At 57.8% G+C, this 56637-nt stretch carries 55 protein-coding genes, 1 tRNA gene and 1 pseudogene (2 of these 57 running past the window's edge); 37 read left to right on the forward strand and 20 right to left on the reverse strand.

What is annotated here, in order from left to right:
• The 4 genes from malI to folD all read right to left on the reverse strand — a co-directional run.
• Positions 1–405, reverse strand: partial view of a Mal regulon transcriptional regulator MalI gene (gene malI / locus V1599_RS08055; RefSeq protein WP_395301309.1) — the 5' end (the start) only. 612 nt of this gene lie to the left of the window's left edge; the window shows 405 of its 1017 coding nt (coding positions 1–405); its start codon is at positions 403–405; the stop codon falls past the left edge of the window.
• Between the two features lie 84 nt (positions 406–489).
• Positions 490–1989 carry a PTS transporter subunit EIIC gene (locus V1599_RS08060; RefSeq protein ID WP_112011365.1) on the reverse strand — a complete coding sequence of 500 codons (1500 nt, stop codon included), beginning with the start codon at positions 1987–1989 and terminating at the stop codon, positions 490–492.
• A 282-nt stretch (positions 1990–2271) separates the two neighbouring features.
• Positions 2272–2484, reverse strand: a complete 213-nt coding sequence (gene ybcJ / locus V1599_RS08065) for a ribosome-associated protein YbcJ (RefSeq protein WP_010428256.1) — start codon at positions 2482–2484, stop codon at positions 2272–2274.
• A 1-nt stretch (position 2485) separates the two neighbouring features.
• On the reverse strand, positions 2486–3352 hold the full coding sequence (gene folD, locus V1599_RS08070; RefSeq protein ID WP_112011366.1) for a bifunctional methylenetetrahydrofolate dehydrogenase/methenyltetrahydrofolate cyclohydrolase FolD: 867 nt from the start codon (positions 3350–3352) through the stop codon (positions 2486–2488).
• Positions 3353–3659: 307 nt separating this feature from the next.
• Between folD and fimA the strand changes: the two genes are divergently transcribed.
• The 6 genes from fimA to sfmF all read left to right on the forward strand — a co-directional run bounded on the left by fimA (position 3660) and on the right by sfmF (position 9703).
• Positions 3660–4223: a type 1 fimbrial major subunit FimA gene (fimA, locus tag V1599_RS08075; RefSeq protein ID WP_297119528.1), complete on the forward strand. Its 564-nt coding sequence runs from the start codon at positions 3660–3662 to the stop codon at positions 4221–4223.
• 67 nt (positions 4224–4290) lie between these two features.
• On the forward strand, positions 4291–4836 hold the full coding sequence (gene fimI, locus V1599_RS08080; RefSeq protein WP_112011381.1) for a type 1 fimbrial protein subunit FimI: 546 nt from the start codon (positions 4291–4293) through the stop codon (positions 4834–4836).
• A gap of 43 nt (positions 4837–4879) precedes the next feature.
• The gene (fimC, locus tag V1599_RS08085; protein ID WP_395301563.1) at positions 4880–5572 is read left to right on the forward strand and encodes a type 1 fimbria chaperone FimC; all 693 of its coding nucleotides are present in this window, start codon (positions 4880–4882) and stop codon (positions 5570–5572) included.
• A gap of 14 nt (positions 5573–5586) precedes the next feature.
• Positions 5587–8151: a fimbrial biogenesis usher protein gene (locus tag V1599_RS08090; RefSeq protein ID WP_395301310.1), complete on the forward strand. Its 2565-nt coding sequence runs from the start codon at positions 5587–5589 to the stop codon at positions 8149–8151.
• A 7-nt stretch (positions 8152–8158) separates the two neighbouring features.
• Complete coding sequence (fimH, locus tag V1599_RS08095) at positions 8159–9172, forward strand: type 1 fimbria D-mannose specific adhesin FimH (protein WP_395301564.1); 1014 nt, start codon at positions 8159–8161, stop codon at positions 9170–9172.
• A gap of 9 nt (positions 9173–9181) precedes the next feature.
• Positions 9182–9703 carry a fimbria assembly protein gene (sfmF, locus tag V1599_RS08100; protein WP_297119523.1) on the forward strand — a complete coding sequence of 174 codons (522 nt, stop codon included), beginning with the start codon at positions 9182–9184 and terminating at the stop codon, positions 9701–9703.
• 51 nt (positions 9704–9754) lie between these two features.
• On the opposite strand, the gene fimZ is transcribed toward sfmF, so the two are convergent.
• The 3 genes from fimZ to V1599_RS08115 all read right to left on the reverse strand — a co-directional run bounded on the left by fimZ (position 9755) and on the right by V1599_RS08115 (position 12637).
• Positions 9755–10387 carry a fimbria biosynthesis transcriptional regulator FimZ gene (gene fimZ / locus V1599_RS08105; protein WP_112011372.1) on the reverse strand — a complete coding sequence of 211 codons (633 nt, stop codon included), beginning with the start codon at positions 10385–10387 and terminating at the stop codon, positions 9755–9757.
• 810 nt (positions 10388–11197) lie between these two features.
• A complete protein-coding gene (locus V1599_RS08110) occupies positions 11198–11914 on the reverse strand; it encodes a DNA-binding response regulator (protein WP_297119518.1) in 717 nt (238 codons plus the stop codon).
• A 24-nt stretch (positions 11915–11938) separates the two neighbouring features.
• Complete coding sequence (locus V1599_RS08115; RefSeq protein WP_395301311.1) at positions 11939–12637, reverse strand: EAL domain-containing protein; 699 nt, start codon at positions 12635–12637, stop codon at positions 11939–11941.
• Between the two features lie 267 nt (positions 12638–12904).
• Here V1599_RS08115 and V1599_RS08120 point away from each other — a divergent pair.
• Positions 12905–12981, forward strand: a tRNA-Arg gene (locus tag V1599_RS08120).
• Positions 12982–13031: 50 nt separating this feature from the next.
• Here V1599_RS08120 and iraM read toward each other — a convergent pair.
• Entirely contained in the window at positions 13032–13403 is a 372-nt protein-coding gene (gene iraM / locus V1599_RS08125; protein ID WP_112011374.1) for an anti-adapter protein IraM, read from the reverse strand.
• An 810-nt stretch (positions 13404–14213) separates the two neighbouring features.
• On the opposite strand from iraM, the gene V1599_RS08130 reads away from it, so the two are divergent.
• The 7 genes from V1599_RS08130 (at position 14214) to V1599_RS08160 (ending at position 23299) form a co-directional block, all read left to right on the forward strand.
• Positions 14214–16397 carry a TonB-dependent receptor gene (locus tag V1599_RS08130; RefSeq protein WP_395301312.1) on the forward strand — a complete coding sequence of 728 codons (2184 nt, stop codon included), beginning with the start codon at positions 14214–14216 and terminating at the stop codon, positions 16395–16397.
• A 101-nt stretch (positions 16398–16498) separates the two neighbouring features.
• Positions 16499–17887 carry a phenylalanine transporter gene (gene pheP, locus V1599_RS08135; protein WP_395301313.1) on the forward strand — a complete coding sequence of 463 codons (1389 nt, stop codon included), beginning with the start codon at positions 16499–16501 and terminating at the stop codon, positions 17885–17887.
• 120 nt (positions 17888–18007) lie between these two features.
• Positions 18008–18652 carry a hypothetical protein gene (locus V1599_RS08140; RefSeq protein ID WP_395301314.1) on the forward strand — a complete coding sequence of 215 codons (645 nt, stop codon included), beginning with the start codon at positions 18008–18010 and terminating at the stop codon, positions 18650–18652.
• Between the two features lie 185 nt (positions 18653–18837).
• Positions 18838–20076, forward strand: coding sequence for an MFS transporter (locus V1599_RS08145; protein ID WP_395301315.1), 1239 nt, complete (start codon positions 18838–18840; stop codon positions 20074–20076).
• Positions 20077–20091: 15 nt separating this feature from the next.
• Entirely contained in the window at positions 20092–21117 is a 1026-nt protein-coding gene (locus tag V1599_RS08150) for a sugar phosphate isomerase/epimerase family protein (protein ID WP_395301316.1), read from the forward strand.
• Complete coding sequence (locus V1599_RS08155; protein WP_395301317.1) at positions 21110–22252, forward strand: Gfo/Idh/MocA family protein; 1143 nt, start codon at positions 21110–21112, stop codon at positions 22250–22252. Before V1599_RS08150 ends, V1599_RS08155 begins: the two co-directional genes overlap by 8 nt.
• Before the next feature lie 75 nt (positions 22253–22327).
• Positions 22328–23299 (forward strand): LacI family DNA-binding transcriptional regulator, encoded by a 972-nt coding sequence (locus V1599_RS08160; protein WP_395301318.1) that lies wholly within the window; start codon positions 22328–22330, stop codon positions 23297–23299.
• On the opposite strand, the gene V1599_RS08165 is transcribed toward V1599_RS08160, so the two are convergent.
• Together V1599_RS08165 and V1599_RS08170 are read right to left on the reverse strand one after the other, a co-directional pair.
• Entirely contained in the window at positions 23300–24544 is a 1245-nt protein-coding gene (locus tag V1599_RS08165) for a mechanosensitive ion channel family protein (RefSeq protein ID WP_395301319.1), read from the reverse strand.
• A gap of 66 nt (positions 24545–24610) precedes the next feature.
• Positions 24611–26047, reverse strand: coding sequence for an MFS transporter (locus V1599_RS08170; protein WP_395301320.1), 1437 nt, complete (start codon positions 26045–26047; stop codon positions 24611–24613).
• Positions 26048–26154: 107 nt separating this feature from the next.
• Between V1599_RS08170 and V1599_RS08175 the strand changes: the two genes are divergently transcribed.
• The 3 genes from V1599_RS08175 to V1599_RS08185 all read left to right on the forward strand — a co-directional run bounded on the left by V1599_RS08175 (position 26155) and on the right by V1599_RS08185 (position 27760).
• Positions 26155–27024: a helix-turn-helix transcriptional regulator gene (locus tag V1599_RS08175; RefSeq protein ID WP_395301321.1), complete on the forward strand. Its 870-nt coding sequence runs from the start codon at positions 26155–26157 to the stop codon at positions 27022–27024.
• A 138-nt stretch (positions 27025–27162) separates the two neighbouring features.
• Positions 27163–27492 carry a type II toxin-antitoxin system RelE/ParE family toxin gene (locus V1599_RS08180; RefSeq protein WP_297119499.1) on the forward strand — a complete coding sequence of 110 codons (330 nt, stop codon included), beginning with the start codon at positions 27163–27165 and terminating at the stop codon, positions 27490–27492.
• Positions 27473–27760 carry a helix-turn-helix domain-containing protein gene (locus V1599_RS08185; RefSeq protein ID WP_297119496.1) on the forward strand — a complete coding sequence of 96 codons (288 nt, stop codon included), beginning with the start codon at positions 27473–27475 and terminating at the stop codon, positions 27758–27760. The genes V1599_RS08180 and V1599_RS08185 overlap by 20 nt, the downstream gene beginning before the upstream one ends.
• Before the next feature lie 30 nt (positions 27761–27790).
• On the opposite strand, the gene nfsB is transcribed toward V1599_RS08185, so the two are convergent.
• The 3 genes from nfsB to V1599_RS08200 form a co-directional block, all read right to left on the reverse strand.
• The gene (gene nfsB, locus V1599_RS08190; RefSeq protein WP_112013005.1) at positions 27791–28444 is read right to left on the reverse strand and encodes an oxygen-insensitive NAD(P)H nitroreductase; all 654 of its coding nucleotides are present in this window, start codon (positions 28442–28444) and stop codon (positions 27791–27793) included.
• A gap of 120 nt (positions 28445–28564) precedes the next feature.
• A complete protein-coding gene (locus tag V1599_RS08195) occupies positions 28565–28933 on the reverse strand; it encodes an MmcQ/YjbR family DNA-binding protein (protein WP_112013003.1) in 369 nt (122 codons plus the stop codon).
• Positions 28923–29513, reverse strand: a complete 591-nt coding sequence (locus V1599_RS08200; RefSeq protein ID WP_112013001.1) for a TetR/AcrR family transcriptional regulator — start codon at positions 29511–29513, stop codon at positions 28923–28925. Before V1599_RS08200 ends, V1599_RS08195 begins: the two co-directional genes overlap by 11 nt.
• A gap of 190 nt (positions 29514–29703) precedes the next feature.
• On the opposite strand from V1599_RS08200, the gene V1599_RS08205 reads away from it, so the two are divergent.
• On the forward strand, positions 29704–30810 hold the full coding sequence (locus V1599_RS08205; protein WP_112012999.1) for an MBL fold metallo-hydrolase: 1107 nt from the start codon (positions 29704–29706) through the stop codon (positions 30808–30810).
• A gap of 29 nt (positions 30811–30839) precedes the next feature.
• Positions 30840–31181, forward strand: coding sequence for a RamA family antibiotic efflux transcriptional regulator (locus tag V1599_RS08210; protein ID WP_112013025.1), 342 nt, complete (start codon positions 30840–30842; stop codon positions 31179–31181).
• 57 nt (positions 31182–31238) lie between these two features.
• Here V1599_RS08210 and V1599_RS08215 read toward each other — a convergent pair whose 3' ends face one another.
• The gene (locus V1599_RS08215; protein ID WP_112012997.1) at positions 31239–31487 is read right to left on the reverse strand and encodes a DUF1158 domain-containing protein; all 249 of its coding nucleotides are present in this window, start codon (positions 31485–31487) and stop codon (positions 31239–31241) included.
• A gap of 488 nt (positions 31488–31975) precedes the next feature.
• On the opposite strand from V1599_RS08215, the gene V1599_RS08220 reads away from it, so the two are divergent.
• The 3 genes from V1599_RS08220 to V1599_RS08230 all read left to right on the forward strand — a co-directional run bounded on the left by V1599_RS08220 (position 31976) and on the right by V1599_RS08230 (position 39062).
• Positions 31976–34684 (forward strand): cation-transporting P-type ATPase, encoded by a 2709-nt coding sequence (locus V1599_RS08220; RefSeq protein WP_395301565.1) that lies wholly within the window; start codon positions 31976–31978, stop codon positions 34682–34684.
• 169 nt (positions 34685–34853) lie between these two features.
• On the forward strand, positions 34854–35918 hold the full coding sequence (locus V1599_RS08225) for an efflux RND transporter periplasmic adaptor subunit (protein WP_395301322.1): 1065 nt from the start codon (positions 34854–34856) through the stop codon (positions 35916–35918).
• A 9-nt stretch (positions 35919–35927) separates the two neighbouring features.
• Positions 35928–39062, forward strand: coding sequence for an efflux RND transporter permease subunit (locus V1599_RS08230; RefSeq protein WP_395301323.1), 3135 nt, complete (start codon positions 35928–35930; stop codon positions 39060–39062).
• On the opposite strand, the gene V1599_RS08235 is transcribed toward V1599_RS08230, so the two are convergent.
• Entirely contained in the window at positions 39013–40134 is a 1122-nt protein-coding gene (locus V1599_RS08235; RefSeq protein WP_395301324.1) for a YbdK family carboxylate-amine ligase, read from the reverse strand. The two genes, V1599_RS08230 and V1599_RS08235, sit on opposite strands and share 50 nt — an antisense overlap.
• A 122-nt stretch (positions 40135–40256) precedes the next feature.
• Positions 40257–40676 carry a type II toxin-antitoxin system HigA family antitoxin gene (locus V1599_RS08240; protein ID WP_112012988.1) on the reverse strand — a complete coding sequence of 140 codons (420 nt, stop codon included), beginning with the start codon at positions 40674–40676 and terminating at the stop codon, positions 40257–40259.
• A 470-nt stretch (positions 40677–41146) separates the two neighbouring features.
• On the opposite strand from V1599_RS08240, the gene V1599_RS08245 reads away from it, so the two are divergent.
• On the forward strand, positions 41147–42316 hold the full coding sequence (locus V1599_RS08245; RefSeq protein WP_297119479.1) for a hypothetical protein: 1170 nt from the start codon (positions 41147–41149) through the stop codon (positions 42314–42316).
• 255 nt (positions 42317–42571) lie between these two features.
• Here V1599_RS08245 and V1599_RS08250 read toward each other — a convergent pair whose 3' ends face one another.
• Entirely contained in the window at positions 42572–43561 is a 990-nt protein-coding gene (locus V1599_RS08250; RefSeq protein ID WP_297119477.1) for a restriction endonuclease, read from the reverse strand.
• Between the two features lie 131 nt (positions 43562–43692).
• Here V1599_RS08250 and V1599_RS08255 point away from each other — a divergent pair.
• Positions 43693–43997 (forward strand): annotated as a pseudogene (locus V1599_RS08255) (IS3 family transposase); the annotation flags it as partial.
• A 223-nt stretch (positions 43998–44220) separates the two neighbouring features.
• Here the strand turns inward: V1599_RS08255 and V1599_RS08260 are convergent.
• Together V1599_RS08260 and V1599_RS08265 are read right to left on the reverse strand one after the other, a co-directional pair.
• Positions 44221–44676: a hypothetical protein gene (locus V1599_RS08260; protein WP_395301325.1), complete on the reverse strand. Its 456-nt coding sequence runs from the start codon at positions 44674–44676 to the stop codon at positions 44221–44223.
• A 389-nt stretch (positions 44677–45065) separates the two neighbouring features.
• Positions 45066–45461, reverse strand: a complete 396-nt coding sequence (locus tag V1599_RS08265) for a VOC family protein (RefSeq protein WP_112012978.1) — start codon at positions 45459–45461, stop codon at positions 45066–45068.
• Positions 45462–45656: 195 nt separating this feature from the next.
• On the opposite strand from V1599_RS08265, the gene V1599_RS08270 reads away from it, so the two are divergent.
• The 9 genes from V1599_RS08270 (at position 45657) to V1599_RS08310 (ending at position 52077) form a co-directional block, all read left to right on the forward strand.
• A complete protein-coding gene (locus tag V1599_RS08270) occupies positions 45657–45998 on the forward strand; it encodes a DUF1294 domain-containing protein (protein WP_395301326.1) in 342 nt (113 codons plus the stop codon).
• A 201-nt stretch (positions 45999–46199) separates the two neighbouring features.
• Positions 46200–46634 (forward strand): nuclear transport factor 2 family protein, encoded by a 435-nt coding sequence (locus V1599_RS08275; protein WP_395301327.1) that lies wholly within the window; start codon positions 46200–46202, stop codon positions 46632–46634.
• Complete coding sequence (locus V1599_RS08280; RefSeq protein ID WP_395301328.1) at positions 46631–47350, forward strand: SDR family NAD(P)-dependent oxidoreductase; 720 nt, start codon at positions 46631–46633, stop codon at positions 47348–47350. Before V1599_RS08275 ends, V1599_RS08280 begins: the two co-directional genes overlap by 4 nt.
• A complete protein-coding gene (locus V1599_RS08285) occupies positions 47347–48606 on the forward strand; it encodes an NAD(P)/FAD-dependent oxidoreductase (RefSeq protein ID WP_297119463.1) in 1260 nt (419 codons plus the stop codon). The genes V1599_RS08280 and V1599_RS08285 overlap by 4 nt, the downstream gene beginning before the upstream one ends.
• Position 48607: 1 nt before the next feature.
• Positions 48608–49330 carry a DUF1365 domain-containing protein gene (locus V1599_RS08290; protein WP_297119460.1) on the forward strand — a complete coding sequence of 241 codons (723 nt, stop codon included), beginning with the start codon at positions 48608–48610 and terminating at the stop codon, positions 49328–49330.
• Positions 49327–50547, forward strand: a complete 1221-nt coding sequence (locus V1599_RS08295; protein WP_395301329.1) for a class I SAM-dependent methyltransferase — start codon at positions 49327–49329, stop codon at positions 50545–50547. The genes V1599_RS08290 and V1599_RS08295 overlap by 4 nt, the downstream gene beginning before the upstream one ends.
• Complete coding sequence (locus tag V1599_RS08300; protein WP_395301330.1) at positions 50544–51029, forward strand: DUF2878 domain-containing protein; 486 nt, start codon at positions 50544–50546, stop codon at positions 51027–51029. The genes V1599_RS08295 and V1599_RS08300 overlap by 4 nt, the downstream gene beginning before the upstream one ends.
• Positions 51026–51553, forward strand: a complete 528-nt coding sequence (locus V1599_RS08305) for a hypothetical protein (protein ID WP_395301331.1) — start codon at positions 51026–51028, stop codon at positions 51551–51553. Before V1599_RS08300 ends, V1599_RS08305 begins: the two co-directional genes overlap by 4 nt.
• Positions 51550–52077, forward strand: a complete 528-nt coding sequence (locus V1599_RS08310) for a DUF3833 domain-containing protein (protein WP_112012960.1) — start codon at positions 51550–51552, stop codon at positions 52075–52077. Before V1599_RS08305 ends, V1599_RS08310 begins: the two co-directional genes overlap by 4 nt.
• A 5-nt stretch (positions 52078–52082) precedes the next feature.
• Here the strand turns inward: V1599_RS08310 and V1599_RS08315 are convergent, their stop codons facing one another.
• Positions 52083–52970, reverse strand: a complete 888-nt coding sequence (locus V1599_RS08315) for a LysR substrate-binding domain-containing protein (protein WP_395301332.1) — start codon at positions 52968–52970, stop codon at positions 52083–52085.
• A gap of 102 nt (positions 52971–53072) precedes the next feature.
• Between V1599_RS08315 and budA the strand changes: the two genes are divergently transcribed.
• From budA to V1599_RS08335, 4 genes are all read left to right on the forward strand, one after another.
• Entirely contained in the window at positions 53073–53852 is a 780-nt protein-coding gene (gene budA, locus V1599_RS08320) for an acetolactate decarboxylase (protein ID WP_112012957.1), read from the forward strand.
• Entirely contained in the window at positions 53824–55545 is a 1722-nt protein-coding gene (gene alsS / locus V1599_RS08325; protein WP_395301333.1) for an acetolactate synthase AlsS, read from the forward strand. Before budA ends, alsS begins: the two co-directional genes overlap by 29 nt.
• Before the next feature lie 20 nt (positions 55546–55565).
• Positions 55566–56336, forward strand: coding sequence for a (S)-acetoin forming diacetyl reductase (locus V1599_RS08330; RefSeq protein ID WP_395301334.1), 771 nt, complete (start codon positions 55566–55568; stop codon positions 56334–56336).
• Positions 56337–56466: 130 nt separating this feature from the next.
• Positions 56467–56637 carry the start of a cold-shock protein gene (locus V1599_RS08335; protein WP_112012951.1) on the forward strand. The gene runs 303 nt beyond the window's last position, so only the first 171 of its 474 coding nucleotides appear in the window; it begins with the start codon at positions 56467–56469; its stop codon lies beyond the right edge, outside the window.

A 56637-nucleotide genomic window follows, 5' to 3' on the forward strand; every position in this document is an offset into this window, starting at 1 on the left:
CTCCGGCAGCGCCGAGGTGCGGGTGTCCGAGGCCAGATAAATTACGCCCGCCACGCCCTGCTGCTTGAAGGAGAGCAGGCAGCGCTCAAGGTGCTCGCCGTCGTTCAGCGGCTGGCCGAGGAATACCATATATCCCTGTTTTTCCAGCTCCTGAACGATGCTCGCCATCACCTTGATGGAAAAGCTGTCGCTGAAATCACGCAGGATCAGGCCGATCAGGTTAGAGGTGTTGGCGCGAAGGTTTGCGGCGGCCACGTTGTGCACGTAGCCCAGCGTCGTGATGGCATCATTGACCTTGCCGATGGTGGCCTCAGAGATTTTCCCCTTCTGGCGCAGCACCAGCGAGACGGTAGAGACCGACACGCCCGCGTGCTTTGCCACATCAATGATGCTGACTTTCTTCAAAACCGCTCCCTGAAATTCACTGATTATCAGCCAGATAAGACAACGTCTCCCAGCGTACAGGAGACGTGTCGTCCCGGCATCTTATTATTTGCCGATCATCGTGGACATGGTCTGGGCGATAAACTGTGCTCTGGCACCGAAAATCACCTGAATGCCGGTGTCACCGACGAAGACCACGCCGCGCGCGCCGAGCCCGTTCAGGCCGTCTTTGTCTACCGCATCGCTCTTCGCCACTTCCAGACGCAGGCGGGTAATGCAGGAACCGACGGAGTCGATGTTCTGCGCGCCGCCCAGCAGGCCGATAATCTCGGTGGCGATTTCGGTATCGGTTTTATCGTCGGCGCTGGCGGTCACTTCGGTACGACCCGGCGTTTTGACGTCGAAGCGGCGGATCACGAAGCGGAAGGTGAAGTAGTAAATCAGCGCCATCGGAATGCCGATGATAATGGCATTGAGGAAGTTGGTCTGATAGCCGTTGAACGACGGCAGGATGCCGAACGACAGGTAGTCGATAAAGCCCGCGGAGAAGGACTTGGCGATATGCGCATGCATCAGGTACATGGTCATGTAGGCCAGGCCCGCCATCACGGCGTTAAAGACGTACAGGATGGGCGCCACGAAGATGAAGGTGAACTCGACCGGCTCGGTGATCCCCGTCAGGAAACAGGTGAGCGCGGCGGAGAACAGAATACCGGCAGCAATCTTTTTATTCTTCGTGTGGGCTTCGTGATACATCGCGAGGCACGCGGCGGGCAGCGCGAACAGCATCAGCGGGAACTCGCCCTGCATGAACTTACCGGCGTTCTGGTAGGTGTCGCTGCTGAAGGACTTAACGCCTTCTTCCAGCATCTTGAACCAGATGGTCTGGTCGCCGTGGATCACCTGGCCCGCCTGGGTGGTGTAATCCCCGAACGAATACCAGAACGACGGATACCAGATGTGGTGCAGGCCGAGCGGGATCAGCGCGCGCTCCACCAGCCCGAAGATAAAGGTTGAGGCCGCCTGATTATCCCCGTTGACGACAACGGAGAGCGCGTCGATGCCGGACTGGATGTGCTGCCAGACGTACGGCAGCAGCAGCCCGAGCAGGAACGACAGAAACGCCGTCGCAATCGCCACAAAGCGCTTGCCGGAGAAGAAGCCGAGAAACTCCGGCAGCTGCATGGTGTGGAAGCGGTTATAGCACCAGGCCGCGAGAATACCGCAGATAAGCCCGCCGAAGACGCCCATCTGCAGCGTCGGGATGCCAACGACCATCGCGTATTTTCCGCCCTGGGACGCCATTTCCGGCGTGATGCTGAGCACGGTGCTGATGGTAATATTGGTCACAAACACCGACACCGCCGCGGAGAGCGCCGCGATGCCGGATTCCGACGCCAGGCCGACGGCAGAACCGATGGCGAACAGCATCGGCAGGTTATCAAAAATAACCCCGCCCGCGTTCATCATCAGCGGCAGGTGGAACTTATCGCCAAAGGCCAGCAGCAGCCCCGCAGCGGGAAGCAGTGAAATTGGCAGCATTAAGGCGCGGCCAATCATCGATAACTTAGACAGCGATTTCACAAACCCTGATATCAGACTCATGCTGATTTCCCCCGAGTAGCGCTTTTTTAGGCGCTGTTATTGTAAGTCGAACGTTTTAGTAGAACGTTCTACTTATCGTGAGGAAAGCCTGAATTTCGCGCAACACAATTTTAACCTTTCATCAGATGAAATAGTGATTATTTGAAGTTGATCGATAATTAACCTGAATGGATGTGGGGGATTGGCAGGGTATTGCCGGGTGGCAGCTTCGCCTTACCCGGCCTACAAACGGCGTTCGGACTGTTCCCTCTCCCCTTTGGGGAGAGGGTTAGGGTGAGGGGCTCAGGCCGTAACCGTCACGCTCTGACCTTCAAAGCTCACGGTCTGGCCCGCAACGATCTTGCAGCGCTTGCGGGTTTCCACCGCGCCGTCGACCTTAACGCGCCCGTCGGCAATCACGATTTTCGCCTGTGCGCCGCTTTCGCTCCAGCCTTCCAGCTTCAGCAGATCGCACAGCTCTACGTGCGGGTGTTTACCTAATGAAAATGTTGCCATCTTACGCGTCCTCTACGTCGTGATACTCCTCGCAGGCCTGCAAGGTATTCTGAATTAATGTGGCTACGGTCATCGGGCCTACGCCGCCCGGTACCGGGGTAATGTATGACGCGCGCGCGGCGGCATCTTCGAACACCACGTCGCCGACCACTTTGCCGTTTTCAAGACGGTTGATGCCAACGTCCACAACAATCGCGCCTTCTTTAATCCACTCGCCCGGTATAAAGCCCGGCTTGCCGACCGCGACGATCAGCAGATCGGCGTTTTCGACGTGGTGGCGCAGGTTCTTGGTGAAGCGGTGGGTCACGGTGGTGGTGCAGCCGGCCAGCAGCAGCTCCATGCTCATCGGACGGCCCACGATATTCGACGCGCCGATCACCACGGCGTTCAGGCCGTAGGTATCGATGTTGTAACGCTCGAGGAGGGTAACGATGCCGCGCGGGGTGCACGGGCGCAGGCGCGGCGCGCGCTGGCACAGGCGGCCCACGTTATACGGATGGAACCCGTCCACGTCTTTGTCCGGCGCGATGCGCTCAAGCACCTTCACGTTGTCGATGCCTGCAGGCAGCGGCAGCTGGACCAAAATTCCGTCGATCTCTTTATCGGCGTTCAGGGTGTCGATCAGTTCCAGCAGTTCGGCTTCGCTGGTGGTTTCCGGCAAATCGTAAGAGCGGGAGACGAAGCCCACCTCTTCGCACGCTTTGCGCTTGCTGCCGACATAAATCTGCGAAGCGGGGTTACTGCCTACCAGCACAACCGCCAGCCCCGGGGCGCGTTTTCCGGCCGCTGTACGCGCCTTCACTTTTTCCGCGACCTCAGAGCGCACCTGCTGCGCAATCGTTTTACCGTCAATAATTTTTGCTGCCATCAGAGAGAGGATTCCGTCTGTAACGTTTAAAAGGGGGGATGGCTATATTTTGTCAGAAGCCAGCGCCGCTGTCAGTCATCCTTTGCGAGATTTCGACGCTTGACGGTAACCCCTGGTGACTACAGGGTCAATTTCCGAGGCCGGATTAGGATGTGTCCTGGCGAAATCGCAGCGTTTTGACATATTTAAATATCACTTCCTGCGCTACTTTATCTGCTCCGAAATAAGCTTTCAATTACACAATTGAATGTATTTCTTTATTCCCGGCGAGCACGGGAAGGGTTATTTATATTTTAAAGGAATAGACATGAAACTCAGCAACATTGCTACGACTGTTATTGCAACTTTGGCCCTGGTCGCGGGTGCCGCTCACGCAGAAGATCCAAAAACGCCGGTTTCCGTTAATGGCGGTACTGTGCATTTTACAGGTGAATTAGTGAATGCCGCATGTTCAGTAAATACTGAATCTTCCGAGCAGACCGTTAACCTGGGTCAATATCGTACGGCGAAATTTACGAAAGTGGGCGACACCACGTCGAATATTCCATTCAAAATCGTGCTGAACGATTGCGACCCTACCGTTGCAACAACCGCATCCGTGGCGTTCACCGGTCAAATCGACGCAACCGATAAAACCCTGCTGGCCGTCACCTCCGGCAACAACGACAACAGCGCGAAAGGCGTGGGTATCGAGATCCTCGACAGCAAATCCACCACGCTGACGCCGGACGGCGCGACCTTCTCCGCGGCGAAAACGCTGATTCAGGGCACCAACACCCTGAACTTCAGCGCGCGCTATAAAGCGACCGCGGCAACCACGACTCCGGGTCAGGCCAACGCCGACGCGACCTTCGTGATGAAGTACGAGTAAGACCTTTTTTACAGGGATGTTTCGGCCTCAGGGATGAGGCCCGTCATACGTTAACGCTGAGAATATGATGACAAGGATCGGAACACTGCTGCTGTTAACGCTTGCGATGGTACATCAGGCATGCGCACACACCGTGGTAATCGACGGCGGGAAGGTGTACCTCCGAGGAGAGTTGGTCAACGGCGGCTGCGCGGTGGCGCCTGACAGCCTGAATATGCGCATTGATATGGGGCAATATCGCACCAACTCCTTTTCCGGCGTGGGCAGCTTTTCTACGGTCAACGTGCCGTTTACCGTGCGCTTACTCGACTGCAGCGTGGACGTCTCTCGCACCGTAGGCATTCAGTTTCAGGGGGACACTCCGGTGGAAGATCCTCAGGTGTTTCTGGCAACATCGCGACCCGGTGAAACGCCCGTCAGCAGCGGCGTGGGGCTAGCGCTATTTGACGAACAGCAGCGCCAGATCATTCCCAACGCGGCGGCCGTCAGCTTTTTGCCCATCGATACCCGCGAGCTTGCCTTTCATTTTAGCGCCCGCTATCGCGCTATTTCCGAACACCTCGTGCCAGGCCGTATTCAGTCAGACGTCTGGTTTACGTTGATTTATCCATAACGCCTTCTACGCCTGCAAACACATTATTAAAGGTATTGTTGTGATGAACTCCCTAATTAAACCAGGACTGATTTTTTCATTTATTTTGATGATGGTTTCCACCTGCGCAAATGCATCGGGCGGGATTGCGCTGGGCGCTACGCGCGTTATTTATCCGGCAGACGCGAAGCAGACGTCGCTGGCTATTACTAACAGTAATAAACAAGAGCGTTATTTAATTAACGCCTGGATTGAAAATGCGAACGGACAAAAAGAAAAAACTTTTGCCGTCACGCCGCCGCTGTTCGTCAGCGAACCGGACAGCGAGAATACGCTGCGCATTATTTATGCCGGTCCGGCCCTGCCCGCCGACCGCGAATCGCTGTTCTTTATGAACGTGAAGGCCATTCCGTCCGTGAGTAAAGCCGCCCAGGACGGCAATAACGTGCTCCAGCTGGCGATTCTGTCGCGCATTAAGCTGTTTGTACGCCCCGGCAAGCTGGCGATGCAGCCGGAAGAGGCGCTGTCGCACCTGCGCTTTGAGCGCGTGGGCAACCATCTTAAGGTCAGCAATGCCTCACCGTACTACGTCACGCTGGTTAACCTGAAAATGGGCGGCCAGACCCTGAACAACCTGATGGTGGCACCGAAAAGCAGCACGCAGCAGGTGATTCCTGCCGGCGCGAGCGGCACGCTCTCGTGGCAGAGCGTGAATGATTACGGTGCCATTACCCCGGCGCGCAGCGTCAACCTGTGAGCAGAGTCAGGGCGATGACAAATCACCAATGGCGATACTGCCCGGTTGCGCTGGCGCTGATGAGCACGCTCTGGCCGCACGTCGGCTGGGGCGAAAGCTACTTTAACCCGGCGTTTCTCTCCGACGATACCGCGAACGTGGCGGATTTGTCGCGTTTTGAACAGGGGCACCAGCAGGCGCCGGGCGTCTATCGCGTCGATATCTGGCGTAACGATGAGTTCATCGGGACGCAGGACGTGCGTTTTGAACAGGCGACCGGCACCACGCCGCCCGTGGCGGGAGGGCTGGCGGCCTGCGTGACGCGCAAAATGCTCGACAGGTTCGGCGTGAACATTGCCGCATTTCCCGAGCTGGCAAACTTTCAGGGCGACACCTGCGTTCCGCTGACGACCGCCATTCCCGGCAGCGAAGTGGCGTTTAACTTCGCCTCCCTGCGCCTTGACGTCAGCCTGCCTCAGGTGGCAATGGAAAACAGCGCGCGCGGCTATATTCCGCCCGAGCAGTGGGATGAGGGTATCCCCGCCGCGCTGCTGAACTACAGCTTCACCGGCAACCGGGGAAGCGATGACGACAGCTACTACCTCAACCTGCAAAGCGGCCTGAACTACGGTCCGTGGCGGTTGCGCAATAACGGCGCCTGGCGCTATTCGCAGAGCAACGGCGAGCGGCACAGCAGCTGGGAAAACATTGGCACCTGGGCACAGCGCACCGTGATCCCGCTGAAAAGCGAGCTGGTGCTCGGCGACAGCAATACCGGCAACGACGTGTTTGACAGCGTCGGCTTTCGCGGCGGGCGGCTTTACTCCTCCGACAGCATGTATCCCGACAGCCTGCAGGGCTACGCCCCTACCGTTCGCGGGATCGCCCGCACCCCGGCAAAAGTGGTTATCCGCCAGAACGGTTACGTCATCTATCAGAGCTACGTTCAGGCCGGGGCGTTCGCCATTACGGACCTGAACCCGACGTCCTCGAGCGGTGACCTTGAGGTGACGGTTGAGGAAAAGGACGGCAGCAGCCAGCGCTATACCGTGCCGTATTCCACCGTCCCTTTGCTCCAGCGCGAAGGGCGCTGGAAGTACGACCTGGTGGCGGGGGACTACCGCAGCGGCAACAGCGAGCAGGATACGCCGTTCTTCTCCCAGGGCACGCTGATCGCGGGCCTCGCCAACGGCTACACGCTGTACGGCGGCACGCAGCTGGCCTCGCGCTACACCGCGCTGGCCGTCGGCGCCGGGAAGAACCTGGGCGACTGGGGCGCCATATCGCTGGATATCACCCACGCGCGCAGCCAGCTGGCTGACGACAGCCGCCACGAGGGGCAGTCCTTGCGCTTCCTGTATGCAAAATCGCTCAACGGATTCGGCACTAACTTCCAGCTTCTCGGCTATCGCTACTCCACGAGGGGCTTTTACACCCTGGATGACGTCGCGTGGCGCTCGATGGAGGGCTATCAGTACGGCGACGGAAAGGACAACGACGGCGTCCCGGACGTGCAGAGCTATCACAACCTGACGTGGAATAAGAAAGGGCGCTTCCAGCTGAATATTTCTCAGTCGCTGGGGGATTACGGCTCGCTCTACGTTTCCGGCAGCGAGCAAACCTACTGGGGAACGGATCAGACCAACGTCTGGTATCAGCTCGGCTACGCGGGCGGCATGAACGGGATTAACTACTCCGTTTCCTGGTCCTGGAACAAGGCGGTTGGCATTGAAGGCACCGACCGGATCGCATCGTTCAACGTCTCCGTACCGCTCAGCCTCTTTACCGGCCACGGCTATCGTCGCAATAGCGCTATCGACAGGGCTTACGCCACGGCGTCGGCAAGCCGCAACAGCGATGGCGATACCAGCTGGCAGACCGGGGTCAGCGGCACGCTGCTCGACGGTCGCAACCTGAACTACAGCGTTACGCAGGGGCACACCAGCAATAACGGTGCCAGCGGAAGCGCCAGCGCCAACTGGCAGGCGACCTACGGCACGCTGGGCGTCGGGTATAACTACGCGCGCAACCAGCACGACGTCAACTGGCAGGCTTCCGGCGGCGTGGTCGGGCATGCGGACGGCGTGACCTTCAGCCAGCCGCTTGGCGATACCAACGTCCTGATCAAAGCCCCGGGCGCGAATGGCGTGAGCGTGGAGAACCAGACCGGCGTGAAAACGGACTGGCGCGGCTATGCGGTAATGCCATACGCCACCGTTTACCGCTACAACCGCATTGCGCTGGACGTCAACTCAATGAACAACAGTACCGACATTGAAAATAACGTATCGAGCGTCGTCCCGACCAGCGGCGCGCTGGTTCGCGCCAGCTTTGACACCCGCATCGGCGTTCGCGCGCTGATGACGGTCAGGCGCGGCGGTCAGCCGGTGCCGTTTGGTGCCGTGGTGCGTGAAACCCAAAGCGGCGTGACCAGCATGGTGGGCGATGACGGTCAGATTTACCTGAGCGGGCTGCCGCTTAAGGGGCAGTTGCTCATTCAATGGGGCAATGGTGCAAGCATGCAGTGCCGGGCGTCCTACAGCCTGCCGGAAGAGAGCCTGCAGCAGGCGATCACGCAACAGGAGATTACATGTGATTAATCATCAAATTACGCGCCGGGCGCTGCTGGCAATGGCGCTGGTGAGCCTCCCGGTGACGCACGCCCTGGCCACCGTCTGCGTGAATGAGAACGGTGTGGCCACCGATATTTTCTACGATCTGACCGATAAATTTAACAGTTCCAACAACCAGATCGGCCAGATTGTGACCCTTAGCGAGAAATCGCAGTGGGTAGGCGTAAACGCCGTCTGTCCAAAAGGCACGTCGGGCAACACGACCAAGCGCAGCTACGTGACGAGCTTTCCGGTGACGTCAACGATTGATGGCTATAAGTACCTCAAGCTGAATGATTACCTCGACGGCGCGATGAAGATCACGGACAGCTACGCCGGCGTTTTTTATCCCCCGCAAAATTACATTCAGATGGGCAGCCACCCGAACGTCTCTAAGAATAAGCCGTTTGGGGTTAAGGACTCCAACCTGGTGTTTCGGCTCAGGGTGACGCGACGGTTTATTAACATGGTGGAGATCCCGCGCGAGACGATGTTCCGCGTGTACGTCACCACCTCATCGTCGGACCCCATCAACGGCACGCCGGTCTATACCATCAGCTATAGCGGCACGATCCAGGTGCCACAAAGCTGCGCCATCAACGCCGGGCAAATCGTCGAGTTTGACTTCGGCGACATCGGCGCATCGTTGTTCAGCCAGGCAGGGGCGGGCAATCGACCGCAAAAGGTCTCGCCGCAGAGTAAAACCATCGCCATCAAATGCACCAACGTGGAGGCAAACGCCTACCTGACGATGCGCATTGAGGCAGATAGCGGCAGCGTGAACGGCAACATGCTGGTGTCGGACAACAAGGACGTCGGGTTTATCGTTGCTAACAGCAACGGTACGCCGTTAACGCCTAACAGCCTGAGCAGCAAAATTCCGTTCCGCCTGGACGACAGCGCGCAGGCGCAGGTAGGCATCCGCGCCTGGCCGGTGAGCGTAACGGGTAATAAGCCGGCGGAAGGCCGCTTTACTTCGCGCGGCTATCTGCGCGTGGATTACGATTAAGGAGGCGCGATGCGGAACGTAACCCGATATGCGGCAGCAGCGCTGCTGATGCTTCATGCCAGCGCCGAGGCGAACAACGCGCTGGGCGAAATTAACATCCAGCTGTACGGCAACATCGTCGATTTCACCTGCGTCGCAGAGGGCAGCGATAGCGACAAGACGGTGCAGCTGGGCACCTGGCCGACGAAGCAAATCAAAACCGCAGGCAGCCGCACTCAGGCGGTGCCGTTTACGCTAAAGCTGACCGGCTGTCCGCCAGGGTCCGCCTCGATCACCTTCTCGGGGAAACCGGCAGGAAGCGATAACAGCCTGCTGGCGTTAAATGACGCCGGCGCGGCCAGCAACGTTGCGGTAGAGATCCGCGATCGTGATAAAACGCGGCTGGCGCTGCAGCAGGCGAGCCAGGAGGTAGCGGTGGATGCGCTGGGAAATGCGGAACTGTCGTTTTACGCTAACTATATTGCCACTGCGGATAATCCTCAACCGGGGCGGGCGGATGCCGATGCAACCTTTATGATTAATTATAATTAGCCCTAACCGCACTCCCTGCAACTCACATAAGTTGCAGGGAGTGATTTCAGGTTATAGCAGCTCGTGCGCCTTGGCGTAATCAATTAATTCCACGATGCTCTGCACGCCGAGTTTTGAATAGATATTGGATTTGTGCGCGCTAATCGTTTTATTGCTTAATAATAGTTGTTCAGCAATCTCCTTATTCGATAATCCATTCGCCAGATAGCGCAGAACCGTCACTTCCCGATTAGACAGCGGCATATCCACCGCCGCTCCCGTTCGCGAGCCGAGATGATTTATAAAACTCAGCGTTTCGGAGGGAAAGAAAGAATAACCGTTCAATATCATTTCAACCGCATTGTAGATCTCACCTAAATCTTTACGCTTGCTGACAAAACCATTTGCCCCGGCGCGAATAGCGCGTCCGGCATAAAAGGCTTCGGATTTTGATGAAAGGAACAATACCTTAATGTCTTTATTTAAGTTCCTGATTCTCTTAAGTAAAGCGAATCCATCGGTCCCTGCCAGTTCGATATCAAGGATCACTAAATCGATGGGGTGGTTACGTATACAGTCGAGCACTTCGTGACTATCGCCAGACTTAAGCTTGACGATGATGTTTTTATTTTTCTGTAGCAGGACTTCTATCGACATTCTGACGATAGGGTGTTCGTCCATAATGATAACGGATGCCGGTTTCATTTTTTATGCCTCAGATTGTTGAAAGCGTTATGTTGAGTTTTGTAAAACTCTCGAAAAGCCGGAAGGATAATTGTGCAGATCCTTATACGGTAGTATTTCCCTGGAAAGAACGTAAGCATCCTTCTTAACGTAGTGATGAAAACAATGCCTTAGCGCGGTTGTATCATTTGGCTATAAAAGGCAAAAGAGTTTTTCTTATTAATGTTTGAAACACGTCTTATTATACCGTTTAAGCTTTCTCCGAAAAGACTGTAAATTAATTTCGAACCCTTGTTGTATATTATATTCTGGATATTAAGAACTATGTTTTTAAATTTAGGTGAATTATCCTGGTATTCGAATTAACACAATTTTTCGTCTTTATGTAATAACAAAAAATAAAACATCCCTCTATATGTTGATCAATTGTTAACGAATTGGTGCTGCATTTCTCGGTCTCGTGTTCTTCCTGAAAGCGGAAATATTCCTTCCGCATGCGCCACGCCGTCAGTTGAAAGCCTCAGCGCTCCCCGGCTGTGCTCCTGAAACGAACAGCAGGATATGCTGATTGGTTTGGTTCCTCCTGAGGCTTGTAGCCGGTCAAGATGGCTGTTTTTAAAGAAAATATATCTTTACGCGGATAATTTGCGCTGCATCAAAAATGAAATAATGCGCTAACATAACGTCATTTTTTAGCATTAATAAGTGATGCGTCGAATAAATTAGGAATAGTTGCAATCTTTAATGCAATGTTAAAATTAAACAAAAAAGAAACATTGTTGATAAGTAATTTCTTAAAGGTCTTTAGGAATGAAGGGGTTAGTACGCGAGTTAAAGCGTGAAGTCTGAGAGGTTATTGAGAAGATGCAGTAGCTCCTGCCGATGGTTCAGCCCAAGCTTCGTCAGAATACAGCTAAGACGATAAATAATGCGGTTATAGGGACGGTTGTGCAGGAGCGCAATTTGGCGCAAGGATCGGCCGCGCGCCAGCTCCTGTAAAATAGGCCACTCCTTTCGTGAAAACCACTCCGCTTGACTCGGCTGAAGCGGCTGGGCATCCATAAGCGTCTGCTGCAGTGTTTCTGCCGTGAGCTGGCGCTCAAGCACGTGAAACGGGCCCGCGGCTTTGCAAAAGAGTCGCGCATCGTAGTCGTCGGCGCGAATCAACAGATTCGGCATGATAAAGGGCGGGTACAGGCTGTGGCGCCTGAGCCTGTCCAGAAGATCGAGCATCGGGCTGGTGCGCCCGTCGATGTCCACAACAAGGCGCGCTGACGGCCAGTGGTTGAGGGCGAGCAGCGCCGAATCCAGCGTGGTGTAATCACAGCAATTGCTCAGTGGAGATTGCCCCTGCAAAAGCCCGGCGCGAAGGAAGTTATCCTGAGTGACCAGGATGACAAAAGGTGAATCCGTTTTGCGAGTCTGGTTGATAGACTGGCTCAAAAATTCAAGGCGATCGAAAAAAGGAGGAGCAAAAGGCGAATGTGTAAATCCCAGTGAATCACTTCCCGTTCGACGCCGCCTGTAACGGCGTACTGTCATTCGCATGGCTTCCCTCTCGGCGATGACCGCTTATTCCTCCGGCCATGTCCAGGATGGCCAGTAAAATCCCTGGCCTAATCCCGCGCCAGCCCGCAGCGCGCAGGCATAATCTTTCTCTGTCTCAATACCTTCAATGAGGACATGCCCGGCAATATGTGTACAGAGCGTAACCAGCTTTGTCAGCGCGGGCGTGCCGCGCAACCGCCAGAATGCCAGCTTATCGATCTTGATCCCGCTTAACGGTAGCCTTTGGGATAGAAAAGGTTGCACCGTGGCTTCGTCAAGGTCATCAAGCCAAACCTGATGCCCCCGACGACGTAGCCACCTTAAGCGGCGGATTACGTCACGCTGGCGCGGGGCAGGGAGATCAAAAAAGGCATTCGGATCGACAATCTCAACGTTTAGCGGAGGCGCATTTAGCGCAAGCATCCGCTGAAAATTGTCGCCCTCGCTAAACACCGTTATCGGCAAATTGACAAAAAGGTTGTGGCGTTCAAACGCGCTTTGCAGCGCGGCAAGCTGAATCTCCAGCAGAATAAGCGACTGTTCGGCCGAGCGATTGCGAAAAAAGCGTTCACTTTGCTGACGTGGAGATAACACGCTCAGAACTTCGACCCCAACGCGCCGCGATGAGGCGAGGGCGACGATGGGTTCAAGCTTGATTCCGGTGATGTCGTGAGAGAGTTGCTGCAAGCGGGAAGAGGTGGATGTCAGATTTAGCGCGGTCACTCCGTTGTCCTGTTGTCTGCCGTAGAGATTGCCTCAGCAGAGTGTGACGGGGTGATGTAAAAGAGAGTAGCGGGCGTTACTTAAATGTGACCAGGCTTTTTCGCACCCGTCGTCCTGGCGGCAAAAAGAGAGGGAAATGTTGAAAAAACAGCCGGATTTACAATCAGCTAGCCCTTCTCAGCTGGTAAGATGGAAAAGGCATTGACTCACCTGCCATTGACCGTATAATTCCACGCGTTTCATGCCGCGAAGTTCACCCTTCTCCGTGCGCCCTTAGCTCAGTTGGATAGAGCAACGGCCTTCTAAGCCGTAGGTCGTAGGTTCGAATCCTACAGGGCGTGCCATTCAATCGCACCTCTCGTTGCGTTACTACAGCCCTGTAAAAAAATGCACGCTAGTGTTTTATCTCCCGGATGTTCAGCGCCTGTGGGTTGGTGATGAAACCGTGTGGGCATTTCTTCGCGCGACAGTGCAGGGAATAGCTACAGAGGGAATGTTCTGCATGCTTATTAAACGGGCAGGTCATCTTGTCTTCAATTTCTTTCCATAGCGTTTCATTATACGGTGAGACGTTGTAGACGATCAGCGATTGATGAACCCCATTGATGATAATCCCGTTTTTTGATGGCTTAATGATGTCTCCGGGCCGCAGGAAAACATTGCTTTCATACCAGATGATCATTTTAAGGAATTTAAGACCCACAATCGCAGTATAAACAATGCCTGTATTTGGGCAAATTACTGAGCTCATCACTTTCCAGGCCATAGGAGTACCTTATATGCAGCGTGATAGATGAAAATACGGTGTTAAAAAATCATAGAGCTAAATTTTTAGCATGAATATAGACTTTAGGCAATCATGTAACTAATTGATATAGATCGTATTTTTATTAGATTTAAGTGAAATTACTTTTATTTCATGGAGATAAGTAAAATCTTGCTTGTGTAAAATTTCCTGGCATTTACAAATCGTTTAACATTTTCCGTCTGATTTTTGATTATCACGATTTTTTATAAAGAATATATTCTTTACATCGTGGTGCTTTTTTATCCTGTGCATGATGACAGCATTTTTCAGCGCGTCGCGTCGGGCAGTTAATGTTTCAGTGTAAATACCACTTATATAGGCTCAACCTCTCGTTAACTGCATAAGAATATAATGATTTCCGTTTTGTCGTCTACCGAAAAAGCTTATTGCCTGTAATTACTAAAATATATTTTAATATCCAAATGGCTTTTTTAAATTGAACGCGAGAATTGGCAGCAATGCTGTTTTCTTTTTGCGCGTTTGCCGGATGCGCCGGTTTCTTATTCACCCGCCGGAGGAATGCGCATGTAGTGCGCTGCATCGAAGAGAAACGCGAGAGGATTTATGCTTGATCATAGAAAGATAATGAGTATAGTTCTCATTCTCTTTAGTGGCTGCGGGCTTTGACGGACATTTCCCGCCTTTTCAGTGAGCAGATCTCACACGGACACTGAGTATACGGTGGATCCTGCTCGGGCCCTGCGGCCTGCCAATACAACTCAAACAGCAGCCCGATCCTCCCCTTTGATTTTCTTTGAATGGTAAAGGATGTTCCTGATGGCCAAAACACTGTCCGTGCTCGCGCTTGCGATCGGCGCGGCTACGCACTCCGCCTCCGCGGCAGACGCCCCAAACGAGGACACCCTTGTTGTCCAGCCCGCTCCGGCTAAAGATTTCAGGCCCGGCGGTGACCAGCTTGTTCCGGCCTTCCTTGATGGACAGGTCGCCAACGGTGGTCGCATGGGTATGCTTGGCCAGCAGAACGCCATGGACGTGCCGTTCAACGTTATCAGCTATACCTCGAAGCTGGTAGAAGACCAGCAGGCTAAAACGATTGCTGACGTTGTCGCAAACGACGCGGGCGTGCAGTACGTGCAGGGCTATGGCAACAGCGCGGAAAGCTTCCGCATTCGCGGCCTGAAGTTCGACGGCGATGACATGACCTTCGGCGGCCTCTCCGGCGTGCTGCCGCGCCAGGTGGTGGATGCGCAGATGGTGGACCGCATTGAGATCTTCAAAGGCGCGAACTCGCTGATGAACGGCGCGGCAAGCTCCGGCGTAGGCGGCATGATAAACCTTGAGCCAAAACACGCGGGCGAAACGCCGCAGGCCAAAGTCGGCGTGGATTACACCTCTGATTCACAGTTTGGCACCACGCTGGACGCGGGCCGCCGCTTCGGCGACAGCGACCAGTTCGGCGCGCGCGTTAACCTGGTCCACCGTGAAGGGGAGACGCCGATTGCCAACGATCGCCGCCGCACCACGCTGCTCTCGACCGGGCTGGACTACAGGGGCGACAGCTTCCGCACCTCGCTGGACGTGGGCTATCAAAAGAAAACCTTCCACGGCAGCCCGACCAGCGTCAACGTTTCGGCCGTGGACTTCATTCCGACGCCGCCGAAAAACGACCGCAACTTCTCGCAAAAGTGGGCCTATAGCGACATTGAAAACGAGTTTGGCATGTGGCGCAGCGAATACGATATCACCGACCGCTGGACCGCCTACGCGGGCCTTGGCGCGCAGCACGCGCACGAAGAGGGGCTCTACAGTGCGCCGAAGCTGCTCAGTGAGGATGGCACGGCCCAGGCCAGCCGTCTGGACACCAACCGCATCAGCGACTCCGTCAGCGGCATGGCGGGTATTCGCGGAAACTTCGATACCGGCTTTGTCTCGCATAAGGTCAACGTTGGCTACTCGGCGATGACCAAAAACGAAAAAATCGCCTGGAAGATGTCGGCGGCGGCGGATAACCCGTATACCAACATCTATCACAATACCGGCGTTAATCCACCGGACAGCACCAACCTAAACGGCTCGGGCGGCAACTACAGCGACCCGTTGACCAGCGGCCGCACCCGCACGCAGGGCTGGCTGCTAAGCGATACGCTTGGCGTGCTGGACGATACCCTGCTGTTCACCGTCGGCGCGCGTCATCAGAAGGTGGTTATCCGCGGCTATAACAAAGTGACCGGCGCGGAGAACGAGGCGGACGGCTTCGATGGCAGCCGCTGGATGCCAACCTACGGCGTCGTCTACAAGCCGTGGAGCACAATCTCGCTTTACGCCAACCATACAGAAGCGCTGCAGCCGGGGAAATCCGCGCCCAACACCGCCACCAACTACGGCCAGAGCACCGGTATCGTTCACTCTAAGCAAAACGAAGTGGGCGTGAAGGCGGACCTTGGCCGCCTGGGCGGCTCGCTGGCGCTGTTTGAGATCAAAATGCCGTCGGCGATCCTCGACGGCAATAACCACTACGGGCTGGACGCCGAGCAGCGCAACCGCGGCGTGGAGCTGAACGTATTTGGCGAGCCGATGCTGGGCATGCGCCTGAACGCCAGCGCCACCTGGCTGCAGGCCGAGCTGACCAAAACCAAAAACGGCGTGAACCAGGGCAACGATGCCATCGGCATTCCGAACTTCTACGCCGTGCTGGGCGCGGAGTATGACATCAAGCCGATTGACGGCCTGACCGCCACCGCGCGCGTTAACCACTCTGGCTCTCAGTATGCGAACCTGGCGAACACCAAAAAGCTGGATAGCTACACCACGCTGGATCTGGGCGTGCGCTATCGCTTCGCGGTTAACCACAGCGAAAATCAGATGACCGTTCGGGCGGGCATCGACAACGTGACCGATAAAAACTACTGGGCCGCCGTCGACGACTCCGGTACCTACATCACCCAGGGTGAGCCGCGTACCTTTAAGGTCTCGGTCGGCTACGAGTTCTGAGTTCCACCTCGTCATCCGGGGCAGGGATGCCCCAATCCCTTGCTACCTCCAGCATGAAGTGTTAAAACGTGCCCCTTCTAAAAAAGAGACAGGGGTAGGACGTGAAAGACGCGTCATCCGCTTCAGGCAACGACAGCGCTGAAGCCACGTCGGAAACTAATCCGACGCTGCAACGTGGTTTGCAAAATCGACATATTCAGTTAATCGCCCTTGGCGGCGCAATTGGTACCGGGCTGTTCCTCGGCATTGGACCTGCCATTCAAATGGCCGGTCCGGCGGTCATTCTGGGCTACGGCATCGCCGGCATCATCGCCTTCCTGATCATGCGCCAGCTCGGCGAAATGGTAGTAGAAGAGCCGGTGTCCGGCTCGTTTGCCCACTTCGCCTACAAATACTGGGGCCCGTTTGCCGGCTTCCTTTCCGGCTGGAACTACTGGGTAATGTTCGTCCTCGTGGGCATGGCCGAGCTGACCGCCGCGGGCATCTACATGCAGTACTGGCTGCCGGACGTCCCGACGTGGGTCTGGGCAGCAGGCTTCTTCATTATTATCAACGCCATTAACCTCGTGAACGTGCGCCTTTACGGTGAAACGGAGTTCTGGTTTGCGCTGATCAAGGTGCTGGCGATTATCGGCATGATTGGCTTCGGCCTGTGGCTGCTGTTCTCCGGCCACGGGGGCGAGCGGGCGACTCTCGATAATCTGTGGCAGCACGGCGGCTTCCTGGCAACCGGCTGGAAAGGGCTGATCCTCTCTCTGGCGGTGATTATGTTCTCCTTCGGCGGGCTGGAGCTGATTGGGATTACCGCCGCTGAAGCGCGCGATCCGCATAAAAGCATTCCGAAAGCGGTCAACCAGGTGGTGTACCGTATTCTGCTGTTCTACATCGGTTCGCTGGTGGTTCTGCTGGCGCTTTACCCGTGGGTGGAAGTGAAGTCCGACAGCAGCCCGTTCGTGATGATTTTCCACGATCTGAACAGCAACATAGTCGCTTCGGCGCTGAACTTCGTCATTCTGGTGGCGTCGCTGTCGGTGTATAACAGCGGCGTGTACTCCAACAGCCGCATGCTGTTTGGCCTCTCCGTGCAGGGCAACGCGCCGAAGTTCCTGACCCGCGTCAGCCGTCGCGGCGTGCCGGTGAACTCGCTGATCCTCTCCGGCGCGATCACCTCGCTGGTGGTGCTGATCAACTACCTGCTGCCGAAAGAGGCCTTTGGCCTGCTGATGGCGCTGGTTGTCGCCACGCTGCTGCTCAACTGGATCATGATCTGCCTGGCGCACCTGCGCTTTCGCTCGGCGATGCGCCGCAAGGGGCGCGACACCCAGTTCAAGGCGCTGCTTTATCCGGCGGGGAACTATATCTGCATCGCCTTCCTGGCCATGATCCTCGTGCTGATGTGCACCATCGACGACATGCGCCTTTCCGCAATGCTGCTGCCGGTGTGGGTGATCTTCCTGTTTGTGGCGTTTAAACTGTCGCGTAAAAAGTGACACGTAATGGCCCCCTCCGGGGAGCCATTTTGAAAATAACGCCTGCTCAGAAAGCACATTCAGTTGAAAGGGGTTTGTTATACTGCTGTGCATTAACCAGCTGATTCAAGGATGAGTAAATTGAAAATTATCAAGTATTTATGGGTGTTAGCGATCTTTTTCTCTAATGTTAGCTATGGTGCTAACGTCCGATGGAAACATCCCACCCCGTCCAGCACGCTCGTCAACGCCGCGTTAACAGAAGCGCAAGTGATACGCAGCGCAAAGGGAAAAGAGATCAATCTTGAGAACGTCTCAAGCCTGACGGCACTGGCAGCCGACGATCAACAAGATGATTTTTTTCTGACAACAGTCGACCCTGATTTAACCCTTCATACGAAGGGCTTTTCCCGTAATCCGGGGATGATTGGCTTAATATTTGAGGAAAGCTTTCAGCGGGCGGGTATACCAGACAAACCCGTGAAGGGATTTGTATATCAATACAAAGGTAAAATCATTGGCGCAACGTTCTCCATGCCGCACATGACCCATTCAGAAAATGAGCGCAGTTCAATGATTCTGCATACTCAGCCTCTGTCGCCGTTCACTATCACTGTATTGTATCAGGATGGCACAACGGCGAGCTATGACGTGAAGTCGGTAGAAACGAGAGCGCGTTTTGGCGGTGGTTTTAAGAGTAAGCAGCTGGACTCTTTTGATGGCAAGCTGTGGCTCAACTTTGATGAGAAATATCACTATTTCGTTGGTATGCCGTACAACCGGTAGTCAACGCAGGGGAGCGTCAGCAAGTGCGACGATCTGTTTCTGAATGCTCCCCGTCTTCCTCTTTAAAAGATATCGTGACCCCTCTCTCAATTCTGTTTCGATCCGCAGGATCTTTAATTTGTAATCGATTACTTTTCACCTGAACCATTTTTGTAATCGATTACTTTTTCTGGGTGAGGCTCGTTATGGTGTCAACAACTGAAAGTAGTGGAAAGGCGATAGCGCAGCATCGGCTGCTGGTCCCGCGGCTGTCGCTCATGATGTTCCTGCAGTTTTTTATCTGGGGAAGCTGGTCGGTTACGCTCGGCCTGGTGATGATCCAGCACAACATGTCTTTGCTGATTGGCGACGCGTTCTCCGCGGGGCCGATCGCGTCCATCCTCTCGCCGTTTGTGCTCGGCATGCTGGTGGATCGCTTCTTTGCCTCGCAGAAGGTGATGGCGGTGATGCACCTGGCGGGCGCCGCAATTCTGTGGTTTGTGCCGGGCGCGCTGATTGCTGAAAACGGCGCGCTGCTGATCGGCCTGCTGTTTGGCTACACGCTCTGCTACATGCCGACGCTGGCGCTAACCAACAACATCGCGTTTCACAGCCTGGCGAACGTCGATAAAACCTTCCCGGTGGTGCGTGTGTTCGGCACCATCGGCTGGATTGTGGCGGGGATCTTTATCGGCGTCACCGGTGTGGCATCAAGCGTCACCATCTTTCAGGTGGCGGCGGCCAGCTCCGTTTTGCTGGCGCTCTATAGCCTGACGCTGCCGCACACGCCGGCCCCGGCGAAAGGGCTGCCGGTGAAGGTGCGCGATCTGTTCTGCGCGGATGCTTTCGCGTTACTGAAAACACGCCACTTTTTCGTCTTCTCCGTCTGCGCAATGCTGATCTCCGTCCCGCTCGGCACCTACTACGCCTACACCGCCTCGTATCTGGCGGATGCGGGCATCGCCGACGTCAGCACCGCCATGTCCTTCGGGCAGATGTCGGAAATTTTCTTCATGCTGGTGATCCCGCTGCTGTTCCGTCGTCTGGGCGTGAAATACATGCTGCTGATCGGCATGCTGGCGTGGTTCGTGCGTTACGCCATGTTCGCGATGGGCGTAAGCGAAGAGGGGCGTTTCCTGCTGTACCTAGGCATTCTGCTGCACGGCGTGTGCTATGACTTCTTCTTCGTGGTGGGCTTTATCTATACCGACCGCGTGGCGGGCGAAAAGGTCAAAGGCCAGGCCCAGAGCATGATCGTGATGTTCACCTACGGCATCGGCATGCTGCTAGGCTCGCAGATTTCCGGCGCGCTCTATAACCGGCTGGTGGCGGGGCAAACCGTGCCGCAGGCGTGGGTCACATTCTGGTGGATCCCGGCGGTGGCCGCGGCGGCGATCGCGCTGATTTTCCTGCTCACGTTTAAGTATGACGATGACAGGGCGTAACGTTCAGGGGGCAGTATGAGAACGATGAAGGGACCGGGTATTTTTTTGTCGCAGTTCATTGGCGGACAGGCGCCGTTCAACTCCCTTGAGGGGCTGGCGGGCTGGGCGGCAGCCAAAGGGTATAAGGCGCTGCAAATTCCCTGCAACCATCCGCACATTTTTGACGTGGAAAAAGCCGCGGAGAGCCAGACCTACTGCGACGATATCGCGGGCAGGCTTGCTGCGCGCGGGCTGGTCATCAGCGAGCTGTCCACCCATCTTGAAGGACAGCTTATGGCGGTCAATCCTGCCTACGGCGACGCGTTTGACCACTTCGCGCCCGCATCAGTGCGCGGTAACGATGCGGTCCGTCGGGCGTGGGCGGCGGAGAAACTGAAGCAGGCTGCAAAAGCCTCTGCCCGGCTAGGCTTAACCGCGCACGCCACCTTCTCCGGCTCGCTGGCGTGGCCGTTTTTCTACCCGTGGCCGCCGCACAGCGAGCCGCGCTTTCAGGATGCGTTTCAGGAGCTGGCAAACCGCTGGCGACCCATTCTGGACGCCTTCGACGAGCAGGGCGTTAACGTCTGCTTTGAGCTGCATCCTGGGGAGGACCTTCACGACGGCGTGACCTTTGAGCGTTTTCTGGCCCTGGTGGATAACCATCCGCGCTGCAACATTCTCTACGACCCAAGCCACATGCTGCTCCAGCAGATGGACTATCTGGCCTTTATCGACATCTACCACGCCCGCATCAAGGCGTTTCACGTCAAGGATGCCGAGTTCCGGCGCAGCGGGCGCAGCGGCGTATACGGCGGCTACCAGCCGTGGCTTAACCGCGCCGGGCGCTTCCGCTCGCCGGGAGACGGCCAGATCGATTTTAAAGGCATCTTCAGCAGGCTCGCCGAATACGACTACGACGGCTGGGCGGTGCTGGAGTGGGAGTGCTGTCTGAAGGACGGCGAAACCGGCGCGAGCGAGGGCAGCGCGTTTATCCAACGCCACATCATCCCGGTGTCGGATCGCGCGTTTGATGATTTTGCCGCAGGAGGCAGCGATGATTAAGGTTGGGATCGCCGGCTGCGGGTTCATCGGCCCCGCGCACATTGAGGCGCTGCGCCGCCTCGGCTTCGTGGAGGTGGTTGCGCTGTGCGACGGCTCGCTCGCGCAGGCGCAGGAAAAGGCGCGCGCGCTTAACGTCCCCCACGCCTACGGCAGCGTAGAGGATCTGCTCGCGCACCCGGAACTGCACGTGGTGCACAACTGCACGCCAAACCATCTGCACGCCGCGATTAACCGCCAGATTGTGCAGGCGGGTAAACACGTGTTTTCCGAAAAGCCGCTGTGCATGACCCCGGACGAAGCGCGCGAGCTGGTCGCTCTGGCGGAAGAGGCGGGGGTGGTGCACGGCGTGAGCTTTGTCTACCGCCAGTTCGCGATGGTGCGCCAGGCGGCGAGCATGATGCAGGCGGGAACCCTCGGGCGGCTGTTTGCCGCTCACGGCAGCTACCTGCAGGACTGGATGCTGCTGGAGACCGACTACAACTGGCGCGTGGATGCCGCGCTCGGCGGCGCGTCGCGCGCGGTGGCGGATATCGGCTCCCACTGGTGCGACACGGTGCAGTTCGTTACCGGCCGACGGATCGTTGAGGTGATGGCCGATCTCGCTATCGTCTGGCCGACGCGAAGGGCTAACGTCGCGGGAAATCACACATTTTCCCAGAACGCATGCGCTGGGTACGAGGAGAGGCCGGTCACCACCGAGGATTTCGGCTCGGTGCTGTTCCGCTTCGACGACGGCAGCAAGGGCAGCTTCAGCGTCTCGCAGGTAAGCGCCGGGCGTAAAAACCGCCTGAGCTTTGAGATCAACGGCAGCGAGCGGTCGGTAGCCTGGGACCAGGAAATCCCCCAGCGGCTGTGGATCGGCCATCGCAGCCAGGCGAACCAGACGCTCACTGACGATCCGGGCATGCTGAACCGCGACGTGGCGGACAGCGCCCACTTTCCCGGTGGGCATATCGAGGGCTGGCCCGACGCCTTTAAGAACATGCTGGCGCAGTTCTACCGCGCCGTACAGGCGGGCAGGATGCCGGACGCGCCGTCGTTCGCCACCTTTCACGACGGCGCAAACGTCATGTATATCGTTGATGCCATTGTGAAAAGCCATCAGCAGCAGCGCTGGGTAATGGTGGAACGCTGACGCGCAGCCCGGTTCGCCGGGCCGCGAATTTATGGTAGCCTGCACAAAACGCTAACCGCAGGATGTGTCGTCGCTATGTCAATTCAGAAAATCGCAAAGCTTGCCGGGGTGTCCGTGGCAACGGTCTCCCGCGTGCTGAATAACAGCGATACCGTAAAGGAAAAAAACCGCGAGCGCGTTCTGCAGGCCATCAAAGAGAGCAACTACCAGCCTAACCTGCTGGCGCGCCAGCTGCGAACCGCCCGCAGCCACATGATTCTGGTGATGGTCTCAAACATCGCCAACCCGTTCTGCGCCGAAGTGGTAAAGGGAATCGAAGAAGAGGCGGAGAAGAACGGCTATCGCATCCTGCTGTGCAACTCCGGCTCGGACATCGCGCGCTCCCGCTCGGGCCTGAGCCTGCTGTCGGGAAAAATCGTCGACGGCATTATCACCATGGACGCCTTCTCGAAGCTGCCTGAACTTTCCGCCCTGATTGGCGCCGCGCCGTGGGTGCAGTGCGCCGAATACGCTGATGCCGGAACCGTGTCCTGCGTCGGGATCAACGACGTCGACGCTTCGCAGCACGTGGTCAGCCAGCTCGCGGACGGCGGCCGCAAACGCATCGCGCTGATTAACCACGATCTGAGTTATAAATATGCCCGCCTGCGCGAGCGCGGCTATAAAAGCGTTATTCACCTTCGCGATCTGGACTATCAGGCCGTGGAATACGCCAGCGAACTCAGCGCGCGCGCCGGCACGGCGGCAATGCAAAAGCTGCTGAAGGACAATCCGCCGGACGCGGTGTTCGCCGTCTCCGATACGCTGGCCGCAGGCGCTCTGCGCGCCATTCAGCAGGCAGGCCTGCGCGTGCCGCAGGATATTGCGGTCGTGGGTTTTGACGGAACAGAGCTGGCGGAGATGATTTCGCTGAGCACCATCGAGCAGCCGTCGCGCGAAATCGGGCGCAGGGCGGTCGAATTACTGCTGAATAAAATCGACGTCCCGGACGCGCCCGCGGAAAGGATCATGATGGACTGGCGCTATATTTCCCGCGCCAGCACCTGATTAATTGGCGTTGACGCCGGCGAGCGAGCGAATATCGTTCCCGGTCGGCGACTGGTGAATGCGCAGGCCGAATTCGTCCACTACGGCAAATATATGGTCGAAGATATCAGCCTGAATCTCTTCATATTCCGCCCAGACAACCGTGTTGGTAAAAGCGTATATTTCAATCGGCAGGCCGTTAGCGTCCGGCGCAAGCTGACGCACCATCAGCGTCATATCTTTACGAATGCGCGGGTGGTTGCGCAAATATTCATTCAGGTACGCGCGGAAGGTGCCAATATTGGTCATCTTGCGCAGGTTTAATACCGATTCCCCTTCGCCATTTTTCTCATTCCACAGGCTAATTTCCTCATGGCGCGCGGCCAGATAAGGTTTCAGCAGCTTCGCCTTTATCAGCTTATGCTGTTCCTGCTCGTCGAGAAAATGAATGCTGGTGGTATCAATATTCAGGCTGCGCTTAATGCGGCGCCCGCCGGACGCGGACATTCCGCTCCAGTTAATAAACGCGTCTGAGACCAGCGCCCACGTCGGGATGGTGGTGATGGTGTTGTCGAAGTTGCGCACCTTAACGGTAGTCAGGCCGATGTCCGTCACCGTGCCGTTAGCGCCGTATTTTGGCATTTCCAGCCAGTCCCCGAGCTTGAGCATGTCGTTGGCGGAGAGCTGGATCCCCGCCACAAGCCCCAGTATCGGGTCTTTAAACACCAGCATTAAGACCGCCGCCATGGCGCCCAGGCCGCTAATCAGGATAGCGGGGGATTGGCCTATCAGCAGGGAGATTATCAAGATCCCGACCAGAATGGCGCTGACGAGCTTAATGCCCTGGAAGATGCCCTTCAGCGGCAGCTGTGAGGCGGTCGCCATTTTCTGCGAGAGATTGAAAATGACGTCCAGCAGCGAGAAGAAGGAGAGCAGGGCGTACACCATGACCCACAGCTTGGCGCAGGTGGTGACTATTTCCGCCGCTTCGCTCCCCTTTTGCAGCCACAGCACGGCCTGAACGTTGACGATTATCCCTTGTAAGGTAAACGCCAGGCGGTGAAATAATTTGTTCTGGGTAATGATTTGCAGCCATAAATGGCTGCTGGCCTGGGCGCGTTTTTCAAACGCCCGAAGAACCAGCTTGTGCAGTACAAAATGAATAATAATGGCGGTAAGAAAAATAATGCCAAAGATAATCACTAATGAGGTGGTGTGATTAATTTCAATGCCTAACTCTTCAACCTGAGCAATTAATTCCTGCATAACGTCTCCTTTAATGATGCAGCCCCATAATGGCGGCTGCGGATCTATTATGCAAATTCATTGGGGCTATTTCGCCGCGGAGCAGGACCTGACAACCGGCAGGCAGAGATGGTGGCGCATGCGCAGCGTCACCATTGCCAGCACGAGCATCATGCCCGTTTCGACGCACAGGAAGACGTTAATCGCCTGGGCGTAATCGCCGCGGTGGGCATGCAGCGCGTGCAGCAAAATCGCCCCGAAGATCGCCGGGCCAAGCCCTAACGCGGCCTGCTGGAGAGTGCTTAAAATCGCGCTCGCGGCGCCTGCGTCATCAGGCTGGATATCGCGCATGCCGATGCGATAGAAGCTGTTGACGATCAGCGCCTGCCCGTAGCCGACCAGCCCGGTGGCCGGGGCCAGCGTCAGCGCGGTATTGTTCATCCCCCACGTGCGGAAGGTGGCCACCAGCGCCAGCAGGCCGACAATCTGGATCGCAAGGCCGGTCAGCAGGATCGTGCTGGTGCGGTAGCGCGCGATCAGGCGCGGGGCGAACCACGCGGAGACGAAGTAGGTCACACCGAGCGCGATAAAGCTGTTCCCGGACTGCCACGGCGCCATCCCAAGACCGGTCTGCATCGTGAGCGCCATGCAGAACATAAACCCGGACCAGGCGCTAAAGAAAAGCATCGCGATCAGCACGCCGAAGCGGATGCTGCGAAGCTGGAGCAGGCGCGGCGGGATCAGCGGGTGCGCGTCCTCGCGCTCTTTTTTACGCGCGCTGAGCGTCATCAGCCAGGTCAGCGGAAGAATAGCCGCCAGCGCCGCCTTCAGCGGCCAGGACCAGCGCCACTGAGGGCCGAGCGCCATCGGGAACAGCAGGCAGCAGAGGATTATCGCCAGCAGCGCGGTGCCCTGCCAGTCAATGCGCGACGGCGTTTCCCGGCGCGTTTCCGGCACGTAGCGGCGGCTCAATGCCAGCACGACAAGGCAAATCGGCACGTTGATAAAGAACGCGTTGCGCCAGCCGAGCCCGGCGACGTCCGCCGACACCAGCCAGCCGCCGCCCATCTGCCCGACGATAAACGCAATCCCGCCGATGCCGCCAAAAAGGCTGATTGCCTTCGCGTGGGCGGTGCCCTTTAGCGTGACGTGCAGCGTGGCGAGGATTTGCGGCATGATGAGCGCCGCGCCCGCGCCCTGAACGATGCGCGCGGCAAGCAGCTGTTCGATGTTCCCCGCCATGCCGCACAGCAGCGAGGCCAGGCCGAAGCTCGCCACGCCCCACATAAACAGACGGCGGCGGCCATGGTTATCCCCGAGCTTGCTGCCGAGCGCCAGGCAGACGGCAAAGGCCACGCCGTAAAGCGCCACGATCAGCTCAAGCTCGGTGGCCGTGGCGTGCAGGGAGTGGGTAATAGAATCCAGCGCCACGTTGGTGATAGACGTATCGATCAGCGGCAGCATCTGGCCGGTTAAGAGCAATACCAGGCCTGCGCGACCTGGTGAAATAGCTGACGTATTCATGGTAACTCCATTGCGTCAAACGGCTGAGGGACGTAGCATCGTCTATCTGATAAACGGGTACCAGTTCTTGCCTATACTGGTACTGGCACTACCACGCAGGAGGATTTATGGCGCTGATATCTGAACCCGTCACCTCGCTTCAGGATGACACCCGCAAGCAGCTCGGCGCGTTTTTACGCGCGCGCCGTGAAAGCCTCGATCCGCAGCGCCTCGGCCTGCCGCGCAGCGGCCGTCGCCGCACGCCGGGGCTGCGCCGCGAAGAGGTGGCGATGCTCGCCGACGTGGGCGTGACCTGGTACACCTGGCTGGAGCAGGGCAGGGACGTCAATCCGTCAAGTGCGGTTATGGCGGCGGTGGCGAAAGCGCTTCAGTGCACGCCAACGGAGGCAAGGCACCTCTTCGTGCTGGCCGGGCTGCCGCCGGGCGAAGCGCCGCAGGCGGCCTGCTGTGAGGGTATCAGCGAAGGCACGCGTCGCCTGCTGGATACGCTGATGCCGAAGCCCGCCAGCATACAAAAACCGAACTTCGACATCGTGGCGTGGAACGACAGCTTCGGCCATCTGATGGGCGTCGACTTTAACGCGATCCCGCCGGAAGATCGCAACTGTATCTACCTGTTCCTCACCCATCCGGCGTGGCGCGCGCGGCTCGGCAAGCGCGACGACGTGCTGCCCGTTTTTGTCTCCTACTTCCGCGCGGCGATGGCCGAACACCGGGGCGATCCGCTGTGGGAAGCGAAGCTGGCGCGCTTCTTTGCGGTGTCCGAAGAGTTTAAAACCCTGTGGCACCAGCGCAACGACGTGCGCGGCGTGGAAAATCAGCTCAAGCTGTTTACCCACCCCGAGCTGGGGGATTTTCATCTGCAGCAGATGTACTGGTACTCCGCGCCCCGCAACGGCTCGCGGCTGCTGGTTTATCTGCCGGTGGACGAGGCGGGGGAAAGGGCCATGGACTGGCTGGCGGAGCAGGGGAAATAATTTTTTTGCGAGGGGCTTTCAGGGAATGAATACGCATTCGGCATGGCTCGGGTGAAGCATGTAAGGTGAGTCAGGAAAGGCAAATTAGCCTTTAATGCAAATTGCCTTATATGTTAATATTACCAGGGATGGATAAGCGTGTTCAAACTCATTGTTCACGAGGCGGTCAGAGGGGAAATCCTCTCGTTGCCTGCGGGCGTTCAGGCGAAGCTCATTCGCCAGCTAGATAAACTGCGCAATAACCCAACGGTACTCAGAGCGCCAGACAGCAAACCATTACCCCATGGATTGTTTGAAATACGAACCGTTGGCCTTATCCATAGCCGTGGAATTTATGTCTACCAGCGGGAGAAAACGATCTTTCTCCTGCGCGTGTTTATCAAGAAAACGCAGAAAACGCCCTTAGCGGAGATCCGTCTGGCACTGAACCGACGGCAGGAGATGTTGGATGAGCAAGAAGATTATTGACTGGGATACGTTGAGAACGGAACTGTTAAGCCACTCAGACGTACAGGCAGCGTTCGATGCAGAAGAACGTAAAGAACGGCTTAGGGAGATGCTGGCGCAGTGGCGTAACCATGCAGGACTCACGCGTGCGCAGGTTGCAGAACGGATGGGGGTCAGTGCGCCAACGGTTTCGCGGATGGAAGCCAATATTACGCGGGCAAGTCTCGATACGTTAACGCGTTACGCTCTGGCATGTGGGGTTAAGCATCCGCAGATTACGCTTTATTGAAAACGGGCCGCTGTCCGCGGCCCATCAGTCTTAGCACTCTGTCACAATGGTGCTCAGCGGCAGGCGAGACTTCGGCAGCGTGGCGTTGAAATCTTCCACGCTGTGGTGGCCAACCGGCACCACCACCAGGCTGGTAAAGCCTTTCTCTTTCAGGCCAAACTCCTCGTCGAGGATCGCGGCGTCAAAGCCTTCAATCGGTACCGCATCCAGGCCCATCGCGCCTACGCCCAGCAGGAAGTTACCCACGTTCAGGTACACCTGTTTTGCCATCCACTGGTCGTCATCCTTCAGATCCACGCGGTGCATATCGGCAAAGTAGCGGCGGCCCTTGTTGTTCGCGGCTTTGGCTTCCGGCGTGTTGAAGCGGCCATCGGCCTCTTCCTGATCCACCACGAGGTCCAGCCACGCGTCGTCCATTGCGGTCTTCGCGCAGAACACTACAACGTGAGACGCATCCAGCATTTTGCGCTCGTTGAACACGTAGGTGCCCGCCGCGGATTTCGCCACGCGCGCTTTACCTTCGTCCGTGCTGGCAACGATGAAGTGCCACGGCTGGGAGTTGGTGCTGGACGGGCTGTACTGCAGCAGCGTTTTGATTTTTTCCGCTTCTTCCGCGGTCAGTTTTTTGCTTGCGTCGAACGCTTTGGCAGAGTGGCGTTTCAGCGCGACAGAAATGATATCCATAACAGCTCCTGGTCAGTAAATTCGCCCGCTTGCGGGCGCGAAAGGAAAGCAGAGTACAAGGGAAAATGACAAAAGATAAGTGCATTTCGAGCGCTTAAACTGTTCGTCTGAGGCGAACAATCACGCCGGGCGTATCCGCTTCTGGTCTTTTTTAGGCAGCTTATCTACCACCAGATTCCATGAGTCATTGACCAGATCGGCCACCAGCTCAGGCGTGATATCGTCAGTGCCGTAAAGTGAAATCCAGTGCTTTTTGTTCAGATGATAGCCCGGCTCAATGCCGCGATAAATCTGCTGATTAAGCAACGACTTTTCCGGATCGGATTTGAGGCTAACGTGCGGCCTTCCGTGAGCCACGGCGGCGAGCATAAAAATCTTTCCACCCACCTTAAACACGTCAAACTCCGGGCCAAACGGCCAGCAGTGCTCCGTGAAGGGGAGTTCTAGCGCCACGCGCATGGCGTGTTCCTGCAGTGATTTACTGTCCATCGGCGTTCTCAACGGCAAGGCCGCGCCACATCACTTCAAAGCCCAGCGCCTTAAAATCGACCGCGCGAGACGGGTCGCGGGTGGCAAATTCCATCGTGGTTTCGGCCAGCGACAGGAACATCGCATCGCCGAAGGTTTTAAATTCGTCAGACATAAACACCGGGCGCACCGACCGGCGGCACAGCTCGTGCAGTTCCGGGAACATATCTTTCACCTCTTGTTCGGTCTCGGCGCTGAGCTTTTCGCTGACGCCAATCTGGCGAATGGCGGCGTGGGCAACCGGGTTGCGAATGCCCCAGTCGACGTAGCTGTTCCAGATATTGCGGGTATGTTCCTTGGGAAGCGTAATGGCGCGGTCCAGGTTTGCCAGCATGGTCTGGCAAAGATCCTGCTTCAGGTGCACGTAGAGGGCGTTGAGCAGATCGTCTTTGGTAGCAAAGTAGCGAAACAGCGTGCCTTCGGCGACACCCGCACGCCGGGCGATGGTCGCCGTTGATGCGGCAATCCCCGACTGCGCAAACGCAGCGGTTGCTGCCTCCAGTAACGCCTGTTTTTTATCTTCACTCTTCGGACGTGCCACTAAAAACTCCTCTTTGTCAAATGTAAAAAAACGTATTGAAGCATGCGGGGCATCGCCCTGCAACGCGGAATGTCAAAGATCGAAAACGTCTTGACGGCTTTCTCGTCCCATCTATAATGAGTGCTTACTCACTCATAATCAAGTTTACCCCGCGCAAACCATCGGAAGGGGCGCGTTAACGGGCCAGGAAATGAAAAAGCCTCTCTTCATCTGCGTGGTGTTTGTCATGATTATTGCGTCTGCGGCGAGCCTGCCGTTTGTTCTGAATGCCGGATTTGGCCAGCCCCCGCGGGGGGCGCAGCTGACGGAAGTAGAGGCCTCGCCACACTATCGCGACGGGAAGTTCCATAACGCGCTGCCGACGCCGGGCTTTACCGGAGAGCAAAATATGCTGGTGGCGTGGTGGCAGTTTCTGACCCGCAAAACCGAAAACGCGCGCCCCGCGCGGCCGCTGCCGCTGGTGAAAACCGATCTCGCGAGCCTGCCGCGGGAGCAGGACACGCTGGTCTGGCTGGGGCACTCGTCCTGGTATATGCAGCTGGCGGGCAAACGCATCCTCATCGATCCGGTCCTCGGCAACTATGCCGCGCCGTTCTCGTTCCTCAACAAGGCGTTCGAGGGGGAATACCCGTGGCGCGCGCAGAGCATGCCGGATATCGACCTGCTGATTATCTCTCACGATCACTACGACCATCTGGACTACGCCACCATCAGGGCGCTGCTGCCGAAGGTGAAGCGCGCGGTAACGCCGCTCGGCGTGGGCTCGCATCTGCGATACTGGGGCATGAAACCGGAGATTATCGACGAGCGTGACTGGAACCAGCAGGTGCGCATCAGCGACGCGCTAACGGTGCACGTCCTGCCCGCGCGCCACTTCTCCGGGCGCGGCATCAAGCGCGACCAAACCCTGTGGGGCAGTTTCATGTTCGTCACGCCGGAGCAGAAGGTGTACTACAGCGGAGACTCCGGCTACGGCCCGCACTTTAAGGCCATCGGCGAGCAGTTTGGCGCGGTGGATTTGGCCATCATGGAGAACGGCCAGTATGACCAGGACTGGAAGTACATTCACATGCTACCGGAGGAAACCGCGCAGGCCGCGGTGGATCTTAACGCCAGGGCGGTGGTGCCGGGCCACAACGGGCGGTTCGTGCTGGCGAAGCATACCTGGAACGATCCGCTGATCCAGCTGGCCAACGCCAGCAAAGGCAAAAACTATCGGCTGCTAACGCCGGAGCTGGGCGAGCCGGTCCGCGTGGGCGATAGCGCGCAGGAATTTCATCAGTGGTGGGAATTATGATCAACCGAGAAGCCGAAGGGGAGAGCAGTATGACCATTTCCGCTCAGGTCATCGATACCATCGTCGAATGGATCGACGACAATTTACACCAGCCGTTGCGCATTGAAGAGATAGCCCGCCACGCCGGCTACTCGAAGTGGCACCTGCAGCGGCTGTTTATGCAGTACAAAGGGGAGAGCCTCGGGCGCTACATTCGCGAGCGCAAGCTGCTGCTGGCGGCGCGCGACCTGCGCGAATCGAACGAGCGCGTGTATGACATTTGCCTGCGCTACGGGTTTGATTCCCAGCAGACCTTCACTCGCATCTTCACCCGCACGTTCCATCAGCCGCCGGGCGCGTACCGCAAGGAAAACCACGGTCGGACGCACTGACATTGACAAAACGCAGGCCGGGTAAGGCGAAGACGCCACCCGGCTTTTTTTATGCTGTTAAGACGCCAGTGAAAACCAGCGGCGCCAGACGAAGCGTAAAATGAAAAACTCGATGGCGCCCAGAGCCAGGAACCACAGGCAGAACAGGATGGTGTAAAGCTGGTTGAGATCGACCATGTGGAAGGTCGCAACCAGCTTCTGCGCCAGGACCAGGCCCAGCGACGGCGCGGGCAGCAGCAGGCAGGAGAGCAGGGCCAACAGCAAAATGCCGCCTGCGGTGAGCAGCGATTCTAACGGGTGTTTCATCTTAATGTTAATCGTCAGTTAAAAATGTAATTGTCGGGCATATTGATTCGTAAAGCAATATAAACCCGGCTGCGCTTTTTTGAAAAAATGAAGCCTTTATTCTGCGTTGAAAAAACAGAAAAATAAAAATGACTCGGAGACGATTAAATTATTATTTTGTTGTGTAAATAAATGTCGTCCTCAGGAAAATAATTTTACAAAGGTATAGGTGCTGTACCCAATTAACGTCGCAATAACAATGGCAGCGAAGATGTATAACGCCAGGCGGCGCCCGCGATAAATCCCAAACATGCATCCTCCTCGTTTAGACTTGGTTTAGAAATATTTTGTAAAAATCAGCTCATCGAAATAGTGTTAACCAGTTTTGAATAACCCGTCGTTAAATATATTGCGGCAGATCAATTTTAGTCGCAAGTATTAAAGATGAATATATTTAAGCCCGAAAGGAAATCAGGCTTCCGCCCATCGGAAATTAAAGGAACAATATGATGACCAAAAAAAATCCTTCTCAGAATCGACCACCGTCAGGTGGGCTGCCTTACCAGCAGACCGTAGAGCAAGTGCTTGCTCACAAGCAGAGCCAGGCTAACGGTCTGGATCGCAAAGAGGCGCAGGCGCGTTTGCAAAAGCACGGCCCTAATGCGCTGCCGGAGAAAAAAGGCAAACCGGCCTGGCTGCGTTTTCTTGCCCACTTTAATGACGTGCTGATTTATGTCCTGCTGGCTGCCGCCGTATTAACGGCAGTAATGGGCCACTGGGTCGATACGCTGGTTATTCTGGGCGTCGCGGTAATCAATGCCTTGATTGGTCATATTCAGGAAAGCAACGCGGAAAAATCCCTGCAAAGCATTCGCAATATGCTCTCCAGCGATGCGCGGGTAATTCGTAACGGGAGCCATGAAACGATCCCAACCACGGAAATCGTCCCGGGCGATATTATTGTGCTACGCGCGGGGGATCGTATTCCGGCGGATATGCGTTTAATTGAGGCGCATAATTTACGCGTGGAAGAGGCGATTTTGACCGGCGAATCCACGGTCGTGGATAAACATATTAATCCCCTTAGCGGTGAGCTGCCGCTGGGCGATCGCACCAACCTGGTGTTCTCCGGCACGACCGTGAGCGCGGGCGGCGGCGTTGGCGTGGTGATTGCCACCGGTCAGGAGACCGAGCTCGGGCACATCAACCAGATGATGGCGGGCATTGAGAAGCACCGCACCCCGCTGCTGGTGCAGATGGACAAGCTGGGCAAAGCGATTTTCGTCATTATCCTGGCGATGATGGCGGCGCTGTTCCTCTTCAGCCTGGTGTTCCGCGAGATCCCGATGGGCGAGCTGCTGCTTTCCCTTATTAGCCTGGCCGTGGCATCCGTGCCGGAAGGTTTGCCGGCGATTATCTCCATCATCCTCTCGCTGGGCGTGCAGGCGATGGCGCGCAAGCGTGCGATTATCCGCAAGCTGCCGACGGTTGAAACGCTGGGGGCCATGACGGTGGTCTGCTCGGATAAAACCGGCACCCTGACCATGAACGAAATGACGGTGAAGGCCATTATCACCGCCGACGCCTGCTACCGCGTGGACGGCAACAGCTACGAGCCGGTGGGCAGCCTTTATCTGGAAGGCAGCGACGAGCCGGTGCAGATCCAGCCGGGCACCGTGCTGGAGCAGTACCTTCGCACCATCGACCTGTGCAACGACAGCCAGCTGGTTCAGGACGAGCGCGGCCTGTGGGGCATCACCGGCGGGCCGACCGAGGGCGCGCTGAAGGTGCTGGCGGCAAAAGCGAACCTCGCCCCGGTTATGACCACGCTGGTCAGCAAGATCCCGTTCGACTCGCAGTACAAGTACATGAGCACCCACTACCAGATTGGCGGTGAGGAGCAGATCCTGGTCACCGGCGCGCCGGACGTGATTTTCGCCCTCTGCGCCCAGCAGCAGACCCGTAACGGCACGGCCAGTTTTGACCGCGCGTACTGGGAAGCCGAGATGGAGCGCTATGCGCGTCAGGGGCTGCGCATGGTCGCCGCGGCGTTCAAGCCGGCGAACGGCGAGCAGGAACTGACCCACGACGACCTGAGCCACGGCCTGATCTTCCTCGGCATCGCCGGGATGATGGATCCGCCGCGCCCGGAAGCGATTGACGCCATTGCGGCCTGCCAGCAGGCGGGGATCCGCGTGAAGATGATCACCGGGGATCACCCGCAGACGGCGATGAGCATTGGCCAGATGCTGGGGATTGCCAACAGCGAGCAGGCGGTCACCGGCTATCAGCTGGAGAAAATGGACGACGCCGAGCTGGCGGACGCGGCGGTGAAATATGACATCTTTGCCCGCACCAGCCCGGAGCATAAGCTGCGCCTGGTGAAAGCGCTGCAGGACAAAGGCGAGATTGTCGGTATGACCGGCGACGGCGTGAACGATGCGCCGGCGCTGCGCCAGGCGGATGTGGGTATCGCGATGGGCATTAAGGGCACGGAAGTGACCAAAGAGGCGGCGGACATGGTCCTGACGGACGACAACTTCGCCACCATCGCCAGCGCGGTGAAGGAGGGGCGTCGCGTTTACGACAACCTGAAGAAGACCATCCTGTTCATTATGCCAACCAACCTGGCGCAGGGCCTGCTGATCGTGATTGCGCTGCTGGCGGGGAACATCATTCCGCTAACGCCGGTGCTGATCCTGTGGATGAACATGGCGACCTCCGCCACGCTCTCCTTCGGCCTGGCCTTTGAAGCCGCCGAGCGCAACATCATGCGTCGCCCGCCGCGCCAGACCGGGCAGCACGTTATGGACGCCTACGCCGTATGGCGCGTGGCCTTCGTCGGCACCCTGATCGCCATCGCCGCCTTTGCGCTGGAAGCCTGGCTCGGCCCGCGCGGCCACAGCGCGGAGTTCATCCGCACCGTGCTGCTGCAGATGCTGGTTACCGCCCAGTGGGTGTACATGATTAACTGCCGCAACACCGAAGGTTTCTCGCTGAACCGCGGCCTGCTGGCGAACAAAGGGATTTGGCTGGTCACCGGCGTGCTGTTCCTGCTTCAGGCGGCGATTATCTACCTGCCGTTTATGCAGATGCTGTTCGGCACCGAAGCCCTGCCGCTGCGCTACTGGTTTGTGACGCTGGCCGTTGCGGGCGCAATGTTCTTCATCGTCGAGATCGAGAAGCGACTGACCCGCAGGTTCCGTAAGGCTGCATAACAAAACCTTACCCCTCACCCTAACCCTCTCCCCATAGGGGAGAGGGGACCGTCCGGTACTCTCCCTTGGGCTCGGTTTTCTGAGGGTCAAGGGTCGGCTCGGTTTTCTCCCTCGCCCCTTTGGGGAGAGGGCCGGGGTGAGGGGTGAAATCACGCTGAGGTACTCCTGAATGAAACTCCCGCTCCTGCTCGCGCTCCTCGCCAGCACCCTGCAACCCGCATTTGCCGCCGCCATTCCCGTTCGCGTCGCCGTTGTCGAGCAGACCGCCCACGCCGCCGAGCGCCAGATCCCCGGCCGCATTGAGGCCATTCACACCGTTGAGCTGCGCGCCCGTACGGAAGGCGTCATCACTAAAATCCACTTTCGCGACGGCCAGTACGTGAAAAAAGGCGACGTGCTGTTCGAGCTGGACGACGCCGAGCCGCGCGCCGCCCTGCGCCTGGCGCAGGCCGAAGTAAAAAGCGCCGAGGCCACGCTGCGCCAGGCGCAGCAGCAGCTTTCCCGCTTTGAAAGCCTGGGCAGCAGCAACGCCATCAGCCGACACGACGTGGACAACGCCCGCATGCAGCGCGACGTGGCGAGCGCCGCGCTGGAGCAGGCCAAAGCGAGGCTTGAAGCCCGCAGCGTGACGCTGACCTACACCCGCATCGCCTCCCCGATTGACGGTCGCGTGGGGCACAGCCGGTTCCACGCGGGCAGCCTGGTCAACCCCGCCAGCGGCGTGCTGGTGGAGATCGTACAGCTTGACCCAATCCGCATCGCCTTTGCGCTGGAAGAGGGGGCGTTTGCCGCCAAGGCCGGGCAGCATGCGGATCTCGGCGCGATGAAAAAAGCCTGGCAGGCGCTGATCGACAGCAGCGGGCAGCGCGTCCTCGGCGAACTGACCTCGGTGGATAACCGCATCGATCCGCGCACCGCTAGCGTGATGCTGCGCGCCGAGTTCGCCAACCCGCGCCATCAGCTTCTGCCCGGCGGCAACGTCAATGTTTATCTGCGCCCGGCGGGCGAGCAGCCGGTGCTGACCCTGCCCGCCGCGGCGGTGCAGCAGAACGGCGAAGGATTCTTTGCCTGGATCATCAGCGCCGACGGAAAAGCAGAAATGCGTCCGCTGAACGTTGCCGGGCAAATTGGCCAGCAGTTTGAGATTGCCTCCGGCGTCAAGCCCGGTGAGCGAGCGATTACTGACGGCGCACAGCGCGTGCAGCCGGGCGCTGCCGTCCAGATACTGAATTAAGGAGCCATCATGCTGACGTTTTTCATCAAACGCCCGCGCTTTGCGATGGTGATCGCGCTGGTGATAACCCTGCTGGGCGCCCTCGCGCTGAAGATTATTCCGGTTGAGCAGTATCCGCAGATTGCGCCGCCGGTCGTGAATGTGTCAGCGTCATGGCCGGGCGCCAGCTCCGCCGACGTGGCCGAAGCTATCGCCACGCCGCTGGAGACCCAGCTGAACGGCGTGGACCACATGCTCTATATGGAATCCACCAGTTCGGACGAGGGCAGCTATAGCCTTAACATCACCTTTGCGGCGGGCACCGACCCGGACATGGCGGCCATCGACGTGCAAAACCGCGTGGCGCAGGCCGTGGCGCAGCTGCCCGCGGAGGCGCAGCAAAACGGCGTGCAGGTTCGCAAGCGCTCCACCAACCTGATGATGGGGGTAAGTCTTTACTCACCAAATAACACCCACGCGCCGCTGTTCGTCAGCAACTATGCCAGCACCCAGGTGCGCGAGGCGCTGTCGCGCCTGCCGGGCGTCGGGCAGGTGCAGATGTTCGGCGCGCGCGACTACAGCATGCGCATCTGGCTGCGCCCGGAGCGCATGAACGCCCTCAACGTCACCACGGACGACGTCGCCCAGGCGCTGCGCGAGCAGAACGTGCAGGGCGCGGCGGGGCAGGTGGGCACGCCGCCGGTGTTTAACGGCCAGCAGCAGACGCTGACCATCAACGGCCTCGGCCGCCTCAACCAGGCGGAAGACTTCGCCGACATCATTATCCGCGCGGGCGAGATGGGCCAGCTGGTGCGCCTGAAGGACATCGCCACCATCGAGCTGGGGTCGCGCAGCTACAGCTCAGGCGCGCAGCTGAACGGACACGACTCCGCCTACCTCGGCATCTACCCCACGCCGTCCGCCAACGCTCTGCGCGTGGCCGACGCGGTGCGCGCCGAGCTGGAACGCCTCTCGACGCGCTTCCCGGACGATCTGGTCTACGAGGTCAAATTTGATACCACCGCCTTTGTGGCCGCCACCATCAAAGAGATTGGCGTCTCGCTGGCGCTGACCCTGCTGGCGGTTGTGGTCGTGGTGTCCCTGTTCCTGCAAAGCTGGCGCGCCACGCTAATCGTCGCGCTCGCCATTCCGGTGTCGCTGGTGGGCACCTTTGCGATGCTCTATACGCTCGGGTACTCCGCCAACACGCTGAGCCTGTTCGCCATCATTCTGGCGCTCACCATGGTGGTGGATGACGCCATCGTGGTGGTGGAGAGCGTTGAAACGCTGATGGCGGAAGGGCAGAGCCGCACGGCGGCGACCGCGCTGGCGCTTCGCCAGATTGCCGGGCCGGTGATTGCCACGACGCTGGTGCTGCTGGCGGTATTTGTGCCGGTGGCGATGCTGCCGGGGATCGTCGGCGAGCTGTATCGCCAGTTCGCGGTGACGCTCTCAACCGCCGTCACGCTTTCAAGCCTGGTCGCGCTGACGCTCACGCCCGCGCTGTGCGCGCTGCTGCTGCGCCCGCGTCCTGCGCGTCCGGCGGCCATTTTCCGCGGCTTCAATCGGGGGCTGGACGCCGCGCGCGGCGGCTATGCCCGCATCGTGAGCGTGTTTACCCATCGGCCCTGGCTGGCGCTGCTGGCAACGACGGGCGCGGCCGCCGTGGTGGCGTTCAGCGTGACGTCGATGCCGAAAGGCTTCCTGCCGCAGGAGGATCAGGGCTACTTCTTTGCCAGCGTACAGCTGCCGGAAGCGGCGTCGCTGGAGCGGACCGAGGCGGTAATGACCACCGTGCGGCAGCTTATTGCCCGTCATCCGGCGGTGGAAGACGTGATTCAGGTGTCCGGATTTAACATTCTCAACGGCACTAGCGCCTCAAACGGCGGATTTATCTCCATCATGCTGAAGGACTGGAGCGAGCGCCCGCCGCTGGATGAGGTGATGGGCATGCTGCAGCGGCAGCTGCTGGCCCTGCCGGAAGCGACGATTATGGCCTTCGCGCCGCCGACGCTGCCGGGGCTGGGCAACGCCTCCGGCTTCGACCTGCGCATTCAGGCGCAGGCGGGGCAAAGCCCGGCGGAGCTGGAGCGCGTCACGCGCGAGGTGCTGGCAAAAGCCAACCAGCATCCGCAGCTGAGCCGCGTCTTCACCACCTGGAGCAGCAGCGTGCCGCAGCTGACGCTGACGGTCGATCGCGAGCGCGCGGCCCGGCTTGACGTGCCCGTCTCGCGCATCTTCAGCAGCCTGCAGACTGCCTTCGGCGGCACGCGCGCCGGGGATTTCAGCGTCAACAACCGCGTCTACCACGTGGTAATGCAAAACGAGATGCAGTGGCGCGAGCGCGCGGAGCAAATCAGCGAGCTGTTCGTGCGCAGCCGCGGCGGCGAGCGGGTGCGCCTGAGCAACCTCGTCACCATCACGCCAACCGTCGGCGCGCCGTTCCTGCAGCAGTACAACCAGTTCCCGTCCGTGTCGGTGAGCGGCTCGGCGGCGGCAGGGGTGAGCAGCAGCGCTGCGATGGCGGCAATGGGCGAGCTTCTGGAAGAGAACCTGCCTGCCGGGTACGACTACGCCTGGAGCGGCATCTCGTATCAGGAGCAGCAGACCGGCAATCAGGCCCTCTGGATTATGCTGGCGGCGATAGTGATGGCGTGGCTGTTCCTCGTCGCGCAGTACGAGAGCTGGACGCTCCCGGCGAGCGTGATGCTCTCGGTGCTGTTTGCCCTCGGCGGGGCGCTGGTGTGGCTATGGATCGGCGGATACGCCAACGACGTGTACGTGCAGATTGGCCTGGTGCTACTGATTGCCCTTGCCGCCAAGAACGCGATCCTGATCGTCGAGTTCGCCCGCGCGCGGCGCATGGACGGAATGACGATTGTCGATGCGGCGCGGGAAGGGGCGTCGCGCCGCTTCCGCGTGGTCATGATGACCGCCGTGTCGTTTATTATCGGCGTCCTGCCGATGATGCTGGCGACCGGGGCGGGTGCCCAGAGCCGACGCATCATCGGCACCACGGTGTTCAGCGGGATGCTGGTGGCGACCGTGGTTGGCATTCTGTTTATCCCGGCGCTGTTCGTGCTGTTTCAGCGCCTGCGCGAGTGGGGCCACGGCCTTACGGACTCGTCGCCCACAGCTCGCAGTGCTTCTGAACCAGAGAAATAAGCGAGCCGCCGTCGGCGATAAAGTCCCGCATGCGCTGCGCCTCGCTCTTGCCCTGTTTTAACAGCAGGGCGATTTCCTGTATCGCGCTCGTCGCGCCGAGCTTTTCGGCCGAGGGCGCAACCTGCTCCAGCAGCCACGCGCAGTCTTCCGCCACGGTTTTATGCTCCCCGGTATGCACGTCCGTCAGAATGCCCTCCAGCCCGTAGCGACACGCCTGAAAGCGGTTGAAGCGGTACAGCAGAAAATCTTTTTCCTGGTGCTTATAGGGCCGCGCGGTCAGCAGCCAGTGGGACGTCGCCTGGATCAGCCCGGCGATATTAATGGCGTGGGCAAGCGTCAGCGGCGTATCCATCACCCGCACCTCGACGGTGCCAAAGTGCGGGCTGGGGCGAATATCCCAGTGCAGATCTTTGATGCTGTCGATCATGCTGGTGGAGCTGAGCCGACGGAACAGCCCTTCAAACTCCTGCCAGCTGTTGACCCACGGCATCTGGCCGTTGTCCGGGAAGCCGGAGAAAATATTGAGCCGCGACGAGGCGAACTTCGTGTCGGTGCCCTGCATATACGGCGACGCCGCCGCCAGCGCGATAAAGTGCGGCACGAAGCGCGACAGGCCGTGCAGGAGGTAAATGGCGTCATCCCCGGTGCGGCAGCCGACGTGGACGTGCTGGCCGAACACCGTGGCCTGTAAAATCAGATAGCCAAAGCGTTCAAGGGTGACGTTATAGCGCTCGTTGTCGCAGACCTCCTGCCGCTGCCACTTCTGGAACGGATGCGTGCCGCCGCCGCAGATCTGGATATGCTGTTCCGCCGCCGCGCGCAGGATGCTCTGCTGCATCACCGAGAACTGTGCCGCCGCCTGGTCGATGTTCTGGCACACGCCCGTCGCAATCTCGAGCATGCTTTCGGTGATGTCGTGTTTGACTTCACCGCCTTTGATGTCGTCTTTTACGGCGGCGATAAGGGCGGAGGAGTCCTGGCTCAGGTCATAGCCCGGCGGGTTAACCACCTGAAGCTCAAGTTCGATGCCCAGGGTATAGGGTTCAGAAGCGTGGAAGTCGGGTAAGGGCATGGTGAGCTCCGTTGTCGGGTATGGAGAGAGTATAGACAACGGGTCATTCTGTTCGGAACAATCCCCTCGCCGTTTTGGGAAGAGGGGGAGGGGCAACCGCAGGCGGCGTGGCGTTACGTCAGTCAATCACCAACAAACGTGCTGACCGGTATGTTAAAACGCTTCGCCAGAGCCCGCATATGGTCAAGCGTCAGCGAGCGCTGGCCGCTCAGGATGCGGCTCACCAGCGACTTCTTACCAATCTCATTTTCCAGGTCGCTTTGCGTCAGCTTATGCTGGTCCATCAGCGTTCGCAGCAGCGCCACGCCTGAGGGTATGCTGGCTACCCTCGCGTTAAACTCCGCAAACTCCGGCGACGCGTTTTCGTACCTGTCGATCTTTGCCGTTAGCATATCGATGAGTGGATTATCAGGATCGTGCTCGATCAGGTATTCCACCAGATCCAGCGCGTCTTGATAGTCTTCTTTTGTTGGGTTTACGCTCAGGAAAGGCAGCAGCTTAGTCAGCGCGTTTGCTGCTTTGATAGTTTCTGCGTAGTTCATTCTTTCGTTCTCCGATACACATCTAAAAGCTTGTCGTATTCTGCATGTGTTCCTCTTGCTTCTTGACTGGGAATATTATACTCAATGCGTTTAAGTTGACGATATGGAAACTTTCAATAGATGCACCTTTCTTGAAATTCCAAAAGCTTACCCGTCCGAAGAACGTGGTTACAATCGTATGGGAGGATTGGCGATGTGAATGAAAATTTTTTGTTTTCGTGGTGCGTTCTGGCTATTTGTTTTTCACCTTAATGTTAGTTGGTTGTTGAGTTGTGAATGGATAATGAGAGTGGAGTTCGCTAAGTGTTAGGCGAGGGAGTTGAATTACTATCTGTGAGATCAAAATATAACAATACTTTGATGATGCAGGGGTTATTACTAACGTAAAACATGATATGTAAGAGGGAATGATTGCTGCCGGATATCCAAACGGTATTTATCGTTAATGGAGCCAAGCTGAGATACCCGTTATGAAGAGACCAATAGCGCACAAAAATGATCGTCTGCCAGTACCAAAAACAAATCACTTTACACCTGAAGCGAGGCAGCGTGTTATCAATGGACTTGTTGCGACGGCTAATGCTGACTTCGTATCCTTGGTTTACTGGCTGAAAACAGGTAAACAGAATGGTGAACCTTTTCCGTTAGATAAATGCGAAAGACTTCGAAACAGTATTCGTAATCTTGAGACCATTAAGGCTGGTGTACAAACCGACTGGAAGCAGGCAATCCAGTTGATGGAAAAAGAAATCAAAAAAAGCCATCAACTGAGTGCCTCGGTTCTTGCTCCCTCGCAGCTTGTTACTGGTGTTCTGAGAAATCTTAATGATATCAGCGAGAAGATCGCTGCGGGTAACGCTATGCCCGAGATGCTTGGCAGGCTCAAAAATATGCAGCAAATGATTGCCAATCTTAAGGGTAATGAGGGGTTGGTTAAAAGTATCAGCATCCTAACACGAAGTACGCAAGATGCTTTACGTGGTTATAGCAAGAAGCAACCAAAATCAAAAATTAGGAAGCCTGAAAAAGTAAACCCTCTCATTCGTGACGAGCTATCCTTCCAGAACGAGTGTGCCCCTCTGATCGGGGAAAGCGATATTTTCATAATAGCTAGTTGTTTTATTTCAATGTCGGCTCGATTGGGACAGTCCCCTGTCAGCTTGGCTAAAAGAGCAGCTGCTTTAAAAGGTGTCATCAAAACTGCGTTTTTGCCCGAACTGCTGGAGCTACTTCAACAGGATGTAGAGTTGAATGCCTTAGTACCGCACTCCAAAGACAAAGATGACAATACTCGTATTGATGGAGGTAAGCTTGTTGGGTTGACAGGAGTCGTTGAGGGGGGCTCATCTATCGGCGTGGAGGCGCAGCGAATTATTACCGCTGAACTCAAAAAGTTCGCGCATATCACAGTGGCTCAGCGTGTATATCTGGATTCAGCCCGTTTAGGGCTAGCTTTGGAAAACGATACGTTTAAGGTTATCGAGGAGGTAAAACGTATCGCTGGGAAGCATAATTTGAGTCCACTATCGGTTGCGGTGTATGCGACTTACAAAACGCCTGGCATAAGACCGGATATTGCCGCAGATGTGATTACATTACTGGTACAGGATGAGGCTCTTACAGTGACTGTCAGAAGGTAACTTAATTTGTATTAGCTTAAATTTGGCCTGACATAAGAGTGGCGTAGAGCCGGACTAAAATTGAAGTCCGCACAGTGTCAGGAGTGGACATAACAAAGACTCAGTTATATTAGAGCATACAGTTTGATGAACTGATGTTTTAGCCTGCTTCTCTGTTGGCCCAGTCAGCCTTAAGGGCAACCATAATAATCATCCTGTCATAAATTTATCGGCCTAATGTTTTAGGCCGACCAACTAAAGGTTAACTAGTATTGCTCAAAGTGCCGGGGTTTCCGATAATAATTTCTTCACGAATGAATTGCAGATTTGATGATACTGTACGTAGCGCAATTTAGTCTTATCTGCCAGAGAGTTACGATGTTCAATAATAAAATCAAAAGAACGACTGGGTTCTTTTTCCTTCATATACTTTATTGCTGCATCTAATCTTTCTACTTTTGGCGTTATACTATCGATATTGCTGAGGGAAAAGTAGTAGCCTAGTGCATAAGAAACAGCATTAAATACATACATTGTAGGCAATTCGCCTTCTCTATAGCTCAAGAGCTTATTTTTGTAGCTAGAGTAATCGACTTTGTCTAGCATCAAATTTGCGATCTTTTCATCAGGATGGTTTGGCAGACGAAACCTTGGCTTGATCAACTCCATAAAAACCAAACCAAAGACTTCCCGTCTTAAATCATCTTCAAGCTCATCCATTGCTGACAAAAAAAATGGGATCGTATTAAAATGCGCATTTAATGTATATTCGGCATGATAATTATTAATGAGCCTCATGAAGGACAACTCTTTTGTCAGGCCGTACTTTGCTCTCAACTCAAAATTTCCTGAAGTTAACGATTCTAATTTTTTTCGCTCCCATACAAGCAACCTAAATGGAGGCTTGTTATTAGCCTTAAATAATTCCAAGTGCTCCTTACAAGCGTTAGATAGATAGCCTGAAGCTATAATCAGCAATACATCTGGTCGCACAGCCATTGCCCATGAAAGTACGCCATGTAACTTGTCAGGCGGCACGCCCTTTTCATAGTGCTTACATTCAATATGCCACTTTTCAAAGATCTGAGAGCCATCTATTTCAGTTTTCAAGAAGGTAGCTTCTAGATCACGTCCACGGTCAGATGGGCTGGATCCAAGCGGAGTACCCTTTCTCCAGTCGAGCTGCGCTGGTGAGAGGCTTGATAGCAGATCGTAGCAAAACTCTTCGAATTTAGTTGGATCGAGTGCATCGAAATTGAACTCCACGGAATCCCCTTAATGCATTGTTTTTTTAAATGGTGAATGCTGTATGCCACGATTATCTATCATGTTTGGGCTGGGTACAATTGCAGGAATGTCGCACATATAGGGCTTATTGAAATAGACGATAGTGAGCCTACGGCGGCATGGAGGCTCTTGATAATTTGAAAAAAAACAAGGGGCTTGAGGACGCGAACTGGCGTCAATCAGATGTTTGCCGCCTGAGTCTTGATAACCGGACGTCTGAAAGACGTTATAGAAAAAAGCATTAAAACCAGCCTTTAGATTTGAGCTGTTCACTCATCGGAAAATGACGTTCGGACTCAGTATCCGTCAGGCCCGCCGGAATCTGAATCTGAGCAGAACGGTTTGACATTGCCGCCTGGATACTACGCGTAATGAACCCCTTATTATCGTGTTGCAGGCAGTGGCAGAGGGGTACTCACTAAACTATTTCCAAAATCATCATTTGACCGGAAGCTCAAAAAATATCTGGTACTAAAATGGGGCTATTTACAAAGACAACTCAATAATAGCCATACTTTTGTTGGAGTTGCCAAGTTCTGATTTTCACTCATAACAGACATTAATAATTTAGTACCGACCCTCTTCGTCAGGCCGAAGTTTATTTCCCTTAAGATAATTCCGGCCTGCCATTATCTTCTTTAATGCGCCGTAAAATACGGCTCCTTCACATACTCGGCCAGCATCCACACCATGTCGTGCAGCAGCCTGGTCAGCTGTTTTGCCACGCTGGGCTGCAGCGTTCCGCCCATCACCGCCTGCGTTAACGCCAGCGCATAGTCCACCTGCGTTGTCGTTTCCAGCCAGCAGTCCGGCACGCAGGAGCCGCTCTTTTCCCCCGCAATCAGCTGCTCGACAAGGTACGGTGGAAGGTCGTCATCGCACCGTTCGCGAAGCAGCTTGAGGGCGACGAACAGTCGTTTATACAGCGTGGCGTTATTTTCATCGTGGTCGGATTCAACCAGTACGCTAACGTAAGCGGTACAGGCGTTGGCCAGTTCAAAAATGTCCGCGGACTGAGAAACGGGCTGAGTGAGGAGAGGGTGAACCAGGCTTTCTTCTGAAAGAACGTATTTTGGGGATGAAATTGTTGTCATGTGTTTTTCCTTTTTAAACAAACTCCAGACCATCTCACGAGTTCCTACGCTAATGAGTGGTTACGCTGACGGAGGTAGGAATACCGCACACGACACAACGGCCAACCTTTCGGCTGCTCCGCCAGCGCAACCGTATCTTAACGGGTTGAGCGCTGCCGAGACATAAAAATGTCGTGTCTTGATATACGGGTTCCTACGCCCGGTTACGGGTGTGTCGCAACGCAGGCACTTTACGGCGATGTAGAAGGGAAGAAAAGAGATAACCTTGAATTACACAAGGTTACTTTTCAGGTTTGCGAGGCGCCTTCCAGAAAGTGCTCACCGTCAACGACCTCGAAACCAGAAAAGAACAATTTTTTAATATAACTAATTGTTTTAAATCGACAACGTTAAGCGTGCTGCAGCAAATCCCACCGGTTGCCATAGAGGTCCTCGAACACCACCACGGTGCCATACTCTTCTTCTCTTGGCGCTTCGCAAAAATGTACGCCAGCTGACTTCATGGCGTTGTAATCGCGCCAGAAATCATCGGTTTGCAGAAATAAAAATACGCGCCCGCCGCACTGGTTACCGATAAAGGCCTGCTGCGTCTCATTTGAGGCTTGCGCCAGCAGCAGGCTGCAGTCGCTGTCCGGGTCAGGCGATACCACCACCCAGCGTTTGCCCGGCTGCGGCGTATCTTCAACCAGCGTGAAGCCGAGCGTGTTGGTGTAGTAATCGATCGCTCTGTCGTAATCATCGACAACAATCGACACATAGCCCAGACGTTTTTTGGTCGTGCTCAAGGGACCTCCCCAATATGGCATTAATGGCATTGCCCTATTTTATCAAAGAACCCCGCGGACATCGCAGAATGTAAAAGCGGGGAGGGATGATTGCCGATGTAACGAATAAACCCTCCGGCATTGCGCTCATTTCGCCGGGCCGCGTAGTGTATAATGCGGGCATAACACACCTATTCCATTGCCGTACTTAACCTTATGAATCTTAATCGCTTTTGCTATCCCCTCCTGATCATTGCGGCGTTCGCCAGCATGCTGGCGCCGCATCCCATTCCCACGTGGCTGCTGCTGGCGAACGTCCTGACGCTGCTGATTTACGGCGGCGATAAGCTGGCGGCGCGCAGGGCGTGGCGCAGGGTGCCGGAGTCCACGCTGCTGGCGTTTGGCGTTGTCGGCGGCTGGCCCGGCGCGATTGTGGGCCAGCAGCTTTTTCGCCATAAAACGCAGAAGCAGCCGTTCAAAACCTACTTCATTATCAGCGTCATCGTGAGCGTCGCCGCGATGGCGGCGGCTTACACGTTCTACCCCTTTACCGCATAGCCTCTTTCCGCTTTCCCCCCTCTCCCGAGCCCTCTCCCTTGAGGGAGAGGAGGGCTGTGCCAGCTCAGGCGAGCAATAAGTAACCTATTAATAAATCAGCACAATAAAAAATACTTCACGCAAAACTTAGACAAACTGCTCATATTGTCTAAGTTTTAAGTATGCAATAACGCTACGTTACTAACGGTCAGGATGTGACCCATGAGCACGCTGCCATCCGTCATCACTCGGTTTATTGATTACTACGCCACGCTCGACGCCCAGCCGCCGTCGGCGCTGGCCGGGATTTACCATCAGAATGCGGTGCTCGTCGATCCCTTCGGCGAACACGCGGGCCTTTTCGCCATTCAGCGCTACTTCACCCACCTGCTCGCTAACGTTGAAACCTGCCGCTTTCTCATCGATCCGCCCCTGCGCGACGAGCAGCGCGTCGTCGTGACCTGGACCATGCGCTGGTCGCATCCGCGCATTGCTGGAGGAGAGGTTCTGGATCTACCGGGCTGCTCGGTCGTGGACGTCCAGGACGAGCGCATCGTTCGTCAGCGCGATTATTACGACGCCGGAGAGATGATTTATGAACACCTGCCGCTGCTCGGCTGGGCGGTACGGGGCGTGAAGCGGAGGGTGCGCGCATGAAGACGGTGCTGATCACCGGGGCCAGCTCCGGCATTGGGGAAGGGCTTGCGAAGTCTTTTGCCGAGGACGGCTGGCACGTCATCGCCTGCGGGCGCGATGCGGCTCGCCTTGAGGCCCTGCATCAGCACAGCCCAAACGTGACGATACGCCTGTTTGATATGACGGACAGGGACGCCTGTCGCCAGGCGCTCGCGGGCATCGGTGCCGATCTGGTCATCCTCTGCGCCGGGACCTGCGAATACCTCGATCGCGGCGTGGTCGACGCGGCGCTCGTCGAGCGGGTCATGACCACCAACTTCCTCGGCCCGGTGAACTGCCTTGCCGCGCTTCAGCCGCAGATGCGGGCGGGTAGCCGCGTGGCGCTGGTCAGCTCCATGGCGCACTGGCTGCCGTTCCCCCGGGCGGAGGCGTACGGCGCCTCGAAGGCCGCGCTGAGCTGGTTTGCGCAGAGCCTGCGCCTGGACTGGGAGCCGAAGGGCATCGCCGTCACGGTGGTCTCGCCGGGCTTCGTTGATACGCCGCTGACGCGCAAGAATGATTTTGCAATGCCCGGACGGGTGAGCGTCGAGCAGGCCGTCACGGCCATCCGGCGGGGGCTGGAACGGGGCAAAAACCACATCGCCTTTCCCGGCGGCTTTGGCCTGATCGTGCGCCTGCTGTCGGCGCTGCCTGCGTTTCTTCAGCGCGCGCTGCTGCGCAGGATGGTGCGCTCATGAACATCGCCATTATCGGCAGCGGGATCGCCGGGCTGACCTGCGCATGGCGGCTGGCCGGGCATCATCAGGTCACGCTCTTCGAGGCGGGAGCTACGCCGGGCGGGCACACCGCCACGGTTGACGTCGAGACGCCCGAGGGGCGCTTCGCCATCGATACCGGCTTTATCGTCTACAACAACAGAACCTACCCGCGCTTTATGGGGCTGCTGAGCGAGCTGGGCATTGAGGGGCAAAAAACGCAGATGAGCTTCTCGGTGCACAACCCGCAAAGCGGTCTGGAATATAACGGCCACACGCTGGCCTCGCTGTTTGCCCAGCGCCGGAACCTGGTTAACCCGCGTTTCTGGGGGCTGCTGAAGGAGATCGTACGCTTCAACGCCCAGGCCAAACGGGCGCTTGGAGAGCCGATCGACCCCGGCGCGACGCTGGAAACGTTTCTGGAGACGCACCGTTTTTCCGCCTTTTTTGCGCGGCACTATATTTTGCCGATGGGGGCCGCCATCTGGTCCTCGTCGCTGCAGGAGATGCGCCGCTTCCCGCTGCCGTTGTTCCTGCGCTTCTTTGCGCACCACGGCCTGCTGGATATCACCCATCGTCCGCAGTGGTACGTGGTGCCGGGCGGCTCGCGGGAGTACGTCCGCGCAATGCTGGCTGCGCTCGGTGACCGCCTGACCCTGCACCTTAACGCGCCGGTTCAGCAGGTGTTCCGCCACGCGCGCGGCGTAAATATTCAGCTAGAGCATGAACGGCACGCGTTTGACGCGGTGATTTTTGCCTGCCACTCCGCGCAGGCGCTGGCCATGCTGGACGAGCCGACCGCCGCCGAACGCGAGGTGCTGGGCGATATCGGCTGGCAGCGCAACGAGGTAGTGCTGCACGGCGACCGGCGCTGGCTGCCGGATCGCGAGCGCGCCTGGGCAAGCTGGAACTACCGCCTGAGCGCGCGCGACCAGGCCAGCGCCTGCGTCACCTATAACATGAATATCCTGCAGGGGCTGCCCGAAGGAAGCCCGCTGTTCTGCGTCACCCTCAACCCGGACGCACCCGTCGACGCGCGTTTCGTCTGGAAGCGCTTCGTGTATGAACATCCGCTGTTTAACCCCAAAAGCTGGCGCGCCCAGGCCCGGCGCGGCGAGATAAACGGCCACAACCGGAGCTGGTTCTGCGGCGCGTACTGGTACAACGGCTTTCACGAGGACGGCGTGCGCAGCGCGCTTGACGTGGTCAACGCGATGGCCGGCGGGGAGGGCAACTAGCGTGAACAGCTGCCTCTATCACGGCGTCCTGCGCCACCGCCGCCTGCAGCCAAAGCCGCACGCGTTTACCTACCGCGTGTTCATGGCATGGCTAGACCTGGACGAGCTTGACCACCTTCCTTCGGTCGGCATTGGGCGAAACCGCTTCGCCGCCGCGGCGTTTTATGATGCGGACTATCCGCTCGGCGCGCCGCTGAAGGAAAACGCGCTGAGCCGCCTGGAGAGCCTGACCGGCGAGCGCCCGGCGGGGCGCGTCATGCTTCTGACCCAGCTGCGCTATTGGGGCTTCCACTTCAATCCGGTCAACTTCTACTACTGCTACGACCCGGCGGGCGAGCTGCGCTGGGTGCTGGCCGAGGTGCGCAACACGCCCTGGAACGAGCGACACTACTATGCGGTTGAGGGGCAGGACGCGCGGCCCACGCAGAAAGCCTTTCACGTGTCGCCCTTTAACCCGATGGACATGGTCTACCGCTGGCGCTTTAACCACCCGGACGCCACGCTGCGCATGCACATTGAGAACCATCAGCAGACGAAGGTGTTTGACGCCTCGCTGATGCTGGCGCGGGAGCCGCTCACGCGCCGCGCCCTGCGCTCGCTGCTGCTGCGCATTCCCCTTATGACGCTCAAAACCGTTTTTGCGATTTACTGGCAGGCGCTTCGGCTATGGCTCAAGCGCGTGCCGCTGTATAACCATCCCGCCCGCAGGAGTGAACGCTCATGACCGATCCCGTCTTTGCGCTTGAACCCGACGTCCCGCGCAACGCTCGCCTCGCGCGCTGGCTGCTTTTTCGCCTGCTGAGCGGGCTGCGCGGCGGCTCCATTACCGTGCGCGAAGGGGCGCAGACCTTCCACTTTGGCGACAGTGCCTCCGCCCTTCGCGCGCAGGTGCAGATCGTATCGCCGCGCGTTTACTCACGCCTGCTGGCCGGAGGCAGCCTCGCGGCCGCCGAGGCGTGGATGGACGGCGACTGGGAAACGGACGAGCTGACCGCGCTGCTGCACATTCTTGCCCTGAACGGCGACGTGCTCGGGCGGCTGGAAAAGGGCTTTCGCCTGCTGGGCAGGCCCGTCGAGCGGCTGCGCCACTGGACGCGACGCAACTCGCGCGCCAAGGCGCGTGAAAATATTGCCGCCCATTACGATCTCGGCAACGACTTCTACGCCCGCTTTCTCGACGGCGAACTGCTCTATTCCAGCGCGCTGTTTACCGACGATAAGCAGGATCTGACCGCCGCCCAGCGGGCCAAAATGGCGCGGCTGTGCGACCAGCTGGCGCTTGCGCCCGGCGATAGGCTGCTGGAAATTGGCACCGGCTGGGGGGCGATGGCCGAATTTGCTGCCCGCCACTACGGCTGCCGCGTGACCACTACCACGCTGTCCCAGGAGCAGTACGCGTGGGCGAAAGCGCGGATTGCGCGCGCGGGGCTGGACGACCGCGTTGAGGTGCTGCTGTGCGACTATCGCGATCTCACCGGCGAGTACGACAAGCTGGTGTCGATCGAAATGATTGAGGCGGTGGGGCAGCGCTACCTGCCCGCGTTCTTCCGCACCTGTCAGGCGCGGCTGCGCCCCGGCGGCAGAATGGCGATTCAGGCCATTACCATTCGGGATCAGCGCTACCGCGACTACAGCAAAAGCGTCGACTTCATCCAGCGCTATATCTTCCCCGGCGGGTTCTTGCCGAGCGTCACGGCGATGAGCGAGCTGATGACCCGCCACACCGACTTTGTGGTCCGCAACCTGTTCGACATGGGGCCGGACTATGCCCGCACCCTGGCGCACTGGCGGCAGCGTTTTGTCCACGCCTGGCAGGAGATCGAGGCGCTCGGCTTTGACGAGCGCTTCCGCCGCATGTGGCTTTACTATTTTGGCTACTGCGAGGCGGGGTTCAACGCCCGCACCATCAGCGTGGTGCAGCTCACCGCGGACCGCGTATGAGGCGATACGGGCAGGTGATTCTGCTGGCGATCGGCTTCGATCTCTATTGGACGCTGGTGGTGCTGTTTCGCGAGCGCGGGCTGATCCTCTGGCTGGCGCTGGCGATCCTCGCGTGGCTGATGCTGCCGCCGCCCCATCGGCTTAACGCCGCGCTGCTGGCGGCGGTGGGCTGCGCGCTGGATTCCCTCTGGGCGCTGACCGGGCTGATTGCCTTTGCCGGGAAGGCGGTCATGCCGCTGTGGATGATCGCGCTGTGGCTGATGTTTGCCTCGGTCTGGACCGGGCTGACGCGCGCGACGACGCTGCCGGGCTGGCTGCTTATTCTGTTGGCCACGGCAGGGGGGCCGGTCGCCTACCTGGTTGGCGAGCGTCTGGGCGGGATCGTTTTCCTGCAGCCCGCGGTTATCGTCATCGGCTGGATGGTGCCCGGCTGGCTGGTGCTGATGCTTTTTTTCCACTTCATGATGGGGCGACAACGATGAGGCTCGCATGGCTGTTGCTGCTGGCCCTGACGGTGACGGCTCCCGCGGCGCGGGCGGCCGACTGGCTGAGCTGGCGCAAGGTGGGGGACGCCACGCTGACGTGGGGGCCGTTTACCGTATATACCTCCCAGCTGCTGACCCCTGACGGACGCTACGACGGGGCGACGCGCGACCGGGCGCTGGTCATTACCTACCGGCGCGACATCGATCGCGACGAGCTTGTCGAGGCCACCCGCGACCAGTGGGCGGCGATGGGCATTCTCCGGCAGGAGCCGCAGAGCGAGGCCTGGCTAGGCGCGCTGCGCGCGATCTGGCCCGACGTAACGCCCGGCGCGCAGCTGGCGTTTGTGCAAAAGGACGGGCAGGGGCAGTTCTGGTACCGCGCCGCCGGTTCGCAGCGCGGCTTTTCGGCGCTGGGGCCGCCGCAGCCGGAAACCTTCAGTACGCGGTTCCTGGCGATCTGGCTCTCCCCGCAAACGCAATATCCAACGCTGCGTCAGCAGCTGATCGGAGGTCAACCATGAAACGTTTCCTGATGTTTGGCGCGGCGCTGCTGATGCTGCTGGCGGGGTGTAGCACCGAGGTGGCCGACTACCGCCAGCAGCAGCCCGCCCTCGATATATTCAGCTATTTCAAGGGGAAAACCGAAGCGTGGGGAATGGTACAAGACCGCAGCGGCAGGCAGATCCGCCGCTTTCACGTGGAGATTACCGGCGACGTCGTGGGCGACACCCTCACGCTTAACGAGCAGTTTGTCTACGACGACGGCGAGAAGCAGCAGCGCGTCTGGCATATTCGCCGCCTGGGGAGCAATCGCTTCGAGGGCACGGCGGGCGATATTGACGGCGTCGCGAAGGGCGAGGCGGCGGGCAACGCGTTTCACTGGCGCTACAGCATGAACGTGAAGGCCGACGGCAAAACCTGGCTGCTGCACTTTGATGACTGGATGTACCTGCAGGACGACACGCGGCTGTTTAACAAAACGGAGATGACGAAGTTCGGCTTCCGCGTGGGCACGGTGACGCTGTTCTTCACGCGAAAACCGTAGGCATATTACGCAGGCCCTTTATCCAGCATCGCCAGAAAGCGCTTCACCGTGCGCGAGCGCTCGAAGCGCCGCCAGCAGATCGCAATGTCCGTATACAGCTCGGGCGAGGTGAGGGTGTGGTAGGTTACGTTCGGCGGGGAAATGGATGTCATCGACTGCGGCACCAGCGCGAACCCGCCTCCCGCCGAGACCATGCTCAGGGATGAGGAGAGCTGGGACGCCTGCAGCCTGTTGTGCATATTAATGCCCGCCCGCTCGCAGCAGCCGTAGACGCGGTCGTACAAACCCGGCGCGACCTCCTGCGGGAACATAATCAGCGGCGTATCGCTAAGCTGCTGCAGCGCCAGCGCGCCGCTATCCGCCAGCGGGTGCGAACCGTGCAGCGCCACGACCATCGCCTCGCGATCGAGTATTTTCAGATCGAACGCCTTGCTGCTTTCGCACGGCAGCCGCACGAACGCTAAATCCAGCTCGCCTTCGCCCAGCCTGTGCATCAGCGTCGCCATGTTCGCCTCAACCTGATTGACCGTCACCGCCGGGTTCTGCTGCTGAAACTGGCGGATCAGGGTAAAGATCTGGGGATGAAAGGCGTCCGAGCTGGTGATCCCAATCGACAGGCTGCCGATCAGGCCGCGCGCAATGCCGCGCGTTTTCTCCAGCGCGGCGTCGCTCATCGCCAGAATTTTGCAGGCATCCTCGTAAAAGGCCTCTCCCGCTTCGGTCAGCTCTACGCCCCGCGTCAGGCGACGGAACAGCGGCGTGCCGACCTCATCTTCCAGGCGTTTGATTTGCTGACTGAGCGGCGGCTGGGAAATACCCAGCGCTTTGGCCGCTTTGGTGAAGTGTCGCTCGCGGGCTACCGCAACGAAATAGCGCAGGTAACGAAGTTCCATATCAAAAACGTCTCAAACCAGCAGGATTTCTATATTGGAACTCTGTGCTGAATCGGGTCAACATTTATTTAACCTTTCTAAAAAAGTTGAAGAGGACGCATGATGACCCATTCACCTGTATGTGACTGTGAGGAAAGCCTTTGCGAGACCCTGCGCGGGTTTTCAGCGCAACATCCTGACAGTGTGATATATCAAACATCGCTCATGAGCGCCCTGCTAAGCGGCGTTTATGAAGGGGAAACCACCATCGCCGACCTGCTCGCGCACGGTGATTTTGGCCTTGGCACGTTCAACGAGCTGGACGGTGAAATGATCGCCTTCAGCAGCCAGGTCTATCAGCTGCGCGCCGACGGCAGCGCCCGCGCCGCGAAGCCGGAGCAAAAAACGCCGTTCGCGGTGATGACCTGGTTCCAGCCGCAGTACCGCAAGGTCTTCGACGCGCCGGTCAGCCGCCAGCAGATCCACGACGTTATCGACCAGCAGATCCCCTCGGATAACCTCTTTTGCGCCCTGCGCATCGACGGCCATTTCCGCCACGCGCACACCCGCACCGTGCCGCGCCAGACGCCGCCGTACCGCGCGATGACCGACGTGCTCGACGACCAGCCGGTGTTCCGCTTCAGCGCGCGCGAGGGCGTGCTGGTGGGGTTTCGCACGCCGCAGCATATGCAGGGCATCAACGTGGCGGGCTATCACGAGCATTTCATCACCGACGATCGCCAGGGCGGCGGCCACCTGCTGGACTACCAGCTGGAGAGCGGCGTGCTGACCTTCGGCGAAATTCACAAGCTGATGATCGACCTTCCCGCCGACAGCGCGTTTTTACAGGCCAATCTTCACCCCAGCGATCTCGATGCGGCGATCCGCTCCGTCGAAAACTAACAGGAGAACAACCGTGAACAGTGAAAAACATTCTCGCCAGTGGGCGCACGGCGCCGACCTGGTCGTCAGCCAGCTGGAAGCGCAGGGCGTGAAGCACGTGTTTGGTATTCCCGGTGCGAAAATCGACAAGGTGTTTGATTCCCTCCTCGATTCGCCGATTGAACTGATCCCGGTGCGCCACGAGGCGAACGCCGCGTTTATGGCGGCGGCGGTCGGGCGGCTGACCGGTAAGGCCGGGGTGGCATTAGTCACGTCGGGGCCGGGCTGCTCAAACCTGATCACCGGCATGGCGACCGCCAACAGCGAGGGGGACCCGGTAGTGGCGCTGGGCGGCGCGGTGAAGCGGGCGGATAAAGCCAAGCAGGTTCACCAGAGCATGGACACCGTCGCCATGTTTAGCCCGGTGACCAAATATTCCGTGGAGGTCAACGCGCCGGACGCCCTCGCCGAGGTGGTGTCGAACGCGTTTCGCGTTGCCGAGCAGGGCAGGCCGGGCAGCGCCTTCGTCAGCCTGCCGCAGGATATCGTTGACCAGCCCGTCACGGGCGCCGTCCTGCCCGCCAGCACCGCGACGCTGATGGGCCCCGCGCCGGAGGCGGCGATTAACGACGTCGCGAAGCTTATTCAAAGGGCGAAAAACCCGGTGATTTTGCTGGGCCTGATGGCGAGCCAGCCCGCCAACAGCGCCGCGCTGCGCAAGCTGCTGGAGAAAAGCCGTATTCCGGTCACCAGCACCTATCAGGCCGCCGGGGCGGTGAATCAGGAACACTTCACCCGCTTTGCCGGACGCGTCGGGCTGTTTAATAACCAGGCGGGAGATCGGCTGCTGCACCTGGCGGATCTGATTATCTGCATCGGCTACAGCCCGGTCGAATACGAGCCGTCCATGTGGAACCGCGGCGACGCCACGCTGGTGCACGTTGACGTGCTGCCCGCCTATGAAGAGCGTAACTACGTGCCCGACGTCGAGCTGGTGGGCGACATCGCGGCGACGCTTGACGCGCTGGCGGGGCGTCTCGACCACACGCTTGCGCTGAGCCCGCAGGCCACCGAAATCCTCGTCGATCGCCAGCACCAGCGCGATCTCCTCGACCGACGCGGTGCGTCGCTCAACCAGTTTGCCCTTCATCCGTTGCGCATCGTGCGCGCCATGCAGGACATCGTGAACAATGACGTGACGCTCACCGTTGATATGGGCAGTTTCCACATCTGGATCGCCCGCTACCTTTACAGCTTCCGCGCGCGCCAGGTGATGATCTCTAACGGCCAGCAGACGATGGGCGTGGCCCTGCCGTGGGCGATCGGCGCGTGGCTGGTCAACCCGGGCCGCAAGGTGGTCTCCGTCTCCGGCGACGGCGGATTCCTGCAGTCGAGCATGGAGCTGGAAACCGCCGTGCGCCTTAACGCCAACGTGCTGCACATCATCTGGGTGGATAACGGCTACAACATGGTGGCGATTCAGGAACAGAAAAAATACCAGCGCCTCTCCGGCGTTGAGTTCGGCCCGATCGACTTCAAAGCCTACGCGGACGCCTTCGGCGCAAAAGGCTTTGCGGTTGAAAGCGCCGATGCGCTGGAGCCGACGCTGCGTGCGGCGATGGACGTTGACGGCCCGGCCGTGGTGGCCATTCCCGTCGACTATAGCGATAACCCGCTGCTGATGGGCCAGCTCCATCTCAGCCAGATTTTGTGACTCAATATAAGGACAGAACGATGCAAAAGGTTGCTCTCGTAACAGGCTCCGGCCAGGGGATCGGTAAGGCAATTGCGCTGCGCCTGGTGAAGGACGGTTTTGCCGTGGCGATTGCCGATTACAACGAAGAGACCGCCAAAGCGGTTGCCGATGAGATCGAACGCAGCGGCGGCAGGGCCATTGCCGTGAAGGTGGACGTATCGGACCGCGAGCAGGTGTTTGCGGCGGTAGAAAAAGCCCGCACCGCGCTGGGCGGCTTCAACGTTATCGTCAACAACGCGGGCGTGGCGCCGTCCACGCCGATCGAATCCATCACGCCGGAGATCGTCGACAAGGTATACAACATCAACGTCAAAGGGGTGATCTGGGGGATCCAGGCGGCGATTGACGCGTTTCGCAAGGAAGGGCACGGCGGCAAGATCATCAACGCCTGCTCCCAGGCGGGCCATACCGGCAACCCGGAACTGGCGGTCTACAGCTCCAGCAAGTTCGCGGTGCGCGGCCTGACCCAGACCGCCGCGCGGGATCTCGCCCCGCTGGGGATCACCGTTAACGCCTACTGCCCCGGCATCGTGAAAACGCCGATGTGGGCCGAAATCGACCGTCAGGTTTCCGAGGCGGCGGGTAAACCGCTTGGCTACGGAACGGAAACCTTCGCCAAACGCATCACGCTTGGCAGGCTTTCTGAACCGGAAGACGTGGCGGCCTGCGTGTCCTATCTTGCCGGCCCGGACTCCGACTACATGACCGGCCAGTCGCTGCTGATTGACGGCGGAATGGTATTCAACTAATAAAAAAATAAGCTCTGACATGATTTTCCCCTGCACCCGTGCAGGGGTTTTTTTTGTCTGTACGGACATTGTGCATTACACTGCGCGCTGCAAAAATTGAGTTAACGATCGACAGACGGGCGGAAGCAGCATGAACGGTACAATCACAACGTGGTTTAAAGATAAAGGCTTTGGATTTATCAAAGATGAAAACGGCGACAACCGCTATTTTCACGTGATTAAGGTCGCCAACCCCGATCTGATTAAGAAAGACGCGGCGGTGACCTTCGAGCCGACAACCAACAATAAAGGCCTTTCCGCG

Source organism: Enterobacter sp. ECC-175 (genome assembly GCF_043968675.1).
In the GTDB taxonomy this organism is placed as follows: domain Bacteria; phylum Pseudomonadota; class Gammaproteobacteria; order Enterobacterales; family Enterobacteriaceae; genus Enterobacter.

Bases quoted from the DNA above. Each gene is read 5' to 3' on its own strand.
- V1599_RS08060 (WP_112011365.1), bottom strand. From the start codon at position 1,989: ATGAGTCTGATATCAGGGTTTGTGAAATCGCTGTCTAAGTTATCGATG.
- ybcJ (WP_010428256.1), bottom strand. From the start codon at position 2,484: ATGGCAACATTTTCATTAGGTAAACACCCGCACGTAGAGCTGTGCGAT.
- folD (WP_112011366.1), bottom strand. From the start codon at position 3,352: ATGGCAGCAAAAATTATTGACGGTAAAACGATTGCGCAGCAGGTGCGC.
- fimA (WP_297119528.1), top strand. From the start codon at position 3,660: ATGAAACTCAGCAACATTGCTACGACTGTTATTGCAACTTTGGCCCTG.
- fimI (WP_112011381.1), top strand. From the start codon at position 4,291: ATGACAAGGATCGGAACACTGCTGCTGTTAACGCTTGCGATGGTACAT.
- fimC (WP_395301563.1), top strand. From the start codon at position 4,880: ATGAACTCCCTAATTAAACCAGGACTGATTTTTTCATTTATTTTGATG.
- V1599_RS08090 (WP_395301310.1), top strand. From the start codon at position 5,587: ATGACAAATCACCAATGGCGATACTGCCCGGTTGCGCTGGCGCTGATG.
- sfmF (WP_297119523.1), top strand. From the start codon at position 9,182: ATGCGGAACGTAACCCGATATGCGGCAGCAGCGCTGCTGATGCTTCAT.
- fimZ (WP_112011372.1), bottom strand. From the start codon at position 10,387: ATGAAACCGGCATCCGTTATCATTATGGACGAACACCCTATCGTCAGA.
- V1599_RS08110 (WP_297119518.1), bottom strand. From the start codon at position 11,914: ATGCGAATGACAGTACGCCGTTACAGGCGGCGTCGAACGGGAAGTGAT.
- iraM (WP_112011374.1), bottom strand. From the start codon at position 13,403: ATGGCCTGGAAAGTGATGAGCTCAGTAATTTGCCCAAATACAGGCATT.
- V1599_RS08130 (WP_395301312.1), top strand. From the start codon at position 14,214: ATGTTCCTGATGGCCAAAACACTGTCCGTGCTCGCGCTTGCGATCGGC.
- V1599_RS08145 (WP_395301315.1), top strand. From the start codon at position 18,838: ATGGTGTCAACAACTGAAAGTAGTGGAAAGGCGATAGCGCAGCATCGG.
- V1599_RS08150 (WP_395301316.1), top strand. From the start codon at position 20,092: ATGAGAACGATGAAGGGACCGGGTATTTTTTTGTCGCAGTTCATTGGC.
- V1599_RS08155 (WP_395301317.1), top strand. From the start codon at position 21,110: ATGATTAAGGTTGGGATCGCCGGCTGCGGGTTCATCGGCCCCGCGCAC.
- V1599_RS08160 (WP_395301318.1), top strand. From the start codon at position 22,328: ATGTCAATTCAGAAAATCGCAAAGCTTGCCGGGGTGTCCGTGGCAACG.
- V1599_RS08165 (WP_395301319.1), bottom strand. From the start codon at position 24,544: ATGCAGGAATTAATTGCTCAGGTTGAAGAGTTAGGCATTGAAATTAAT.
- V1599_RS08170 (WP_395301320.1), bottom strand. From the start codon at position 26,047: ATGAATACGTCAGCTATTTCACCAGGTCGCGCAGGCCTGGTATTGCTC.
- V1599_RS08175 (WP_395301321.1), top strand. From the start codon at position 26,155: ATGGCGCTGATATCTGAACCCGTCACCTCGCTTCAGGATGACACCCGC.
- V1599_RS08185 (WP_297119496.1), top strand. From the start codon at position 27,473: ATGAGCAAGAAGATTATTGACTGGGATACGTTGAGAACGGAACTGTTA.
- nfsB (WP_112013005.1), bottom strand. From the start codon at position 28,444: ATGGATATCATTTCTGTCGCGCTGAAACGCCACTCTGCCAAAGCGTTC.
- V1599_RS08195 (WP_112013003.1), bottom strand. From the start codon at position 28,933: ATGGACAGTAAATCACTGCAGGAACACGCCATGCGCGTGGCGCTAGAA.
- V1599_RS08205 (WP_112012999.1), top strand. From the start codon at position 29,704: ATGAAAAAGCCTCTCTTCATCTGCGTGGTGTTTGTCATGATTATTGCG.
- V1599_RS08210 (WP_112013025.1), top strand. From the start codon at position 30,840: ATGACCATTTCCGCTCAGGTCATCGATACCATCGTCGAATGGATCGAC.
- V1599_RS08215 (WP_112012997.1), bottom strand. From the start codon at position 31,487: ATGAAACACCCGTTAGAATCGCTGCTCACCGCAGGCGGCATTTTGCTG.
- V1599_RS08220 (WP_395301565.1), top strand. From the start codon at position 31,976: ATGACCAAAAAAAATCCTTCTCAGAATCGACCACCGTCAGGTGGGCTG.
- V1599_RS08225 (WP_395301322.1), top strand. From the start codon at position 34,854: ATGAAACTCCCGCTCCTGCTCGCGCTCCTCGCCAGCACCCTGCAACCC.
- V1599_RS08230 (WP_395301323.1), top strand. From the start codon at position 35,928: ATGCTGACGTTTTTCATCAAACGCCCGCGCTTTGCGATGGTGATCGCG.
- V1599_RS08235 (WP_395301324.1), bottom strand. From the start codon at position 40,134: ATGCCCTTACCCGACTTCCACGCTTCTGAACCCTATACCCTGGGCATC.
- V1599_RS08240 (WP_112012988.1), bottom strand. From the start codon at position 40,676: ATGAACTACGCAGAAACTATCAAAGCAGCAAACGCGCTGACTAAGCTG.
- V1599_RS08245 (WP_297119479.1), top strand. From the start codon at position 41,147: ATGAAGAGACCAATAGCGCACAAAAATGATCGTCTGCCAGTACCAAAA.
- V1599_RS08260 (WP_395301325.1), bottom strand. From the start codon at position 44,676: ATGACAACAATTTCATCCCCAAAATACGTTCTTTCAGAAGAAAGCCTG.
- V1599_RS08270 (WP_395301326.1), top strand. From the start codon at position 45,657: ATGAATCTTAATCGCTTTTGCTATCCCCTCCTGATCATTGCGGCGTTC.
- V1599_RS08275 (WP_395301327.1), top strand. From the start codon at position 46,200: ATGAGCACGCTGCCATCCGTCATCACTCGGTTTATTGATTACTACGCC.
- V1599_RS08280 (WP_395301328.1), top strand. From the start codon at position 46,631: ATGAAGACGGTGCTGATCACCGGGGCCAGCTCCGGCATTGGGGAAGGG.
- V1599_RS08285 (WP_297119463.1), top strand. From the start codon at position 47,347: ATGAACATCGCCATTATCGGCAGCGGGATCGCCGGGCTGACCTGCGCA.
- V1599_RS08295 (WP_395301329.1), top strand. From the start codon at position 49,327: ATGACCGATCCCGTCTTTGCGCTTGAACCCGACGTCCCGCGCAACGCT.
- V1599_RS08300 (WP_395301330.1), top strand. From the start codon at position 50,544: ATGAGGCGATACGGGCAGGTGATTCTGCTGGCGATCGGCTTCGATCTC.
- V1599_RS08305 (WP_395301331.1), top strand. From the start codon at position 51,026: ATGAGGCTCGCATGGCTGTTGCTGCTGGCCCTGACGGTGACGGCTCCC.
- V1599_RS08310 (WP_112012960.1), top strand. From the start codon at position 51,550: ATGAAACGTTTCCTGATGTTTGGCGCGGCGCTGCTGATGCTGCTGGCG.
- V1599_RS08315 (WP_395301332.1), bottom strand. From the start codon at position 52,970: ATGGAACTTCGTTACCTGCGCTATTTCGTTGCGGTAGCCCGCGAGCGA.
- budA (WP_112012957.1), top strand. From the start codon at position 53,073: ATGACCCATTCACCTGTATGTGACTGTGAGGAAAGCCTTTGCGAGACC.
- alsS (WP_395301333.1), top strand. From the start codon at position 53,824: ATGCGGCGATCCGCTCCGTCGAAAACTAACAGGAGAACAACCGTGAAC.
- V1599_RS08330 (WP_395301334.1), top strand. From the start codon at position 55,566: ATGCAAAAGGTTGCTCTCGTAACAGGCTCCGGCCAGGGGATCGGTAAG.